This window comes from Streptomyces sp. NPDC093984, from assembly GCF_044764595.1.
GTDB classification, from domain to species: Bacteria; Actinomycetota; Actinomycetes; order Streptomycetales; family Streptomycetaceae; genus Streptomyces; species Streptomyces cynarae.
The window spans coordinates 113,500-156,336 of the sequence record NZ_JBIWIM010000013.1 but is presented as its reverse complement, the minus strand read 5'-3'; the positions used below and the strand labels follow the sequence as shown (position 1 = coordinate 156,336).

The following is a 42,837-nucleotide window of genomic DNA, read 5'->3' as shown; positions in this document are numbered from 1 at the left end:
CAACGTCGCCCGAACACGGTTCACTTCATGTGCATCCACATACTCACCGTGCCCCAGAACAAGGTCGACACACAGACCTAACGGAGTCCTACTAGTAGGGCTCGGCGGCGGCGTGGTGCAGTTGCCAGAGGTGGTCGGCGACGGTGTCCGGCTCGTGTTTCTGTCCGCTGCCCACCGCGCCGACAACCACCAGGTGGGCGGCGTGCAGCGGGGTGTCGGCCAGTGCCTGGGACAGCAGCGCGACGTAGGTCCGCTCTGCGGACCCGACGATCGCGCTCGCCGCGCGGTCGGGGTTCGGGCGCACCACGGCACCGCCGGTGACGAACAGCAGGGTGCCGCGACCAGCCGCACGCATGGCGGGCAGCACAGCGCGCGCGGCGGCAGCGGCACCGGCCACGTTCAGTGCCAGCGCCCGGTCCAGGTCGTCGGCTCCGGTCTCCAGTACCGGTTTGATCAGGCCGATGTCCGGCAGTGGGCTGAAGCACAGCACCTCCGCCGGGCCCTGCCGCTCCGCCAGCACCGCCAGTGCCCGCGTGAGGCCGGCGGGATCGCTCGCGTCGGCCGGGCACCACTGCACCGGGATGCCGTCCGCGGTCAGATCCCTGGTCAGGGCGGCGAGCCGGTCGGGGTCGCGTGCGACGAGCCCGACGCTGTGGCCGGCGCGGGCGAAACGCCGCGCCACCGAGGCACCGACCCCGGGGCCCGCACCGACGATGTGTACCGGTCCGAGTCGTTCGCTGTGCACGGGTTCTCCTCTGCCGGGCGGTCCATGATGTGACAACCCGTCGTCAGGCCCTGGCGGCCAGCGGTCGCCACGCGTTCCAGGTGTCCAGTCGCTGCCGGTAGACGGCTTCGACGACGGGATAGGGGTACGTACCGAGAAACAGGCGCAGGGGTGGTTCGTCGGTGTCGGCCAGTTCGAGGAGGACGTCGGCGGTGGACTGCGGGTCCTGTGGTGCGCGGGCGGTGGCGCCGGCCCGGCGCGCCTCGCGGATCGGTTCGTATGCGGCGATGGGTTCGGTGTGCATCGCTGATGCACCGGACCAGTCGGTTCCGTAGGGGCCGGGTTCGACGATGGTGACGTGGATGCCGAGCGGGCCGACCTCCTGGGCGAGCGCTTCGCTCATCCCTTCCAGCGCCCATTTGGAGGCGTTGTACAGCCCCAGGGTGGGGAAGGCGGCGAGGCCACCGAGGCTGGACACCTGCACGATGTGACCGCGCCGTCGGGCACGCAGGTACGGCAGTGCGGCCTGCGTCACCCACAGCGGACCGAGCAGGTTGGTATCGAGTTGGGCGCGGGCCTGCTCCTCGGTGGTTTCCTCGACCATGCCGAAGAGGCCGTAACCCGCATTGTTGACGACCACGTCGAGGTGGCCGAAGGCGTCTACCGCCCGCTCCACGGCGGTAGTTGCCGCTGCCCGGTCGGTGACGTCCAGGCGGAGTGGGAGGACGCGGTCCTCGTAGGCGTCGACGAGGTCCTGCAGGGACTCGGGGCGGCGCGCCGTGGCGGCGACGCGGTCGCCGCGGGCGAGGGCGGCTTCGGCCCAGATCCGGCCGAAACCGCGGGACGCGCCGGTGATGAACCAGGTCTTCATGTCCTCCACCCTGCGCGGCCCACCGCTCCGCAACCAGCACCCCGGGAGGGTTACCCTCCCTTCCATGGCGAGTGACAACGTCCTGGGAGAGTTTCTCAAGGCCCGGCGGGGACGGGTCCCGCCCTCGCACGCGGACCTGTCCGCCCCCGGCCGGCGCCGGGTCGCGGGCCTGCGCCGGGACGAGCTGGCCCGGCGGGCCGGTATCAGCGAGCCGTACCTGACCCGGCTCGAGCAAGGTGTCGACCGGCACCCGTCGCCGCAGGTGCTTCAGGCGCTCGCGCGGGCGCTGGAGCTGGACGCCGACACGACGGCGCACCTGTTCGCACTCGCCGCCCCGCATCCCGCAAGGCCTTCGGAGACCGGGGTCGCCCCGGACGTGCACCAGTTGCTCGACGCGTGGACGGGCAGTCCCGCGTACGTGCGCAATCGGCGCTTCGACGTGCTGGCCGCGAACAAACTCGCCCGCGCGCTCGCCCCCATGTACGAGCCCGGGCACAACCTGGCGCGGGACATGTTCCTCGACCCGGGAGTTCGTCGACTGCTCCCGGACTGGCCGGAGATCGCCGCGCAGACCGCCGCGGCCCTGCGCGCCGAGGCCGACCCGCACGACCCCGGAACCGCACGCCTTGTCGCCGAGTTGGAAGCGGACGAGGACTTCCGCCGTCTGTGGGCGCGGCACGACGCGCGACCCTCGCGCGACGAACTCAAGCGGTTCGTCCATCCGATCGTCGGTGAGCTCGCTCTGCGGCGGCAGGCGCTCACCGTCGGCGGCGCCGAGGAGCAAGTGATCATCGCTTACCAGGCGGCGCCGGGAAGCCCCTCCGAAGCCGCCCTCGCCCGGCTCGTCTGACGCACGCCGGCCGGGGTTTCCTGTTCACCAGCACGGCTTCGCCCCTGGACGACCCACCACGGAGCACCCCCGCGAGACGAGCAACCGCAGTGCGGCCTCAACGCGGGGGCGGCGGGCGCGGAAGCCGGCATCGCACCCGGCGCCGTGCTTCATGCAGAACGTCCCGTCCCTGCCGGGCCATGAAATGCGGAGCCGCCCGCATGAGGAGGATGATCAACAGGGTGGGCAGGAGCAAGACGAGCAGGGTCACGGACCTCTCCGGTTCGGCCGGTTCTTGGCGCCTGATCGGGCCGTTCTCAGAATGCGGTCGAGTACCGGAGCGTGCATGTCGACGAGGGCCGTACGCAGCAGCAACACCGGCCGGAATCACCGGACGACGCGGACCACGAGCGGATGTCGCCTACGGCCACCCCAGTACGGCGCCGCTGTGCCGTAGACGGCCGCAGTGCTTGCTCGGCACTCGTCGGCACCGACGACCGACGCCTTGAACGGAGCGGGCCGCACACTGCGGGCGGCAAGCGTTGCCCGATGCCGACCTTGGTGACTGTAGGTGCCACCATTGTCACGCAGCGATGCCATCCTCCTAGCCACAACAGAACCGGTCATAAAAACTCCCAAAACGGACGCAATCGGGCGGTAAACGGTATAAAGTGGGCATCACCTAGCGAAGACGCGCACCCAGCGCACCCCACCGCCGACAGCCTCGATGCCAGGAGAGCCGCATGACCCACGGAGCGAAAGCTCCCGACCCCAACCCCCGCGCCGACGCCGCTTCCGCACTCGGCTGCGAAGTGTGCAACGGCTGGGGCAGCGTGATCACCCACTGGGGCCGCCACGAACTGTGCTCCACCTGCCAGCCACACGCCGACCGAGAGGACGACGACACCAGCACCGCATCCCAGGCCACCTGGCAGCTGCGAAACCGGCGCCCATGACCAGCAGTGAAGCGGGTGGCGACCGACCGCACCCACGGGGGTGGGTGAACCGCCCCTCCCCCGGTTCCTGCCTCTACGCCGGCGACGGACCGGAGTCGGAGGCGAGCAGCCATGCGACGGGGGTGCGCCGACTATCGGGCTGGCCGGTGTAGCGCGGCCCGACCGGATAGACCTCCTCGACGAGGCCATGAGACCGCAGACCGTTGAGATGTCACAATTGACGAGTGCGTCGCCGGCCTCCGGACTCGACGCGCCGCATGCTCGGATCGGCCGGTGTTTTCACAGGTCCGAGCCGCGCCGGCGGGCAAGGAGGGAATCGCCGTGCAGGCCATGCGAATCGCCGTCGCCGGTGCGACCGGGAACATCGGGGCCCTCACCGTGGCCGCCCTGGAACGGGCCGGACACGACGTCGTGCGCATCAGCCGCTCGCTCGGTGTCGATCTGTCGACCGGCGAGGGCCTTGACGCCGTCCTGGCCGGCGTGGAGGTCCTCGTCGACACCACGAGCCACGAGACGGCCGACCGGGACGAGGCGGTGGCGCACTTCGGCACCACCACGCGCAATCTGCTCGCCGCCGAGGAGCGGGCCGCCGTCCGTCACCACGTGCTGCTCTCGATCGTCGGGCTGCATCGCGTAGAGGGCAACGCGCACTACGCCGGCAAGCGGGAGCAGGAACGCCTCGTGACCGAGGGCCCGGTGCCGTGGACGATCGTTGCGGCTACTCAGTTCCACGACTTCGCCGCGACGGTGACGAAGTGGACCGAGCAGGACGGTGTCGCCACCATCCCGCCGTTGCTCGTGCAGCCGATCGCCCCGGCGGACGTGGGCGAGGTCCTTGCCGAGATCGCCGTGGGGGCGCCGCGGGGACGTTACCGCGATGTCGCCGGCCCGGAGCCGCAGGATCTGGTGGACATGGCCCGGCGCACGCACGACGCGCGCGGCCACGCAGTGAAACTCGTGCCGACCTGGTCGTCGGTGCTCGGGGTGGAGATGGCCGGTGACGTGCTTCTGCCCGGCCAGGACGCCCGCATCGCACCTACCACTTTCGACGAGTGGCTCGCGCAGCAACGGTGAAGAACGGGGCAGGCCGCCCCAGCGTCGGCTGGATTCCCGCTCTCGCGCCGTCGCGCTCGCGCCGGCGATGGGAGGATCACCGTGCCACCGCGCTGTTCGAGGAGGGGTCCGAGGTGCCGTCCGCCGAGCTCAAGCACGTGTTCGAGATCGCCGCGCCCCCGGAGGAGGTCTTCGCGCACCTGGCCGAACCGTCCCACTACATCGGCCTGTCGCCACTCCTCGTCGCCGTCCGCGACGTGCGGCGCAGCGGCGGGACCGTGCACTACACGGCCGTGGAGTACTTCCGGTTCCTGGGCGTCCTGCGGCACGACAACGTCATCGACGTCACGCTCGTCGCCGTTTCGGACGGTCTCCCGCACTCCGCCGAGATCTTCGGCGAGGTCCGCAGCCCCGGCCGGGTCCGCATGAGCTACCGCTTCGCCATCGACCATCACGAGGCCGGCAGCGTCGTCACCGACACCCTGCACCTGCGGACGCCCCCGGGCCTGCTGCGCTTCGCCGCCTCTCAGGCGAGAGGGGTCCAGCAGGCCCGGGCCCGGGTTCTGACGGCCCGCCTGGCGCGGCCGGCCTGACGGCCTCCCGGCGGGCCGCCCCCGGTGGGACCCCCGTACAGGTGGACTAGGAGCGTGGGTCAGTAACTGTGACTGAGCACGCTGGTTGGCCACTGAGCGCCGTAGTTGGCCATTTCGGTGCTCAGTGGCAAAGAGCACCTGTTCAGTCGAGGACCGCGGTGGCTTCGATCTCGACCAGATGGTCGGGGACATCCAGTGCCGCAACGCCTATCAGCGTGGTCGGCGGGGCCGGGGTGATCCCCAGCTTCGCGGCTGCCCGGGAGATCCCTTCCAGGAGCGCGGGCATCTTGTCGGGGGTCCAGTCGACGACGTAGAAGGTCAGCTTCGCCACGTCGCCGAAGGAGCCACCGGCCTCGGCCAGGGCGGTGCCGACGTTGAGATAGCTCTGCTCGACCTGGGCGGCGAGATCGCCTTCGCCGATCGTGACTCCCTCGGCGTCCCAGGCGACCTGCCCGGCGATAAAGACCAGCCTCGACCCGGATGCGATCGACACCTGCCGGTAGACGTCGATCTTGGGCAATCCGCTGGGGTTCATAAAGGTGATGGCCATGCTGCCTGTCTCCTCGTCCTGAGCGCCTGTGGGCACGGCGTCCGCGCCGGTCAAGACACTCACTCCCTTGTGGTTACTCAGAAACCGTAAGAGAGTGGACGCTGAGGTGGAAGAACGCACTTTTCAGTGACTGGAGAACCTTATGGTGACCACGCAGTTCACAGGCTCGCCCGAGGATGCAGACCTGGCGCGTGCGGGCTCCTTGGCGCGGGAGATCTTCTCCGACGTCGCCAACAAGTGGGCGTTCCTCATCGTCGAGGGTCTCGGCGATCGCACCCTGCGCTTCAGCGAGCTGCGGAACGAGATCGAGGGCATCAGCCACAAGATGCTCACCCAGAACCTGCGCATGCTGGAGCGCAACGGCCTGGTCGAGCGCACCGTGCACCCCACCGTCCCACCGCGGGTCGAATACACCCTCACCGAGCCGGGTCAAGCCCTGCGCGCAACGGTCGACGGAATGTGCGGCTGGACCCACCAGTACTTCGGTCACATCGAGGCCGCCCGCCGCCGCTTCGACGCCTGACGGCTGGCGCACGCGCCGCCGTGGGCCGGCCAGCTGCAATGCTCAGAGTGGCCAACCAGCGTGCTCAGTCACAGTAACCGGCAACCCGCGTGCGTCTGGTGATCAGTTGTGCGGGATGATCCCGGTATGCGTGATCAGGAGGGGCTGTTCGAGGTCGAGGCGGGCGACACGGGCATGACACGTTCCGTCACCCGTTCGAGCTGGTGCCACGTCGTCGACCTCGCAGGTGTACGCGACCGGCTCGGCCGCCGGTGACGCATGCGTCCGTCACGGGTGACAACACGGTGAGCAAGCGCTTAGATAGCACCGGACGTGTACCGCGCAAAGATGGAGGCTCCGTTGCTGTTCGCATCCGTCGACGAGGTCTCCGCGCGCCTCGCCGAGACCGGCTATCTGGCGTCGCCCGCCGTGGCCACGACGGTCTTCCTCGCCGACCGGCTCGGCAAGCCGCTGCTGGTGGAGGGTCCCGCCGGGGTCGGCAAGACCGAACTCGCCAAGGCCGTCGCGCAGGTCGCCGGGGCACGGCTGGTGCGGCTGCAGTGCTACGAAGGCATCGACGAGTCGCGGGCGTTGTACGAGTGGAACCACGCCAAACAGCTGCTGCGCATCAGCGCGGGCCGTGACGAGGCGTGGGACGAGACGCGCACGGACATCTTCAGCGAGGAGTTCCTGCTGGCGCGTCCGCTGCTGACTGCCATCCGCGGGGACGAACCGAAGGTGCTGCTGATCGACGAGACGGACAAGGCGGACGTCGAGGTGGAGGGCCTGCTCCTGGAGGTGCTCAGCGATTTCCAGGTCACCGTCCCCGAACTGGGCACGATCACTGCGGCCAGGCGCCCCTTCGTGGTCCTCACCTCGAACGCGAGCCGCGAGCTGTCGGAGGCGCTGCGCCGCCGCTGCCTCTTCCTGCACATCGGCTTCCCGGACGCGGAGCTGGAGCATCGCATCGTCCGGCTCAAGGTTCCGGGCATCGACGAGGCGCTGGCCGAGTCCCTGGTGCGGGTGGTCAGGGCGCTGCGTGAGATGGACCTGCGCAAGGTTCCCTCGGTCGCCGAGACGATCGACTGGGCGCGCACCCTGCTCGCCCTCGGCGCCGACGCGCTCGAGGAGACCGTTGTGCGCGAGACCCTCGGCGTGGTCCTCAAGCATCAAGAGGACGTCCTGAAGGCGGCGTCGAAGCTCGACCTGGATGCCGTGTGAGCGCCTCCGCACCGGCGACCGGTGTCGCCGAGCGGCTGACCGGTCTGGTCGGCGCGCTGCGTTCGCACGGCATAGGGATCGGCACGGGCGAGACCCTGGATGCCGCGCGGGTGGTGGAAGTACTCGGCCTGGCGGACCGCGCGTTGCTGCGTGAGGGGCTGGCGGCCACGCTGCTGCACACCGAGGGCCAGCGGCGGGTGTTCGACGCCGTCTTCGATGTGTACTTCCCGGCTCGCGTCGGGGTCCACGCCACCGACGCTCCTGCGGACCGGGAGGGACTGCGGAACCGGCTCGCGGAGGCACTGGCCGCCAACGACCGAGGGATGATGGCGCAGTTGGCGGTTGAGGCGGTGAACGGCTTCGGCGGGTACGGATCATCGCCACAGTCGGACGGCTGGTCGTCGTACCAGACGCTCGAGCGGCTCCGCCCGCAGACGCTGCTGGCGCGCGTCCGCGACGGCATCCGGGCTCAGGAAGCGGGGGCGGGGTTCACCGACCGGCTGCTCGAGGACGAGATCCGCAGGCGCATCCAGGTTTTCCGTGAGCAGGTGGCAGCGGAGGCGCGGCGCCGTGTCGCCGAGCGGCGCGGCCGGGATGAGATCGCGCGTCGAGCCGTGGCCACCACGGCGGACCGGGTCGATTTCCTGTCCGCCGGGCGGGAGCAACTCGCCGAGTTGCGCAGGGTCGTTCAGCCGCTCGCACGCAAACTGGCCACCCGGCTCGCCGCGCGCCGCAGGCGTGCCGCCCGCGGCACCATCGATCTGCGGCGCACCCTGCGCGGGTCGCTGTCGACGGGCGGTGTGCCGATACGGCCCGTGCTGCGCCGGCGCCGTCCCGTCCGGCCCGAGCTGGTGCTGCTGTGCGATGTCTCGGGTTCGGTGTCGGGGTTCTCGGACTTCACGATGCTGCTGGTGCAGGCACTGCATGACCAGTTCAGCAAGGTGCGGGTCTTCGCCTTCGTCAATCGGATCGACGAGGTGACCAGGATGCTGGTGCACGGCGCGGCCGATCCCGGCTCTCTGGGCGCCCGGATCCGCTCGGAAGCGGCACTCACGGGCTGGCACGGCAGCAGCGACTACGGAGTCGCGTTCGGCGAGTTCACCGAGCGGTACTCCGACGCCGTGGGCTCGCGCACCACTGTGTTCGTCCTGGGCGATGCCCGTACCAACATGGCTGATCCGAATCTGCCGGCTGTACGGCACATCGCCGAGCGGGCCCGCTGCGTCTACTGGCTGAATCCCGAACCGCGCCTCCAGTGGGGCACGGGCGACTCGGCGGCACCGGCCTACGCCGATGTCATCGATATGTACGAGTGCCGCAACGCGAGGCAGCTCAGCGCACTCATCGCCCGGCTGCTGCCGGTCTGACAGCGTCACGCGGCGAGCACCGGGCCGAAGTCCCGGTGCTTCTCCGTCAGCAGGTACTCGCCGTCACGACGGCAGTGTCCAGCTCTGGTTGGCCGCGCCGGTGCACGACCAGATCTGCAGCCGGGTGCCGTTGGCGGAGCTGGGACCGGTGGCGTCCAGACACTTCCCGGACTGCGGGTTCACCAGCGAACCGGCCGTGCCGCGCTGCCACTTCTGCGCGCCGGAGCCGTTGCAGTCGTACAGCTGCACCTTGGTGCCGTTCGCCGTACCGCCCGAGGTGATGTCCATGCACTTGCCGAGCGCCTGCAGGGTGCTGTCGCCGGCCACCGTCCAGTTCTGCGCGCTCGTACCGTTGCAGTCGTACAGCTGCACCGCCGTGCCGTTGGCGCTGCCGGCACCGGCCACGTCCACACACTTGCCGCCGTAGCCGTGGATCGGCCCGGTGGGGGGCGGCGGGGTGACCGGGCCCGACTGTCCGCCCAGCCAGCGCAGGCCCTGGAGGAGCAACTGGTTCTGCTGAGCACTGGCGAAGGTCGAGGACAGGGTGGTGTTGCTGGAGTAGTCCATCGCGTTGTGGCCGAAGTTGGCGTAGATCATCTTGTAGTTCCGGTTGGACCAGATGATCGGGTAGTAGCCGCCGTACAAGGACTGGCCGGGGTCCGTGCCGACCGGGAACGTGGAGGCATCCATCGACGCCAGGATGTCGATCGCCGGGTTCTGCCGCAGGTCGTACTGCCAGCTGTACCACTCGCTGACCGAGGAGGTGATCGTGGCCGGCAGGCCCGCCGTCGCCGGGTGGGCGGGGTCGTCGATCCTGAGCGTCTCGGCGGTCGGCCCCCAGGTGTTGGTCTGGAAGGTGCCCGTGCCCAGGAGGGTGTCGTGGTACCAGGGCCAGTCGCGGCTGTCGGTGTTGAAGGCCGAGACGTGGAACCCCAGGAAGCCGCCGCCGTTGTTCATGTACGTCTGGAACGCCGACTGCTGCGCGGCGGTGTGGGGGTAGTTGTCGAGGAACATCACCACCTGGTAGCCGGCCAGGTTGGCGGTGTTCAGCTGGTTCCAGTCGTTCGTCGCGGTGTACGAGAAGCCGTACTGCGCGGCGGCCTGCGGGAACCAGGAGTTGGCCTCGTGGACGAAGCTGATGTGCGCCGCGTCGTACGTCCCGTCGTAGAAGGCGATCACCTTGAAGGCGGGCGCCGCCTGCGCGGCGTGCGCCGGACCCGCCTGCAGGCCGAGCAGCACGGCGAACAGCGCCAACAACCGTGGCAGGGGCCGGGACCACCGGCGGGCGGTGCGAGGTCTGAACATGCGGGGCCCTTCCTCGTGCGGGGAGGAATGGGAACATGCGCCCATCCACTGCATCCCCCAGGTTTAGCGCATGTCCATGTCAATGGTCCAGACCTAGTCGGCAGCACGCCGGGACGGCCACGCAGGCGCAGTCGCGGTCGACGGCACGACGGTGAGGGGCGGGGGGCTGGACGCCAGCCACGGCCGGAACCGCGTCACGTGCCTCCGGCAGTGGCATGCTGGGGAAGCAGATCATCCGGTGGAGTGGGGAGAGTACGGCGGCGTGAAGGCAGCGGGACGGCCGGTCGCAGCACGGCTGCGGGATCGCATCACCGCGTCGGATCCCGGGCTGCTCAGACTCGCCGCCGGGTCGCGGACGGCGGGCGCGATCGCTCTGACCCTGGCCGTGCTCGCCGTGCTGCGCGCCCCCCTGCCGCATCTGGTGGCCGGCGCTATCGCGGCCATGGTGGCCACCTTCGCCATCAGGGAGAAGCAGCGCGGCCGGCAGGCGGTCACGCTCGCCCTGGGTCTGCCGGTGGCCCTGGCGTCCGTGTCCCTGGGGGCGCTGCTGAATGCGTACGTCGTGGCCGGGGATGTGTTCTTCGTCCTCCTGATCTTCTGCGCGGTCTACAGCCGCCGGTTCGGTGACCGGGGCACCGCACTGGGGCTGATCGGCTTCCAGGTGTACTTCCTGTCGTTGTTCGTCGGCGCCACACTCTCGGCGCTGCCGCGGCTGTACGGCGTCATCTCACTCGCGTTCGCCTGCAGCGCCTTCGTACGGTTCCTGGTCGTGTACGAGACGCCCGCGGGCATCCTGCAACGACTGCGCGAGGCCTTCCGCGTGCGCCTCGCCCAGCTCGTGTCGGCGCAGCTGGAGCTGTTGGACGCGGGTCCCGACGACGCGGACAAGGCTCTGGAGGAGGTGCGGGAGGGCACCGCACGGCTGCACGAGACGGCCATGATGATCCAGGGCCGGCTGGAGGACGGGACGTCCGACGAAGCCGTGGCACAGGTGCTGCAGCGCCGGATCGCGGACGCCGAGATCGCCGCCGAGCGGCTCGGGCTGCTGCTGCTGAACGCCCGCAGTGCCGAGCGGGCGGACACACTCACCCTGCACCTGCCCGGCGCGCACGTGCCCCCGGGCGGCCACCTGCCGGTGCGGGACGAGGCGATCGACACGCTCCGCCGCGAACTTGAGGCGCTCCGCCTGCTCCTGCTGCGGCCCGTCGGGCAGCGCGGCGGGACGGGAGTGGCCCATCTGCGCAACCGGCTGCTCGGCTACCGGGACGAGGAGAACCTGCCGTCGGCGTCGAGAGCCGTGCAGGACGTCTTCCGGGGCATCGGCGAGGCCGCGCGGGCGGTGCTGGGGCTCAGGGTCGCGCTGGAGGAAGCGCAGGACGAGTCCGACGACACGCCCGCCACGACGCGCTCTCGGGAGGAGCTGGACGCCGAGAACGCCGCCATCGAGGGCGCCCAGGAGAGCGAGCGCGAGACACAGCAGGAGCCGAGGGGGCTGCGGCGGCCCACCACGCGTGCCGCCGTCCAGGTTTCCGTCGGCTCGGCCCTGGCCATCGTCGGTGGCGAGTTCCTCTCCAGCCATCGCTGGTACTGGGCGGTGCTGACCTGCTGGATCGTCTTCATGAACACCTCGTCGACGGGCGAGGTCCTGGTCAAGGGCTACCGCCGGCTGGTGGGCACCGTCCTCGGTGTCGTGGCCGGCATCGTCCTGGCGGGGCTGGTGGGGCACCACACGTGGACGGCACTGGGGCTGGTGCTGCTGTGTGTCTTCGCGATGTTCTACACGGCCCCGCTGTCGTACACGCTGATGTCGTTCTTCGTGACCGCGGCGCTGGGTCTGCTGTACACGCTGCTGCACACCTACAGCCTGTCGGTGCTGGTGCTGCGCGTGGAGGAGACGGCGCTCGGCGCGGCCTGCGGGATCGTCGCGGCGGCAATGGTGCTTCCGGTGGCCACGGACCGCCGCACGAACGAGCTGCTCGCCACTGTGCTGGAGCGGCTCGCCGACGTGACCGACGCCGCCGTCGACCAGCTCAGCGGCAGCCCCGGGGCAGGTCTGCTCGACAAGGCGCGCGACCTGGACGAGGCGCTCGGCGACCTGCGGGCGGCCACGCAGCCGCTGACCCACCCGATCACACCCCTGCGGGCGCGGCGGAACACGGCCCAGTACGTCGTCGCGGTCCTGGAGACATGTGCCTACCATGCGCGCTCCCTGGCCGCGACCGCCGAGCTCCTGGCCACACATCCCTCGATCGCGGCAGATCCGCGGCTGCGCCGGGCGTGTGACCGCATCACCGACAACATCGCGGCGATCAGCGCGCACGTGGCGGAGCAACACGCCACCGACGAGGTCGAGACGGGGCCGAGCATCGCCTCCCTGCTGGAGTCCGACACGGCCGGCACACCGCGGTACGGGCGGATCACCGACCGGGTGCTGCGGCATCTGCAGCGCCTGGACGAGGCCGTGGTCGGCCTGGCCCGCCCACTGGGTGTGCCGGTGGCCGCGCGAAAGCGCTGACGGGCGGCGCCTTTCGGGACGGCGCCTCGGCGGTGCGGCGGCTTCCACGACTGCGCGGGCGATGGCCTCCAGCGGCGAGCACGGTCTCGATGCGCTCGTCGGCGTCGCCGAAGGTGATGCCCTGCTCGAGGTTGGCTGGACACGGGAACGTTCCGAGGCGACGCTGGCGGAAGAGCACAGCCCTGTGCTTGCCAGCAACGTCAGGAGTTCTTCTCGTGCGCGCCACTGTGATTCACGGCCCCAACGACATCCGGATCGAGGAGGTGCCCGATCCGGTCGTCCGGCACCCCGCCGACGCGGTGGTGCGCGTCGTCAACGCCTGCATCTGCGGCAGCGACCTGTGGGCGTACCGGGGCGTGGCGTCCCGGCAGCCCGGGCAGCGGATCGGCCACGAGTTCCTCGGGGTGGTGGAAGAGGTCGGCTCCGACGTGGCGGGGTTCCGGCCGGGCGACTTCGTGGTGGCGCCGTTCGTCTGGTCCGACGGTACCTGCGACTTCTGCCGGGAGGGGCTGCACACCTCCTGCCCGCAGGGCGGCTTCTGGGGGCAGATCGGCTCGGACGGCGGCCAGGGCGAGGCGGTCCGGGTGCCGTTCGCCGACGGTACGTTGGTCGCGCTGCCGAAGGATGCGGCGGGCGAGGAGAAGCTGCTGCCCTCCTTGCTCGCCCTCTCCGACGTGATGAGCACCGGCCACCACGCCGCCCTGGCCGCCGGGGTACGGCCGGGCGCCACCGTCGCCGTGGTCGGTGACGGTGCGGTCGGCCTGTGCGGCGTGCTCGCCGCGCGCCGGCTCGGCGCCGGGCGGATCATCGCGCTCGGCCGCCACGGTGCGCGCATCGCCATCGCCCGCGCCTTCGGTGCGACCGATGTGGTTGCCGAGCGCGGCGACGCGGCGATCGATGCGGTGCGGGAGCTGACCGGCGGGCAGGGTGCGCACGCCGTGCTGGAGGCGGTGGGGACCGAGGAGTCAATGCGCACCGCGATCTCCATCGCCAGGGACGGCGGCGCGGTCGGCTACGTCGGCGTCCCGCACGGCGGCAGCGCGGGCGTCGACATCAGTGAGATGTTCGACCGGAACGTGTCGCTGCGCGGCGGCGTCGCCCCCGCGCGCGCGTACATCCCAGAACTCCTGCCCGACGTGCTCTCCGGCGCCATCGATCCCGGCCTCGTCTTCGATCGGACGGTGGATCTGGACGGCGTTCCGAACGGCTATCGCGCCATGAACGAACGCACGGCCCTGAAGGTTCGGATCACCTTCTGATCCCGGTCCGTCCGGCTTGGGCGTTCGGCCGACGCCTCACCCACGGCTGCTCACGAACAGGCTCTGTACGCTGCGGCCGATCGCGCCCCGGGTGTCATGGAGTGCGGCCTCGGCCATCCCCAGTCCGTCGGCGTCGATGCTGGTGCGGGCGTCGAGGCAGACCCATTCGCCGATGGGATGCCGGTGCAGGTGTACGGTCAGGTCGGGGTTGATGAACACGTGCGTGGCGAAGTCCAGCACGTTGCTCAGGCCGTTACCGGAGTCGGCGGCCACCAGGACACGGTCCGAGGGCATCGTTTTCTCCCCGGCCACCACGGGGACGCGCATCCTCATCCAGCAGGTCGCAGGCCCGCGTCCCAGGAAGGAACCCGCTGCGAAGCGGCATTCCATGGCCGTGTGGTAACCCGTGTCCCAGGGCACGGGGAAGAACGGCTCCTGACGGGAGGCTTCGGGAACCGGTAGGGCGAGAGACTCACTCGTGGCCGGCACGGACCCGGGGACGGTACGAATCCGCAGTGCTCCGGCCCGCATCACCTCCTCCCCCGATTCCGCTGTCAGGGTGGCCTCGACGAACTCCACACTGCGCCCCTCCTTCACCAGACGGGTGGTCACGGACAGCGGACGCAGCGGCACCGGACGGGGGATCTCAAAGGTGATCCGGGCAAGACGCATGTCTTCGCGGGCGCCCGGACGCAACTGCACGGCTCGGCCGAGCAGGGCAGCGGGTGGCCCGGCGTGCTGGCTGTGCGCATCCCAGGGACCCCGGGTGTAGGCAGTGGGAACGAAGCGCTCGTCCGCCACCTGCTCGAAGAACGCCTCGGCATCGCTGATCCGGCTGACCACCGCTCCACCTTCCTCCGGCCGCTCGGGGCCGACTGATCACCTTTGACAGCGGGTGGGATTCCCGCGCCGCGGCCGATGTGACGGCCGTTGTGCTGTCCACGGGGTGGAGCCGGACGGTCCTCGCCCGCCGAGCGGCCTGCCGTGGTCGAAGGCCGGTCAGGAGACCGGGCCGACGGTGTGGAGCGTCGGTTCCCGAGCACGCCCGGCATGACTTCTCCGCGTCACGCGGAGACCTCTCCGCTGCCCGCTCCTCGCCCCGCGACCCGCGGCCTGCGGTCGATCACGGCCCGCACCAGCGGGCCGAGTTGGGCGGCCGCCTTGGCCGGGTCCTCGAAGGGTGCACGCTTCACAGTGGCACGACGCCCGGTCAAGGCCCCACTTGTCGCCCGCCACCGTGCTGAGCTGACAGGATGGGACTGGCCCTGTGTTCAGGGATTCGGGCACAGGACGAAGTCGCGGAAGGCGCGTCGGACGCGATGGTCGCCCATCTCCGTGATCGCCTCGCGGATGTCATGCAGGTGACGGGTGGTCATCTCCAGCGGCGGCTCGTCGGGCTGGTAGGTGGTGCGGATCGGGTAGTCCACGCCCGGCTCGCGGGTCATCTCGATGTGGCAGCCGAGCACGTGGGTGACGGGGTGGCTGTCGGAGAACTCGATGAGGCGGTCGATGGTCCGCGCGAAGGCGGTCCAGTCCTGGATGTAGAGCCGGCCCGGGTAGACCGTGTCACCGGTGAGCAGAAACCCGGTCCACCGGTCGTAGAACGTCACCGCCGCTTCATGGTGGCCCGGGGTGGCCAGGCACTCCAGCACACGACCGCCCAGGTCGACCTCGGCCACGGCGTCGGGATCCTCGCCGAATCCGAAGTACGCCCAGGCGGTGGCCGGGTCCGCTCCCACCACCGTGGTCGCGGCACGGTCGCAGAACTGGGCGTCGCCCGCGATGTGGTCGCCGTGCGGGTGCGTGTGGAGGACCAGCAGGTGGTACCCGTCCCGCGGGTGTCGCACGAGCCAGTCCGCGACGAGTTCGTCGACCGTCCGGCGCAAGGGGAAGAACTCGGCGGATGCGGTGGCACCGGTATCGATCAACACCGCCTGGGCACGGCCGAAAAGCAGGAAGAGAAACGGCGCTTCGTAGTTGATCGCCATGTTCTGCCGAAGAATGAACGTGTGCTCGTCGTACCTGTGGACCTGGATGTCCGGGTCGGTGTTGTGCTTGGCCGACGGCGAGCCGTGGATCCATCGGACGTCGAGTGGACGCGGCCGGGGATCCTCGCCGGCGAACTGGACCCAGTGCTTGTCTGTCTCCATCAGGACCCTCCGGTGTGTCGCCCTGCCACGCCGAATACGGCGCACATCTCGTTGAGGGGTGGGCACCTGCGAACTCCGCGCGACGCTACCACCCACCCCGGACACGGCGCTCGGTCAGGTCGTCCAGGTTGTCCAGCGCACATGCGGCGCCTGCTGGGAGACCCCTGCGGGGACGTCACCGAGCCCAGCCGCGTCTGACCCGCCCGCGTCCTTCGCGGGCGGCTCAGGCGCGCCACCGGTCAGTCGCCGGCCACCGACTCGTCGAGTACTTCCCGTGCGGCTTCCAGCGCGGTGGCTCGGTCGTCGGGGACCAACCCGATGCGGGTGCGACGGTCGAGGAGGTCGGCCGCGTCGAGTGCCCCTTCGTGGCGTACGGCCCACAGCAGCTCCGCGCGGGTCACCGGGTGCCCTTCCAGGACGGGCCGCGCCAGCCGGGGGTCGGCCGTGGCCAGCGCGTGGACGGCCGGCGCCTCGGTGCCGTAGCGGTTGATCAGTCGTCGCGGCGCACGGAGGGCGCCGAGCGCCCGGGGCGGTGCGGCACCGACCAGAGGGAGGGCGCTGGTCGGGGAGGTACCGGCGGACAGGCCGTGGGTGGCGACAGCGGCGTCGACCGCGTCCTCGGCCATGCGCCGATACGTGGTCAGTTTGCCGCCCACCACGGTGACCACTCCCTCCTGCGAGGTGAGCACGGCGTGTCTGCGGGAGATGTCGGCGGTGCTCGGCGTCGCGCCCGGGTCCCCGTCCGGGGCGCTGTCCAGCAACGGCCGCAGTCCCGCGAACGCGCCCACCACGTCGCCGCGGTGGACGGGGACGTCCAGTGCGGAGCCGAGGACGTCGAGCAGGAACCCGATGTCGGTCTCCGGTACGTCGGGCACGTCCGGTACGTCGCCTTCCACGGGTTCGTCGGTGAGCCCGACGTAGACCCGGCCGTCGCCCTGCGGCAGGACGAGGACGAAGCGGTTGGTCTCGCCGGGGATCGGGATGTGCAGGCCGGCCGGCAGAAAGCCCAGGTGGTCCGCGCGCAGGACGAGGTGGGTGCCGCGCGAGGGCCGTATGCGGACCCCGTCCACCAGGCCGCCCGCCCACACGCCGGAGGCGTTGATCACCGCGCGGGCTCGGATCTCGCCTTCCTCGCCGGTGAGTTCGTCCCGTATCCGGGCACCGGACGCGGTCAGTTCCAGCGCCCGCACCCGGGTGAGGATCCGTGCGCCCCGCGCCGCCGCCGTACGCGCGATCGCGGTGACGAGGCGGGCGTCGTCGGTCACCCGGCCGTCCCAGGACAGCAGTCCGCCGCGGAGCCCGGAGCCGCGCAGTGCGGGAGCCAGGTGACGGGTTTCCGCAGCGGAGAGCCTGCGCGGTGCAGGCAGTGTGGCCCGCGCCGTGCGTGCCGCCAGACGCAGCGTGTCGCCGGCGCGGAACCCGGCCCAGGCCAGCGCCGCCTGGCCTCGGGAGACCAGCGGGGTCAGGGGCAGCACGAACGGCTGGGCCCGCACCAGGTGCGGAGCCGTCCGCTCCATCAGGAGGCCGCGTTCGAGGGCGCTCTCGTGAGCGACGTCGAGCTGGCCGGAGGCGAGGTAACGCAGTCCGCCGTGGATGAGCTTGGAGCTCCAGCGGGAGGTGCCGAAGGCCAGGTCGTGGGCGTCGACGGCGGCGACCGTCAGTCCGCGGCCGGCGGCGTCGAGGGCGGCTCCGGCGCCGGTCGCGCCGAGGCCGACCACCAGGACGTCCACGGGCGCGCCGCCGACGGTCTCCGCCAGTTCGCGCCGGCGGCGGACCGCGGTCAGGGACGAGCCGGCAACCGGTCGTTGCGAGGAGGCCGGACTGCTGCTGGAGCTCATGGTGTGAGGGTCCTCTCGAGGATGGTCCGCAGTTCTGCGGAGAAGGCCTCCGTGCTCAGCTCGGCGTCGTCCTCCTCGGTCATGGTGCGCAGCGACAGGGTGAAGGACTGGGCGACCAGGAGCAGGGACCTGGCCTGCCGTTCGGGGTGGCCTGGTCGTACCGACCCGTCCGCGTGCCCCTCGCGCAGGGCGTCGGCGAGCAGTTCCAGGAGGGCTTCCTGGCTCGCCCCGCGCCGGTCCAGCACGTAGGGGATGAGCAGTTCGGGATCGACGTCGACGATCTTGCGGAAGAGGGGGTGGCTCCGGAAGGCGTCCACGCCGTTGACGAGGCCGTCCACGATCCGCGTGCGCGTGGTCGTCCCCGGCCTCGGAGCGGGCATCGCGCCGGTGGCCGCCTGGATCCACTCCCGCGTCATCAAGTCGCCCACCAACGAGCGCACATCGGGCCAGCGGCGGTACAGCGTCATCCGGGAGACGCCCGCGCGGCGGGCCACGTCGGTCAGGGTGGTGCGCCGCACGCCGACGGCCAGGACGCAGTCGCGGACCGCGTCGAGCACTGCATCGCCGTCCGAGGCGTTGTGACGAATAGGCGTCATGTGTCACAGTGTAACGCCCTCGGCGGTGCGCGGGGCGGGACTCCTCCGCGACCGCACCGCCGCGACGACTGACTCGCGACGACGCCGTCGCGACGACCGGTGAGGACAAGGCCATGGACATGCTGTGGAGCGGCTGGGGTGACCCGGCCAGGGCGACACCGCTGCCCGATTCGGTGACCGGGCTGCTGCGCGATCTGCTCGGGGTCAAACCCCTCAGCGCGGCGCCGATCGCCCTGGAGGAGATCGCCGTACCCGAGCCGCGCCTCGACCCGGCCGCACGCCGGGCCCTGCTCACCGCCGTCGGCGGTGAAGAGCATCTGCGGACCGACGCCGAGTCCCGTATCCGGCACACCCGCGGCAAGTCCACGCCGGATCTGCTGCGCATCCGGGACGGCGACGTGAGCGACCTCCCGGCGGCCGTGGTCCTCCCGGCGAGCCACGACGAGGTGCTCGCGGTGCTGACGGCATGCGCCACGCACGACCTGGCCCTGGTCCCCTTCGGTGGCGGCACCTCCGTCGTCGGCGGACTCGCCCCCGAGCCGCGGCGCCCCTTCGTCGCGCTGGACCTGCGCCGCATGAACGCCCTGGTCGACCTCGACCCGGTCTCCCGCACGGCCACCCTGCAATCCGGCCTGCGTGCCCCGCACGCCGAAGCCCTCCTGGCCGATCACGGCTTCACTCTCGGCCACTTCCCGCAGTCCTACGAGTGGGCGACGATCGGCGGATTCGCCGCGGCCCGCTCCAGCGGCCAGGCCTCCGCCGGGTACGGCCGCTTCGACGACATGGTCCTCGGCCTCACCCTCGCCACTCCCTCCGGCACCCTCGAGGCAGGCCGTGCCCCGCGTTCGGCGGCCGGGCCCGACCTGCGCCAGCTCATCCTCGGCTCCGAGGGCGCGTTCGGCGTCATCACCTCGGTGACCGTCCGGGTCCGTCCTCTCCCCCACACCCGCGTCTACGAAGGATGGCGCTTCGACTCCTTCGAAGCGGGCGCAGCCGCCCTGCGGCACCTCGCCCAGGACGGGCCGCGGCCGACCGTGCTGCGCCTGTCGGACGAGACGGAGTCGCTGATCGGCCTCGCCCAGCCCGACGCCATCGGCACCTCGGGCCTTCCGCAGAACGCCGGATGTCTGGCCATCACCGGCTATGAGGGCACCGAGGAGGACACCGCGTACCGCCGGGAACGGGCCGCGGCCGTGCTGCGCGACGGCGGCGGCACCTGTCTGGGCCGGGAACCGGGAGAGCGCTGGGCCCACGGCCGCTACTCGGCTCCCTACCTGCGGGACGCGCTGCTGGACGCCGGGGCGTTCGCCGAGACGCTGGAGACGGCCGCCTTCTGGTCCCGCCTCCCCGGGCTGTACGCCGCCGTCCGCGAGGCGCTCACCGGCACGCTCACCCAGTCCGGCACGCCGCCGCTGGTGATGTGCCACATCTCCCACGTCTACGAGAACGGTGCTTCGCTGTACTTCACCGTGGTCTCCGCTCAGGGCGAGGACGCCCCGGCGCACTGGGCCCACGCGAAGCGCGCCGCCAACGAGGCCATCCTGACGGCCGGCGGCACCATCAGCCACCACCACGGCGTGGGCACGGACCACCGCGACTGGTACGTCCGAGAGGCCGGCCCGCTCGGCATCGGTGCCCTCCGGGCGGTCAAACGCCGGCTGGACCCGACGGGTCTGCTCAATCCCGGCGTCCTCCTGCCCGCCGACTGACCCACCCGGCCCACCCCCACACCGTCCCACTAGCCGTCAGGCGCCTCTGGAGGCACACCGATGCGACAGTTCACCGCCATCGTCAACCCCACCGCCGGCGGATCCACCGGGGTCGCGGTGCTGCTCCACGTGGCCCGGCTGCTGAGGGAGGCCGGGGCCGAGCTGGAGACCGAGTACAGCCGCAGCCTGGCCCACGCCTGTGAGCTCGCCCGCCGGGCCGGGCAGCGAGACCGCGTGGTCCTCGCGGTCGGCGGCGACGGCGTGGTCGGCGGCATCGGCGGGGCCCTCAGCGGCACCGACACGCTCTTCGGCCTGGTCCCGGCCGGCCGAGGCAATGACTTCGCCCGCGCGCTCGGCCTGCCCACCGACCCGGAGGCACTGGCCCGGGTCCTGCTGCACAGCGCCCCCCGGTCAGTGGACACCATCGAGGTGGAGTCCGCCCAGGGCCGCAGTGTCGTCCTCGGCAGCGTGTACGCGGGGGTGGACGCCCTCGCCAACCGTCACGCCAACCGCTCCGCACTCCTGAAGGGCGCCGCCTCCTACTACGCGGGCGGACTGAGAGCCGTCGCCACCTGGCGCCCGGCCGCCTACCGGGTCACCGTCGACGGCGAGCAACTCGCGCACCGTGGGTACACCGTCGTCGCCGCCAACTCCCCCTACTACGGCTCCGGCCGCATCATCGCCCCCGGCGCCCGCATCGACGACGGGCTGCTCGAAGTGGTGATGATCCGCGAAGCACCGCGCCGGCTCTTCTTCACCCTGATGAACGAGCTCAAGTCCGGGGCCCACATCCACCGGCCCGAAGTGCGGATCGCGCAGGGCAGAGAGGTTCGCATCGAGGCCGACCGGGAAGTGCCGTGCGGCGCCGACGGCGAGGTCGACACCGTCCTTCCCGTCACGGCCCGGGTGCTGCCCGGAGCACTCGCCGTGCTCTGCTAGGGAACCCGACCCGGCTTCAACGGGACGAGTTCCCGCGACCGCACGTGACCCGCTGCGGGCATACGGCCGCAGCATGCGGCCCGCTTCCTCCCAGCCCGGAACCGCTCCGGCCGCCGGATAATGGCGCAGAGGGGGGACAACGCGGTCGTGGGGTGAACGCGGTCGTGGAGTGATGGAGGAAAGGCCGCCGTGTCCCGGCCCCTCACGGTGTGCGGCCGCGCCGGTGCGCGTGTGAGTGGTGGGTGTGCCATGTCCGTCCCTTCCGTACCCGAGCCGGTGGTGTCGATGGACGGGCTGCTGCCGGCCGTCGCCCGTGCCGCGCAGATCGTGGGGCACGACGACGACGTGCGAGTCCTGCCCGAGGAGATCGCGGCTCTGGGGCGGGTCCCGCAAGCCAGGATGTGGGAGTTCGCCGCCGGCAGGACCTGCGCCCGGCGCGCCATGCGGGCTCTGGGATTGCCGGCCTCCCCGATCCTGATCGGAGCGCATCGCGAACCGGTGTGGCCGCGCGGAATCGTCGGCAGCATCACACACTGCCCTGGTTACTGCGCGGCGGCAGTGGCATCGGAGCAGGACCTGGCGGCGGTGGGCATCGACGCCGAGCCTCACGAAGGGCTGCCGGCCGGTGTCCTGGAAACGATCACCGCCCCAGCGGAACTGGCGGCTCTCGAAGACCTGCCCTCGGGGCCCGTCTGCTGGGACCGGGTCCTCTTCAGCGCCAAGGAGAGCATCTACAAGGCGTGGTTCACGCTCACCCGTACGTGGCTCGACTTCACCGATGTGTTCGTCACCGTGCACTCTCCCGATGGGAGCTTTCACGGGCGTCTGCTCGAGCGCCTCGCCGACGAGAGGGCGCCGGCTGGTTTCGACGGGTGTTTCGTGGTGGGCGCCGGCCTTGTGTTGACGGCCGTCACCGTGGCGCGGGCCAGGCCGCTCCGGTGGGGCGTGCGAGCCCGGTGACGGACGGAACGACACCGCCCTGACTGCGTCGGGAGCACGTCGGTTCTGTCAGGTGCCGAGAGCTCCGCGTCCGGCGCCTACGACCGTTTGCCCGGCGACCGGGCCGACGATGTCGGCCTGGCTTCAGGGAGATCGGTACGGGGCTGCGCATCGCTCGTCACGACATCGTCGCCCAGGACGGCGTCGCCGTAGAGATCCCGGATCCAGTTGGCCTGGTAGACGGTGTCGAGATAGCGCTCACCCAGGTCCGGCGCGATGGCCACCGCGGTGAGGGCCGGCGTGTCGCATCGGGCCAGCCAGTCGATCGCCCCGCTGACCACGGTGCCCGTGGAGCCGCCGAAGAGGAAACCGTGCCTGGCCAGGCGGTGACAGGCCCGGATGGTGTCGGCCTCTTCGACTTCTATCGCCTCATCCACGTACGACGCGTCCAGCAGCGGCGGTTGCATGCTCATCCCCAGGCCGGGAAGCATACGGCGTCCCGGCGCTCCCCCGAAGGTCACCGAGCCGACGGTGTCGACGGCGACGATCCGCACGGGACGGTGCCAGCGCCGGAACCAGCGGGCACAGCCCATGAGCGTTCCGGTGGTACCCGCTCCGACGAACAGCACGTCAAGACAAGGGAAGGAACGCGCGATTGCCGGGGCCGTCCGGTGATAGTGCGCCTTCCAGTTGTTCGCGTTGGTGTACTGGCTCAGCCACACGTACCTCCCGCTCCGAGCGCATAGCCTGCGGATGTAGTCGAGACGTGCACCGAGGAAACCGCCGTGTGGACTGGGTTCGGTGACGACGTGGACGTGGGTGCCCAGTGCCTCCATCAACAACCGGGTCGACAGGTTGCAGCGCGAGTCCGTCACACACAGGAACCGGTAGCCCTTGCTGGCCGCGATCACGCTCATGGCCACGCCCATGTTGCCCGACGAGGACTCGAGCAGGACCGAGTCGGGTGTGATGGCCCCTGCCCGTTCCGCGGCCTCCACCATCTCCCTGGCGGGCTTCAGCTTGATGGAGCCGGCGAAGTTGAACCCCTCGCACTTCAGGAACAGCGGCTGCCCGCAGATCGACCGCAGGTCGACGTAGAGGTCCTCCTCGTTGAAGCTGTACGGATCGGATATGACTGGCACGATGGCCTCCGTGGATCGAAGGGCGGCTCGGTGCGCGGTGCCGCTGACCGCTCATCCGTAGCGGTTCAGCTCGTGGAAGAAGTCGTCGATGACGTTCAGTCCTTCGGACTCGGCGACCTGGTCGTAGACGTACTTGCCGACGGCCAGATCGAGCACTCCCAGACCGAAGGGTGAGAAGACCACGGGGCGGTCCTGCGGCGGTGTGATGCGCCCGGACATGACGTCCTCCAACGTCCCGTCGAGGAACCGCCGGTTCCCGGTGAGCTGTTCGGTCAGGTGCGGTGAGGTGTCGGCTCGCAGGCAATGCTCCACGTCGTCGACGATGTTGGCCGAGGCGAGGAGCACCTCGGGGGCCAGGTCGCGCAGCGATATGTGCAGCACCACCGGACCGTGCGCGAACCACGCCGGGTCGTGGACGTGGGGACGCGCGGCGACCGTCGCGAAGACCACCAGGTCGCTGAGGCGGATCACCTGCTCGGCACTGTCGTGCACGGTGACGGGCCCCGCGGCCCCCGACTGCTCCAGGCAGCAACGGAAGGCCGTCGCGTTGTCCGGCGACAGGTCGAACACGCCGATGTTCTCGAACGACCAGCCCGTACGGGCCAGAAACGTGTGGATGTAGCGGGCGATCACACCGGCTCCGACAAAGCCGAGGTGGGTCGGGCGCGGCCGCTTCCGGCTGAGCCAGTCGGCTGCGAGCGCGGCCGACGCCGCTGTCCGGGAGGCGCTGATGATCGAGCTTTCCAGGCACGCGAACGGGTAGCCGGTGTCATGGTCGTTGAGGATGAGCACCGCCGATGCCCGCGGGATGCCGGCCGTGACGTTCTGGGGAAAACTGGAAATCCACTTGAGGCCGTCCACCCGTGTCTGCCCACCGAGCGACGCGGGCAGCGCGATGATCCGGGAGGACGGACGGTCGTGGAAACGCAGGAAGGAAGACGGCGGGTTCACCGAGTCTCCTGCGGCGTGCAGCCGGTACGCGGCCTGCACCAGCTCCACAATGTGCTCTTCGCGCCCCTGCAGGGCACGCTGCACCTGCGCGCCGGAGATGACGGCGAAGGGAGGCACCCGTGGAGTCCCGGACGGGGTGAGCCGGGTGGCGGGCGAGCAGGTGGTGGTCATCGCGTCATCACCTCCACGGTCGGCGAGCAGTCGGCCAGGTGCACCGCGTCGGCCAGGTGCACCGCGTCGGCCAGGGCGACCGTGACGTCGCGCGGTCCTTCGTAGGCCTCTCTGTACTCGATGGCCGCGGCGCGGCAGTAGTCTTCGACGGCTGTGCGGTCGTCGGTTCCGAACGCCTGCGTCCAGGAGGCGCCGATGTCGTCGTTGTGGTTCCGGGCGAGCAACCAGCCCTCGTGCTCGAACCGCTCGACGAGTGCCTCGGGCAGTGCGGCGAGTACGGCCGGCGAGTCGGCGAGAGCGGTCGCACCGCCACGACTGGGCGCGACCAGGCAGGCGAACTGCATCAGGCCCGGGAACCGCAGCGCGTAGCTGAGCTCGTGGTGCATGCACATCGTCCGGTTCGGCGGCCACGTCGACGACGAGTACACGCCGGTGCCGTAGCTGCGCCGTGCGGCGAACGCCTCCCTCTCGACCATCAGCCCGGTGGCCAGCCAGGTGAAGACGGATGTGGTTCCGGCCAGGTCGTGCAGCCCCAGACCGCGCACCATGACGGCACCGTGCTCGGTGACCAGGCCGCGCAGCGCGTCCCGGTGTTCGGCCGCCCAGCGGTCGGGCTCGTCGGTCGGGCTGGTGGTCACGATCGGTACGGGGCCGAGCCGAAGGTCCGGATCGACCGGTCGTGTGGTGAATGAGGACGACATCTCGCATTGCCTCCAGCGGTTCACGAAACGGTCGTGGACGACGCGGCTCGGGACGACGCGGCTCGGGCGTCGAGCAGGCGGGCCAGATCGGCGAGCACCGGATGGTGCGTGAGGTCTTTCAGGGACACCGTGCGGTCGAGCCGGATGGCGAGCTGGAGCGCTGTCAGCGAGGTGCCGCCGCCGTCGTCGAAGAAGTGGGCGTGCCGACCGATCCGGTGCTGCGGGATGCCGAGCACCGCGGCCCAGGCGGCGGCCAGGCGCTCCTCGGTCGGTGTACGCGGTGGTTCGCCGGTGTCCGACGCCGCAGCGACGGAGGTGTCGTGGGGTCCGGTGTGGTCGAGTTCCCCGGCGAGCGATGCCAGGGCCTTGCGGTCGACCTTGCCGTTGCCGGTCAGCGGAAGGTGATCGCGCCAGTGGAAGGTCGAGGGGACCATGTAGGCGGGCAGGTCCCTGCTCAGGTGCTCTCGCACGGTGTTGTCATCAGGCCGGTGCTCACCGCAGCAGAAGGCCACCAGGCGCCCGCCCCGATCGTTCTGTGTGACCGCGACCGCGCCGGCGCGCACGCCGGGCACCTTCAGAAGGGCGTTCTCGACCTCCTCGATTTCGACGCGGAATCCGCGGACCTTGACCTGGCTGTCCCGGCGGCCGAGGAACTCCAGCTTGCCGTCGGGCAGCCAGCGGCCGTAGTCGCCGCTTCGGTAGAGCCGGTCGCCGGTGCGGTAGGGGTCGGTCGTGAAGGACTGGCGCGTGCGCTCGGGATCGTTGACGTAGCCGCGGCCGACGCAGACTCCGGCGAAGACGATCTCGCCGGGTGCGCCGAGCGGCACCAGTGACAGGTTGTCGTCGACGACGCTGACCCGCACGTTGTTCACTGGACGGCCGAGCGGGATCCGGTCGGTGTCCGGCGCCTGGTCCATGACTTCGTGGTTGGTGTCGTCCGACGTCTCGGTGAGCCCGTAGGCGTTGACGAGCCTGATCCCCGGCTGGACGCGGAACCAGCGCTCCACGAGGTCCTTCTTCAGGGCCTCGCCGGTGACCGACACGCACCGCAGGTCCGGCAGCTCGCGCGGGCACTTCTCCAGCGAGGACAGCACGGCGTCGAGGTAGGAGGGCACGGCCTGCAGGACGCTGACGCGGCCGTCGGCGATCGTCTCGAGGTATCGCGGGACGTCCTCGATCACCTCTTGGGGAACCAGCAGTGTCCGACCGCCGGCCACGAGCGCCGCCAGCAACTGCCACAGGGAGATGTCGAAGCACTGAGGCGCCGTCTGGGCGACGACCTGGCCCTCACCGATCCGCAGGTCGTCGATCTTGGCGCGGATGTGGTTGAGCATCCCGGCGTGTTCGCACATCGCGCCTTTGGGCTCACCGGTGGAGCCGGAGGTGAAGAAGATGTAGGCGAGCTGGTCCAGGGACACGTCAACGTCCAGGTCACCAGCCGCGTCCGTCGCGCCGTAGACCGCCTCGACCAGCAGGGTCCGCACCCCGGGCAGTGCGTCCGCGGCTCGCGAGAGGGTAGTGGTGCTGCCGGGCTCGGTCAGCACCAGCCGGCACCCGGCACGCGAGAGCATGGTCGCGATGCGGTCGGCGGGGAAGTGCGGCTCGACGGGCAGGTAGACACACCCGGCCTTGAAGACTCCGAGGACGGCGGCCGCCCAGTCCACGTTGCGTTCCGTCACCACCGCGACGACGTCCTCGCGTCCCGCCCCCAGCCCGAGAAGGGCCCGAGCCACGTCGTTGGCACGCTCGTTGAGCTCGGTGTACGTCCACTGCCGGGTCCCGTGCACGATGGCCACGCTGTTCGGGTGGTCCCGTACACGCTGCTCGAACAGGGCGTGGACACAGCGCTGCGGAAGCCTTCGCCGCGGCCCGGCGAGTCCGTCGAGCTGGAGGCGAACCTCCTCGGCCGACAGCAGGCTCTGCTGCCCGTGCGGGGCGGCGGGATCGGCGGCCATCAAGGAGAGGGCGGTCAGGTGGTAGCCCACGATGCGCGCGGCGCACGGGGCGTCCACTGCGTCGCGTCGGTACCGCAGCCGCAGGGTGTGTCCGCTGTCGCTCCACGTGAACATGGCCTGCCACACGGTGCCGGCGGGGAGCTCGCGGAGCCCAGCAGCCGTTGCGGCATCGGCCTCGCGGTCGGCCGGGAACGCGGCGAACGAGGCTTCGCTCAGGGGACCGGGCAGCTGCAACTCGCGCTCGAGGTCCTCGACCGGGGCTCGCTTGTGCGCCAGCAGGTCCGTTTCGGCACGCCGGGCTTCCCGTACGAGTCCCCTCCAGTGGGGGTGATCCGTCGTCAGCCTGCACGGCAGCGGCCGGGCGCCCGGCTCGGCGATGTAGCCGGTCGTGACGTCGTACTCGCCGGACAGGGCGGCCAGTACCTTCGCGTGCGCCGCCAGCAGGACCGAGCTGAGCGGCACGGCCATGTCGTCGGCCAACCTGCGCGCTGCTGCCATGAGGTCCGGGGGGATCGGCACCTCGTGCCATGCCACGCCCGGCACCGGGGTGAGCGTCCAGCGCGGAACGGTGGTGAACCCGCCGCGGGTCAGGACGGACCGCCAGAACTCCTCGTCCCCGGGCTGGAGCACAGGGGCGTCGGATGCGAGGGTCATCGGCTGCTCCTTCCCGTGTCGTGGCCCCGCTCCAGTTCGCGGGCCGGATTCCCGCCCCATCGGGAGTTCTGCGGAACCACCTCTCCCTTCATGAGGAAGGAATCCGCGGCGAGCACCGCCCCGTCGCCCAGCGTCACGCCGTAGTGGACCAGGGCACCGACACCGATCGTGCAGCCGCGACCGAGCGTGGTGCTCTCGGACTTGAACGTGCCGTCCTCCTGCGAGTGGCACTGGATGACGCTTCCCGCGTTCAGGACGCACGCGTCGCCGATGGTCACCATCGGCCGCTCGGTCACGTAGCAACCGTCGTCGAACACCCGGTGCCCGATCCGGACGCCCAGGAGCCGCCAGATCACGTTCTTGAACGGAGTGCCGTTGAACAAGCGCAGATACGTCTCGGACGGCACCTTCCAGTACCGCTCACGCCACCAGAACCGGGGATCATAGATCGAGCAGTACAGGGCACCTGGACGGCGCGCCGCGGTGACGAGACGCTCGACCAGCACGAAGTACACCGCGGTGAAGACGACGACGAGTACATCGGCGAGTGCGATGGCAGGCGCGCCCAGCCGGGCGTAGGTGTCGACCGCCCCGGCGGCGAGCAGGGCGGCACACGTGAGGTAGATCCACCGCGCCAGCAGGAACCACCCCATGGTGGCCGCGTTGTGCCTGTTCTTCGCCGCGAGGCCACGGCGCAGCTCTTCTCCGCTCCTGAACCGGTCGAACCGGCTGTCACGCAGGACCGTCCTGGGGATCTCGAAGCTGGGTGAGCCCAGCAGCCCCACCGCTTCCCGGATTTCTCCGTCGACAGGCACCATGACCTTCGTCGCCAGAAGGCAGTTGTCACCAGTGCGTGCCCGCGCCGGATAGGCGATCCGGTTCCCCAGGAAGCTGTGCGCCCCGATCGAGGCCCGGGACACCTGGAAAGCGGTGCTGGAGAAGTCGGCGTTCACGATCGACAAGCCGTCGGCGACCATCGTTCCGCTGCCGACGGAACTCATGAACGGCGTCTCGTGCCTGACTTCCGTGCCGAAATTCGACCCCGTCTGCTCGATGTGGGAGAAGTCGTAGCCGATGGCGCGCAGATAGTGGACGATGCAGGAACTGTCACCGAACAGACGGGTGAGGTTTCGCCTGTTGGTGAGCCGCGAAACGGCTCGGTGGACGGAGTGGCGCCATCCGTACAGCGGGTAGTCCCGGCCCGGTGCGACAGCGTGACGGAGCACACGGGGAAGAGCACTGACGAGCAGCAGGCCGATGATCACGCCGCCGAGGACGAGCACGGCGGCGACCACTGCCACATCCCGGTAGAAGGTGCCGTTGGTCAGGACCGCCGGGCCCGGCTCGATGACGGTGCGGAGTTGCGGAATCGTGATCAGCAGCATGATGCTGCCGCCGATCGCGAGCGGCACGTACACAACGAAGGCGGTCGCCAGTTGCCGTGCGCTGTGCAGGGCTCTGCGCAGGGTGGCGTGCGGCATCTCGCCCACGACCTGGAAGTCGACCTCGGTCCGCTGTGCGGGGGACCCGTGCCAGCGCTCGCCCTCCGGCACCGCCTGCCCGCTGTGCAGCGAGGAGGCATGGCCGAGCTGGGCTCCGTCGCCCAGCGCTGTCCGGATGTCGATCACCGTGGCTTCGCTGACCAGCACCGACTTCCCGATCGTGACCGGCCCCGGCTCGATCACGCCCGCTCGGGCGCGGTAGCAGGGGAAATACGAGTCCTTGCGGATGACGGTGCCCTCACCGATGGTGAGCAGGTCGGTGCAGACCGGCACGTTGCGGGAGAGGATGACGACACCTCGGCCGATGTCGGCGCCCAGTGCCCGTAGATAGAACACGTACAGGGGCGAGCCGACGAACAACGTCAGCGGGTTCGTACGGATCAGTGTCCTCACGACCCAGAAGCGGACGTATCCCAGGGACCATATCCGGATCTGCCGCGGCTTCCACCGGCCGAGGAGGGTCCACTTCACCACGATCGGAAGGGCGCACGCCCCCACGAAGACGGCACCGCCGAACAGCACCGACCGCACATACGCATCGAGCAGGCCCGACCTGGCGGAGATCCACTCGTACCCCCAGGCGGTGGCCATCGCCAGGAGGTAGGTGTAGCCGAGGAAGGCGAGGGCCTGAAGGATTCCGCACAGGACGTAGTCCGCCGTTCCGGCTGTGTCACCGAGCCCGGCGCCCGTGGTCTGCGGCTCCCGGGCCGGAGCCCGGGTCGGCGCGGGGGGTGTGGGCGTGGTGCCGGACACCGCTGCCGCCAGACCTCGGATCGTGGGGTGTTGGTAGATCTCCTTCATCGACACCGAGGGCAGGTCCGCCCTCTTGCGCAGCCGCGCGCAGAAATGCGCCATCACCAGGGAATCGGCACCCAGATCGTCGAAGAAGTGGCTGTCGACCCGCACCTGCTCCATGCCCACGACCTCGGCCAGCGCCCGCGCGAAAGCCTGCTCCATGTCCTCGGCGACGAGCGGTTCGGCCGGCTCTCCCTGTCGGGTTGCCTGGAGAGGCGGGGAAGGCCCCGCATCGGCCGGTGCTTCGTCGACGGCGGCCTGACCCCCTGGCCGGCTGTTGCCTGCTGCGCTTCCGCGTTCGCCTGACGCGAGCTTCAATTCTGACCCCATGCCTTTTATACGAGTCACACGCGCTGGCGTATTGGATGTTCGTGACTTTTTCTCACATTTCGGGCACACGTCTCGTCCAGCAGAAGGAACGGGGAGGGTGAAGAAGGTCCGCGCCGCCGCCCCCGCGAGTCGAAAGCCCCCGGCTGACCTGCTCGGCGGCAACTGAGCTCGGCCGTTCACCACCGCAGTGGCGCCCACCCCCCTACGCCTGGTGCGAGGTGTCGAAGTGGGCCGTGGCGAGCACCTTGCCGTCGGACGACGTCAACCGGGCCCCGGTCAGCGCCGAGGGGTCGACGGGGGCCGGGCCGCCCCAGTAGCCGTAGCCGTCGTGCAGGGTGAAGCTGCCGACCCGGACCGAGGTGCCGTCATGGCGCTCCAGCTGGAGGGAGACCGCCCCGCTGTACGGAATGCCGGCGTCGGCGAGGTCGACGGTCATGTAGACCCAGCCCGGCGAACCGGGATGGGCGAAGACCTCACCCGTCGACTGGCTGACCCGCGGGGACGTCAGCCCCGCCCAGAGCATGCGCGCTCCCGCCTCGGCGGGGTGCGAAGGCCCGGTCGTGACGCCCTCGATCGCCGTGCCGACCGCCCAGCCCCCGAACCCGAAGGCGAGAGCGAACGCGGCCATGGCAGAGGCGGCCTTCAGCCGGACCCTTCCCCGCAGGCGCCGGCGCGGGAAGCCGGACGCACGGACCTGCGGACGCCCCTCGCGCGCCGACGCGCCCTGCGTCAGCGCCTCGGCCACCCGGGTCTCGAACCCGACCGGCGGCTCACCGCACGGCAGCAGCCCGATCAGCCGGTCACCGACGAGGGTCAGCTCCTCGACGTACTCCCGGCAGTCCGCGCACCGGTCCAGATGAGCGACCGCCCCGGCCCGCTCACGCGCGGGCAGCACGCCGAGAGCCAGCTCGGGACCGTCCTCCCGCAGCTGCTCGCAGGTCACCTCACTGCACATGGTCGCCTCACTTCGGAGACGCGAGGGTGGTGCGCAGCTTTCCCATCGCCGCCCCGATGCGCGTCTTGGCGGTGCCCAGCGGGATCTTCTCCCAGTCGGCGATCTGCTGGGCCGTCATTCCGTAGATGCCCGCCATCACCAGGGCACGGCCCTGTTCGCGCGGGAGTTCCGCCACGGCCGCCCGCAGCCGGGACGACGCCTCGTCGGCGAGGGCTCGCCGCTCGGGCGTCTCGCTGACGACGTCCAGCATGGCGTCCGGATCCTCGGGCGCCACCGGCTCCGGCCGCCGGGAACGGGCGGCGTCGATGGCAAGGTTGTGGGCGATGGTCGTCAGCCAGGTCATCACCGACCCGCGGCGCGAGTCATAGATCCGCGCATGACGCCACGCCCGCTCGAACGCCTGCTGGGCGATGTCCTCAGCGAGCTGCGGAGCCCCGGTGACGGCGATCGCGACACCGAAGACCCGGTGCTGGAACCTCCGTACGAAGCCGATGGCGAGCTCCGGATCACCGGTGGCCGGCCCGGACAGCAGAGCCTCGTCCGGGAGACGGCCCACGGAGAACCGAAACCCATGCACATCAGTACATACGGCCCGCAGTCGCCACGGGATTGCACGGCCGCCACCCCGCACTCCCCACGGGTCGCCGGACCGGCACCCGAGAAAGTCGCGACCGAGGTGACCGCCTACCTGCTGTGTCGGCTGCAGGCAGCTTCCGAGGTCCCGCGGAGGACAAGATGCGGGTCGTGGACGAGCTGACCAGGGCTGGCACCGGCGCCTCGGTCCGGGTGCCGCCGCGGGCCGTGTGAGCCGTCAGTGCTGTCGCCGGCGTCACCGCGCATGGTTCAGGGCGGGCCCGTGGGGGCATGGTTCGCGGGCGCATGGTTCGCGGTGGGGCATGGTTCACGGCCGGCGCGTCGTTCACGGCGGGCGCGTCGTTCGCGGGCGGCGCGTCGTTCGCGGTCGGCGCGTGCGCGGGCGGAGCGCAGCCAGCGCCACCACTGGCCGTCACAAAATGATCACTGCTCCTCCACACCTCTCCCGCGAGTCGCACCCCAGGCGCTACCGTCGTCGCTTCTGACTCGTCCTGGGGGGACACATGGCCAACCCGTACATACCGCCGCCACCGCCTGCTCCGCCTGTCCGTCCGGCCCCGAAGTGGGCACGGAAGCGGTTCGTGCTGCCCGCGATCGGCTTCGCCTTCTTCCTCGGTATCGGCGCCGGTGCCGACGGGCAGAACGGCAACAGCGTCAAGTCCGCGGCCAGTGAGCCGCGGCCGACCGCAACCGTCACTGCGACGGCCACGGAGACAGCCACCGCGACGCCTGCGCCGAGGCCGACGCCGACTGTGACGAAGACGGTGCAGGTGAAGGTGAAGGTCACCGTCACCGCGCAGGCAACGTCCGGCAGCAGCTCCGGGTCCGGCAGTGATAGCGGTAGCGACAGCCAGAGCGCTTCGGATACCTGTTCGATCGTCTCGAACTCGGGAAACTGCTATTCCGCCGGCCAGTTCTGCCGCAACAGCGACCACGGAGCATCGACGACGGACGCCAGCGGTACGAGCATCACCTGCGCACCGAGCGGCAGCAGGTGGCGCTGGACCTACTCCTGACCGGTGGCAGCAGACCGCACGGCCGCATTCGGCCCCGGGCTGCCTCAACGGCGACGCTCACCAGGAGGCCCGCACGCCAACTGATAACGATCTTGGCGTACACCTTGTGTGACACCTCGCCGTCCTTAGCCTACGGACATGGCATTTCTCTCAAGCCGCCGCAGAAGGGCACGTCTGGCGCCGGAGCTCGACGACGAGCCCCTGCGCCGACTTCTGAAGTCCCTTCTGGCGACCACCAAGACCGGCACGATCGCGACGACGGACCTGTGCATAGCGCAGATGTCCCGCGTCATGAACCAGGACACGGACGACTGGGACCGCCGTACCCACCGCCTATCTGTCCTGGCGGAGTACCTGTCCGCGTCGCACCTGCCGTCGGCCTGGGCCACGCGTGAGCCCCGCAACGCGAGCGCGCTCGTGCTGCACGCATGGACGCGGCTCGTACAAGGCCGCTCCCAGGGGCGCCTGGAGGACGCGGCCAAGGTCACCGAGAGCTGCTTCCGGGCCGCCGAGTTCGCACCGGAAGACCCCACTCCCTGGGTGGTGTTGCTGGGAGTGTCCCGCCTTGAGCATTGGGAGCAGCAGCAGGTGTTCGCCGTGTGGAACGAGGTGCTGGAACGCGACCGCTGGAACCGCGAGGCATACCTGAGCATGCTGCGCTATCTCAGCCCCGAGGAAGCGGGCTCACGCATGCAAGTGCTGGAGTTCGTCGACGCCCTGTGCGCCCGCATGCCCGCAAACGCGCCCTGCGCGGCAACGGAACTCACCGCCCAGGTCCTGCAGTACCACGCCGTCCTCGCGCGAGGCGGAATCGAAGCGCTGGTGGCGCGCAACCACTGGTCCCACGGGGCTGCGGCTCAGGCTCTCGACCGTGCGGCGCACACCTGGGTCCAGCCGGCGTTCTTCCGCCATGCCGCGGCCCTTGCCGACCTGAACCTCCTTGCCTACGCGCTGACGGCGGCCGACCGATGGCAGGAGGCCCGTCCGGTCTTCGAGGCACTCCGTGGCACGGTCACCGGCTGGCCCTGGCACACCGGCGGCGACCCGCTGACCCAGTTCGAGCAGGCACAGAGCAGGGCCGCCGCGTGACCGAGCCCTCCCCGGGCCACCATCGGTCGGGGCAACTGCTCTCCCCGGCACGCGCGGCGGCCGCGGCCACCCACTTCCCCGACGGCGGCCAGGTAGCCCCACAACGAGTCGATCTGCACGGTCCTGCGCGGGTCGAGGTCTGACCCCGGACGGACACCCCCTATCCGACGTAGGGGTTGCCGCCGAGCCACGTGGTGCCGTCGATCAGTTCTCGGACCGCGTCCAAGTGGCCGCTGTGGCAGGCGACTTCGGTGACCACGTGGATCAGGATGTGCCGCACGTCAGGCAGTCGCCAGGTCGGCCAGATCTCCACGGGCCAGGCGGCGGGCTCCTGTTCGGGCGTGGCGGCGGCGAGCACCGCGTCCGCGAGCGCGATGGCCGCCCGGTAGTCGGCGAAGACCTCCTCGACACTCATCCCCTCGGGTACGTACCAGTGCGTCTCCGTGCCCGCCGTGAGCTGTCCAGCCACATCCGGCTCGCCCGCGATCACCCCCTGGAACCAGAAGCGTTCGACATCCAGGGTGAGGTGGCGCAGCAATGCCAGGCAGCTCCAGCCGCTGGGCAGCACCGGCCGCCGCAGATCGTCCGCCGAGAGCCCTTCGAGGATTCCGAGGACGTGTTCGCGCTGGCGGTCCAAAGCGCCCTTGAGGGCGTCGAGTTCGGCGTTCACCGGGCGGCGCACAGTTCGGCGAGGCGTTCCAGGGTGCTCGCCACTTGCGTCTGCCACCAGGCGCGCCCGCTGTCCACTTCCACGCGTTTGTCCTCCGGCAGACGCGAACCGTCGAAGATCTCGGTCACGACCGTCGCCCCGGCTCCGTGCGGGACCAGGTCGAAGATCCACCGGTGGCCCCACACGGCCCCGGGCCTGGAGGCGTCCGGGTGCCCGCGACCGGGTCTCGGCTCCCAGCCGATGCGGCGGTCCGGCTCGTACTCGACGACGTGGTTGTTCATCTCGTAGTCGCCATAGCGCTCGTAGTGCATCCGCATCACGAAGACGTCACCGACGCCCGAGATTACGGCACCGCAGACGCCACCACGTAGCATCCCCGAGCCGTCGAGGTCCGGGTGCCGTCCGGGGTCCGCCAGGATCCGGAAGATCTCCCCCGCCGGGGCCCCGATGCGCCGGGACACCGCCACCACGGGCTCGCCTGTCGTACCCGTCATCCCCGCGCCTCCGTCAACCGCAGAGCATGAGCCTGACTACCGGCCTGGACATTACACCGGGGGTACGACAACGCCTGGCCGAGCACGTGCCAACCCACCTTCCCGGTCAGAGCACCGGACGACCGGACGCGGGGGCCGCGTGCGCCGACGGCTCACGAGGCAGCGGATGATGCGGCGGCGACGCCGCCCCCTGGCGGGCCTGCCGCGGGCCGTGAGATCGTCCGCAGGTGACCGATGCTGCTGGTGATGAGATGACCTCGACACGACCGGACGACCGCATCGCGTCCGCTCTGCGCTTCGCTGCGGAACTCGTCGCATGGGTGGCCACACCCTGGGCTCTGGCCGGCCGATCCTGGCCGCTTGCCGCCCTGTCCGTGGTGGCCTTGATCGGCCTTCCCACGCTCTTCGCCACTCCGGGGGACAAGGCCCACGTGATCATCGCGGCGCCGGGCTGGGCGACGATCCTGTTGGTGCTGCTCCAGCTTGTCGCGGCCGTGGTCTCCTCGTGGCTGGCCTGGCCCGCCTGGGTTGCGGTCCCCGTGACCCTGTTGGCTGCCGCCACCCTCGTCACGGAGCGTCGACGCTGGCGGTGGCTGACTTCCGCGGATCGACTCGCCGGCTGAAGCGCTCCCCCGCCAACTGGCGCGCATCTGGTTCGCCATGGTTTGCAGCCCGTTTTCAGCGGCGCAGCGCCTCGAAGGCGCGCCGTGCGCCGGTTCCGATCGCGAGGTCGATGTCCGGCGCCAGGCCGGCCCGGCGGTCGGACCGGGTGAGCGCGGCCATCGCCACCTGGTCACCGGATTCGGCCTCCACCACGCCGATCTCATGCCGCAGGTGAAGGAAGGTGCCCGTCTTGCCGCTCATCCGGAGTGTGTCCGCGCGCAGTTCGCTCGCCAGCCGCTGCGTGAAAACCTGTAGTCCCATCAGCCGGCGCAGTTCGGCGGTCGCCTCGGGATGGGCGATCCCGTCCCGCCACACGCGCTCCAGCAGATCGACGAGTGCTGTGGCGGTGCCGACGTTGGCGTAGGCCGGATCCAGTGTCTCGATGGTGTGCCGCCCCGAGCGGTCGTCGCGGACGGCCAGTTCCAAGGCGAGTGAGAAATCGTTGCCGGCGGCACCCGCAGCGCACTCGTACATCCTGTTCAGCCGATGCCGCACCCGGATGCCCGAACACCCCCATGCGCGCAGACGGGCGTCGACGTCCTCGATCGGAACCAGATCGAACACTGCGTCAGCGCTCGCGTTGTCGCTCACCGAGAGCATCATCAGGAGCAGGTCGCCGACGGCCACGGTGGCCGGGTACCGGAACGCCGCGAGACCCGTGGCTCCGACGCTGCTGGTGGCCGGGTCGACGACGACCGGCCGTGCCGGATCGAGTTCCCCGGTCGCGATCCGGTCCAGCGCGACGAGGGCGAGCGGGACCTTGACCACCGAGGCGAGCGGCACCGGTTCATCGACGTCGAAGCCGAGCTGCTCGCCGGTGTCGATCCGCCGGGCGAGGAAGGACCCGCGGACACCAAGGGCCGCCCAGTCCGCGGCGATCGCCTCGGCGACGTCGAGGAGGTCACCGTCGTCGGCGACACAGGCAGGGCGGTACTGCGGGCGGGCCCTCATCCGCGCGCCGCCAGTCGCGGCGAAGCATCCTCGCCCCCGGCCACGGACGGTGCCGTGTGCGGCCCGGTCGTGGCACCGACCGCGGCTGCCAGCAGCGGCACCAGCCAGTCCGGCACGGGCACCCCGCCACGCTGACGTGGTCCGGCGCCCGGGTCGTATCCCCGGTGCAGCGAGGTGTCGCCCAGCGGCGCCCAACGTGCCCCGTGACGCCGCGCGAACGCCTCGGTACACAGCAGCGTCACCCTCCCGGCGAGGGTCTCGGCGAGCGCGGTCGCCACCGGTCCGGCCGGACGCACCAGACCTTCCGGGAGCCCGGCCCTCGCGGCCGCCCGACACAGCCGGTCCTCCGCGTAAGGGAGTCGGTCCTCTGCCATGGTGAGGATCGGAACCACGGACCGCTGCTTGTGCGTCGCGTCGCGGCCGCGGCGAGGCCGCAGGTCCTCCAGGTGGAGCGTGCGCGGACGAGGCCGCTGCCGGGCCTCGGCCGCGCCGTCGTACATCTCGTCGGGCGCGTCCGGCGCCGACGCGAGGCCGAGCGGCACACGGAGCGCGGCGCTCTCCGGGGGAACGCGCAGCAACGCGTACGCCAGCGATCCGTCGGCCAGACGGGCCTCCCGTTCCTGTGGCGGCAGCTCGTGCACGCGCAGCGTGGTGCCGTGCTCGGCGCCGGCACGGATGATGCGCGCCAGCGCCGCCGGGCCGCAGTCCCCCGGGACTCCGACGGCACATACCGCCGACTGCCGGACCGATCGCGCGACGTGCCGCAGCCGCTGGGCGCGGTCCAGTACGTCCTGGGCGTACGGCAGGAGGAGTACGCCGAACTCGGTGGTCGCCACCTGCCGCCGCGAACGATCGAACAGCAGGCTGCCGAAGTGCGTCTCCAACGTCTTGATACGCCGGCTCAGCAGGGGCTGGGCAATCCCGAGCCGATCGGCCGCCCGCGAGAAGCTCGCCTCCTCGACGGCCGCGACGTACGCCTCGAGATGCGCCAACAGATCCACGCTGCAGTCATATCAATAAGTAATGCAGCCCTGAAAGTTCCCTCTTGGACATGAATGGCCTTCCGCTGCTTCGCTGGCCCCGTCGAAGCTTCGAGGAATCGACGACGGACCCACCAGGAGAACTCTGCGCATGACCAAAGGCACCCCTCTGCCGCGGCGCGGCCTGTTCAAGGCCGGCGTCGCCGTTTCCACAGCCGTACTCCTGCCCGCCGTGACGGCGTCGGCCGCATCGGCGACGGAGCGCGCCGGACTGCGCGGCCCCGAAGGCGAGTTGCGTGATCTCGAGCAGCGGTACGCCGCCCGCCTCGGCGTGTACGCCCGGAACGTCCGCACCGGGCAGGTCGTGGCCCACCGGGCGCAGGAGCGGTTCGCGATGTGCTCGACGTTCAAGGCGTTCACCGCGGCGGCGATCCTGCGCGACGACGATCGCTGCTCGCCGTTGGACGAGGTGATCCACTACCCACCGGCGGACCTGCTGCCCAACTCTCCGATCTCCGGACAGCACGTCGACACCGGCATGACGGTGGGCGACCTGTGCGCGGCCGCCATCCAGTACAGCGACAACACGGCCGGGAACCTCCTGCTGCGCCAGATCGGCGGGCCGGCCGGCCTCACCCGGTTCTTCCGCTCGGTCGGCGATCCGGTGAGCCGGCTCGACCGCTGGGAAACCGCCCTGAACACCGCCGTCCCCGGCGACCTGCGCGACACCACCACACCGGAGGCGATCGGCAGGAGCTTCGAAGGGCTGACGCTGGGCAGGGCACTGGGCGACACCGATCGCCGGCAACTCGTCACCTGGCTCGAGGGCAACACCACCAGCGGCGAGCGGTTCCGCGCCGGGCTGCCGCGGGACTGGGTCGTCGCGGACAAGACGGGCACAGGTGACTACGCGACCGCCAACGACATCGGCGTGGCCTGGACGAGGAGGAACACGCCGATCGTGCTGGCCGTGCTGTCGTCGAAGGCCACACAGGACGCCCCGGTCGACAACACGCTGATCGCCTCAGCGGCCCGCATTCTGGCGCGCACCCTCGCCACGGGCGAGTGACGTACTGCCCCGCTCCCAACGGTTCAGGGCGCGACGGTCGCCCCGATGCGGGGGCGCCATGCGGCAGTTACTCTGTTACGACCTGAACGAACTCACCACGGTGCACGCTTCGCGGTGCCGGCGTCCGACGTCCCCACCGCGGCCGCCGGCACCGCTCCTCAGGGCCGGCACCTCACGATGCCGAAGGCAAACTGTCCGTCAGCGTGTCGGGAACGAGATGGCCTAGGAGGCTGACGCGGAGGCCGAGGTGCTCGGCGGCGGAGGCAGGGGCACGGTCGGGGTGGGAGTCGGGCTCGGCGTGGCGGTCGGGGTGGCCGTGGGGGTTGGCGTGGGCGTAGGAGTCGGCGTGGGGGTCGGCGTCGGCGTGGGCAGACCGCTGCCGTTCAGCACCGCCTCGATGTAGTTGTTCAGGGCTGTCACGAAGGCGGCGACCGCCGCAGACACCTGGTCGGCGTCGCCGGAGCCGATCGCCTGCACAAGGTCGTCGATCGCCTTCTGCAAGGCGGCCAGCGCATCGCTCGCCGGATCCGCGGCCACAGCCGCCGACGTCTGTGCCCGGAGCTGGGCGAGGGCGTCCTGCGCGGCGCTGCCGAGCCTCCTGGCCTCGGCGGCGGGCAGTCGGCCGTTGTCGGCCTCCAGTACGGCGTTCGCAAGGTCGGCGACCGGGGCGAGCCGGGGGTCACGAAGGCTCTTGAGCTGTGCGAGAAGCGCGTCCGCGCCGGCGACGGGTGTGCGCGGAGAAGCCGCGTGGCTGCGCTCGCCGGCCGAGTCGCCCGCCACTGCCACGGGGCCGGCGATGCCGACCAGGAAGGCGGCGCAGAGCACAGTGCAAGCGGTACGTCGTGTGGGCAGACCGAACATGGGTGTTCCTTTCGGTGAACGTCGGATCTTGAGCCCACCGTGTAAGAACTCGTGTCCCTGTGCAACCGATCGGTCACCCAGCGCATTCACCAGCGGTCCCGTCATCGCCGCATCGTGCCTGATGAGGTGGCCGGACAAGCCCCCTCACCGCGCGGACCTGTTCGGCGGAACGGCGCCGGCCACCCCTCCCAAGTCACGACTCCATCGAGGCTGCTGTTTCACGCCCGAGCGTCCGCAGCGATACGGCCAGACTTAGACGCCGACGGTCCGGACCGGTCCGGTTCGGTCCGGACCGGACCGGACCGGACCGGATCGGACCAGACCGGATCGGACCTGACCGCAGTGGGGCCGTGCCCCCGGATGGAGGCTACGGGGATGCGAGCAGGGCGGGCCTGGACGCCGGGTGCACGGCCAGTGGGTTCAGGCGCCGGCGGCGGTGACGACCGCGTCCGTGGCGAAGCCGAGGAGAAGACCCAGCAGGATGCACCAGGTGGTGAGGGTCTTGAGGCCGGTCCTGCGGGCGACGGCCAGCAGTTCGATGACCACGTAGAGGATCGACCCGGCGGCAAGGCCGAGGAAGGCGATCGACAGGGTGTCGTCGACCAGGTGCTGACCGACGAGTGTGCCGAGGAAGGTGGGGCCGCCGCCGATCAGGCCGAGCCACAGCAAGGTGGGCCATGAGGGGCGTTCGTCCTCGGCGGCCAGGGGGGCGACGATGCCGAAGCCCTCGGTGGCGTTGTGCAGGCCGAACCCGATGATCAGCAGGAGCGCGAGGGAGAGTTCGCCCTTGGCGGCGGAGTTGCCGATGGCCAGGCCCTCGGCGAAGTTGTGCAGGCCGATGCCGGTGGCGATCATCAGCGCGAGGGAGCCGGCCTGGCTGCGTGTCCTGGGTGCCAGTTCGGCAGTGGCGGCGGCACCGGGCCCCGCGGGCCGTGCGGCGGCGGTCCGGCGGCGGGTGATCCAGGCGTCGTAGTGCACGAGCCCGGCGAGTCCGATCGTCAGGCCCGCGGCCAGGGTGGCGCCCCCGGACGCGACCGTTGCCCACTCGTGCTTGCCCAGCGCCTCGTCGACCGGTTCCCAGGCATGGGTGAGCACATCCCACACGAGGAAGGTCAGGATGCCGATGGCCACGGCGTTCAGGGCCGCCTTGAGACGGGGGGTGGGGGTGCGCAGGCGGCCGATCGGGAGGCCGAGGTAGATGGTGAAGCCTGCGATCGCGCCGAGCAGGGCGATGTTCGCGCTGGACATGGGGAAGCTCCGGTCTGACGTGCGGGGACGCGCTGAACATAAGTCAGGCGAGCCTTACCTAACAACTCCCGGAGGCCGACTTCAAAGAAGCTTGGCGATGTCATTACCGAGTGGTGCGGCAGGCTGTTCGCACCCTCCCCCCGCCGGTACCAACACAGGGTGATCCTCAACGAAGTAAGCGGGATTTCGGTGGTTTCACCTAATCTCCTTGGCGATATGATGGAGCCGTGGGACTGGATCACACCTCGCTGACCACCCTCGCCGCCCTCGGCGACGATCTGCGCCGCCGCATGTTCGAGTTCATCCGGCAGGAGCGGCGCCCGGTCACGCGCGAGGAGGTGGCCGACAGCGTCGGGATCTCCCGCAAGCTGGCCGCGTTCCACCTGGACAAGATGGTGGCGGTCGGCCTGCTCCACGCCCACTACGAATCCCCCATCGACATCCGCAAGGTCGGCCGCAGGCCCAAGGTCTACGAGCCGGTGGCCGATGCCGTCTCGGTGAGCATCCCCGAGCGTCGCTACGGAATGCTCGCCGACGTCCTGACCGAGGCCGTCCTGACGGAGACCGAGGCCGAATCCGCCCGTGACGCCGCGCTCCGCGTGGCATACCGGCGTGGGGAGACCCTGGGCGGCGCCGAACGCACACGGACTCGCCCCGGACGGCTCGGCGCCGAGCGGGGGCTGAGCCTGGCCGCCGACACACTCGAGGAGTTCGGGTACGAGCCGGAGCGTGCCGCTCCCGCCCTGTTGCGGCTGCGCAACTGCCCCTTCCACCCCCTGGCGGCCAAGGCTCCGGAACTGGTCTGTGCCGTCAACCAGGCTTTCCTGGCCGGCTATCTGCACGGTCTGGGAAGCGACAAGACCACAGCGGTGCTCGCCCCGCGACCCGACGCCTGTTGCGTCGAACTGCGCGCGGACGGCGTGTCAGACGGCCCGTCGGCACCGGGAACCGCCTGCGCGCGGTGAGCCGGCGGCAGGACGGCCTGCGCCCGGAGCATCCTTCGTCGATGCCGTGTGGCTGTCCGTCGTCGGCCGGGGGACCCGACGCCGGGTCCGGCCGGGGAGGCACCCCCCGTACGTGCTCACGGGAGCATCTCATGATTACGAAGAGTCATATGCGCCGGGCTTCGGCTCCCGCGGAACCGGCAGTGCGGCACACCGTCACAGCGAGGTCATCCGCGTCCGACTTCGGACTCCTGCTCATCAGGCTGACCTTCGGACTGCTGATGGCCGGGCACGGCGCCCAGAAACTGTTCGGGCTCTTCGGCGGCAAGGGCCTGACCGCGACCGGGCAGGGGTTCTCCACCCTCGGTTACCGCCCGGGAAAGGTCTTCGCCACGATCTGCGGTCTGTCCGAGTTCCTCGGCGGCCTCGGTCTGGCCGTGGGGTTGCTCACCCCGCTCGCGGCCGCCGCCCTCATCGGCGTGATGATCAATGCCATGGCGACCGTGACCGGCGCCCACGGCCTGTGGGAGACCGACGGCGGCGTGGAGTACAGCGTCTGCATCGCCGTCGTCGCCCTGGCCGTCGCCGCCATCGGCCCCGGGCGGCTGGCCATCGACCGGCTCTTCCGCTGGGGTGCGGGCGGCTGGGCCGAGGGTGCCTTCGCCCTGGGCCTGGGCGGAATCGCTGCCGCCATCACGCTCAGCCTCTGAGTCTCCGGGCAGCCGTCACCTGCAACCCGCGAGCGGAAGCTCGAGTCCGGTCCGCGGGTGGCGGCGTCAGCCCCGACCACGCCGTCCGACGCGCGCTCCGACCAGCTGGAACCTCGACGCCTCCGCACACCGGCCGTTCGCGCGCGCAGAAAGCTGACGGGGTCGATGGCGGCATCGGTGGCGATCGGTGAGGAGCCGCAGGCCCCGCTGCCCTGCAGTCCGTATGCGCACAGACGTTCCTCTCACCTCACGCGGTCTGGGTGTCTTGACGACCTGGCCTCAATAAGACCAAGATTTGTTGGTGAAATAGGAGGTGTCGCGATGACCAGTGAGTCCCAGCTTCCGGCGAAGCGTCCGGTCAGCGCTTCGCTCGCCGGCCCGTACGGCCATCCGTTCCACCCGATCCTGGTCACGGTGCCGATCGGTGCCTGGGTGGCCAGCCTGGCGTTCGACGTCGCCTCTCACGTCGTCGACCG

At 70.6% G+C, this 42,837-nt stretch carries 42 protein-coding genes (1 of these 42 only partly in view); 20 read left to right on the top strand and 22 right to left on the bottom strand.

All coding sequences use genetic code 11. The features are described from left to right. Positions 1-91: 91 nt before the first annotated feature. Together ACIRC0_RS33590 and ACIRC0_RS33585 are read right to left on the bottom strand one after the other, a co-directional pair. Complete coding sequence (locus ACIRC0_RS33590; RefSeq protein WP_403623949.1) at positions 92-745, bottom strand: SDR family NAD(P)-dependent oxidoreductase; 654 nt, start codon at positions 743-745, stop codon at positions 92-94. A gap of 43 nt (positions 746-788) precedes the next feature. Then, a complete protein-coding gene (locus tag ACIRC0_RS33585; protein WP_403623947.1) occupies positions 789-1,595 on the bottom strand; it encodes an SDR family oxidoreductase in 807 nt (268 codons plus the stop codon). A 64-nt stretch (positions 1,596-1,659) separates the two neighbouring features. On the opposite strand from ACIRC0_RS33585, the gene ACIRC0_RS33580 reads away from it, so the two are divergent. The 4 genes from ACIRC0_RS33580 (at position 1,660) to ACIRC0_RS33565 (ending at position 5,026) form a co-directional block, all read left to right on the top strand. Continuing rightward, entirely contained in the window at positions 1,660-2,445 is a 786-nt protein-coding gene (locus ACIRC0_RS33580) for a helix-turn-helix domain-containing protein (protein ID WP_403623944.1), read from the top strand. A gap of 722 nt (positions 2,446-3,167) precedes the next feature. Next, entirely contained in the window at positions 3,168-3,380 is a 213-nt protein-coding gene (locus ACIRC0_RS33575) for a hypothetical protein (RefSeq protein ID WP_403623942.1), read from the top strand. A gap of 330 nt (positions 3,381-3,710) precedes the next feature. Further along, complete coding sequence (locus ACIRC0_RS33570) at positions 3,711-4,454, top strand: SDR family oxidoreductase (protein WP_403623975.1); 744 nt, start codon at positions 3,711-3,713, stop codon at positions 4,452-4,454. Beyond that, the gene (locus ACIRC0_RS33565; RefSeq protein ID WP_403623939.1) at positions 4,433-5,026 is read left to right on the top strand and encodes an SRPBCC family protein; all 594 of its coding nucleotides are present in this window, start codon (positions 4,433-4,435) and stop codon (positions 5,024-5,026) included. Before ACIRC0_RS33570 ends, ACIRC0_RS33565 begins: the two co-directional genes overlap by 22 nt. 142 nt (positions 5,027-5,168) lie before the next feature. Here the strand turns inward: ACIRC0_RS33565 and ACIRC0_RS33560 are convergent, their stop codons facing one another. Next, complete coding sequence (locus ACIRC0_RS33560; RefSeq protein ID WP_403623972.1) at positions 5,169-5,576, bottom strand: RidA family protein; 408 nt, start codon at positions 5,574-5,576, stop codon at positions 5,169-5,171. Positions 5,577-5,718: 142 nt separating this feature from the next. On the opposite strand from ACIRC0_RS33560, the gene ACIRC0_RS33555 reads away from it, so the two are divergent. The 4 genes from ACIRC0_RS33555 to ACIRC0_RS33540 all read left to right on the top strand — a co-directional run bounded on the left by ACIRC0_RS33555 (position 5,719) and on the right by ACIRC0_RS33540 (position 8,666). Beyond that, complete coding sequence (locus tag ACIRC0_RS33555; RefSeq protein ID WP_101406533.1) at positions 5,719-6,099, top strand: helix-turn-helix domain-containing protein; 381 nt, start codon at positions 5,719-5,721, stop codon at positions 6,097-6,099. A 126-nt stretch (positions 6,100-6,225) separates the two neighbouring features. Continuing rightward, positions 6,226-6,354, top strand: coding sequence for a hypothetical protein (locus ACIRC0_RS33550; protein WP_403623936.1), 129 nt, complete (start codon positions 6,226-6,228; stop codon positions 6,352-6,354). 87 nt (positions 6,355-6,441) lie between these two features. After that, complete coding sequence (locus ACIRC0_RS33545) at positions 6,442-7,299, top strand: AAA family ATPase (RefSeq protein WP_403623969.1); 858 nt, start codon at positions 6,442-6,444, stop codon at positions 7,297-7,299. Then, the gene (locus ACIRC0_RS33540; RefSeq protein ID WP_403623933.1) at positions 7,296-8,666 is read left to right on the top strand and encodes a VWA domain-containing protein; all 1,371 of its coding nucleotides are present in this window, start codon (positions 7,296-7,298) and stop codon (positions 8,664-8,666) included. The genes ACIRC0_RS33545 and ACIRC0_RS33540 overlap by 4 nt, the downstream gene beginning before the upstream one ends. Before the next feature lie 63 nt (positions 8,667-8,729). Here ACIRC0_RS33540 and ACIRC0_RS33535 read toward each other — a convergent pair whose 3' ends face one another. Next, entirely contained in the window at positions 8,730-9,971 is a 1,242-nt protein-coding gene (locus tag ACIRC0_RS33535) for a ThuA domain-containing protein (protein WP_403623930.1), read from the bottom strand. A gap of 295 nt (positions 9,972-10,266) precedes the next feature. Here ACIRC0_RS33535 and ACIRC0_RS33530 point away from each other — a divergent pair, with 295 nt between their 5' ends. Beyond that, positions 10,267-12,486, top strand: coding sequence for an FUSC family protein (locus tag ACIRC0_RS33530; RefSeq protein WP_403623966.1), 2,220 nt, complete (start codon positions 10,267-10,269; stop codon positions 12,484-12,486). Between the two features lie 215 nt (positions 12,487-12,701). Continuing rightward, positions 12,702-13,745 (top strand): zinc-dependent alcohol dehydrogenase family protein, encoded by a 1,044-nt coding sequence (locus ACIRC0_RS33525; protein WP_403623927.1) that lies wholly within the window; start codon positions 12,702-12,704, stop codon positions 13,743-13,745. A gap of 36 nt (positions 13,746-13,781) precedes the next feature. Here ACIRC0_RS33525 and ACIRC0_RS33520 read toward each other — a convergent pair whose 3' ends face one another. The 5 genes from ACIRC0_RS33520 to ACIRC0_RS33500 all read right to left on the bottom strand — a co-directional run bounded on the left by ACIRC0_RS33520 (position 13,782) and on the right by ACIRC0_RS33500 (position 18,329). Then, the gene (locus ACIRC0_RS33520) at positions 13,782-14,588 is read right to left on the bottom strand and encodes a thioesterase family protein (protein WP_403623924.1); all 807 of its coding nucleotides are present in this window, start codon (positions 14,586-14,588) and stop codon (positions 13,782-13,784) included. A 221-nt stretch (positions 14,589-14,809) separates the two neighbouring features. Then, positions 14,810-14,938, bottom strand: coding sequence for a hypothetical protein (locus ACIRC0_RS33515; protein ID WP_403623921.1), 129 nt, complete (start codon positions 14,936-14,938; stop codon positions 14,810-14,812). Between the two features lie 78 nt (positions 14,939-15,016). Continuing rightward, the gene (locus ACIRC0_RS33510) at positions 15,017-15,895 is read right to left on the bottom strand and encodes an MBL fold metallo-hydrolase (protein ID WP_403623918.1); all 879 of its coding nucleotides are present in this window, start codon (positions 15,893-15,895) and stop codon (positions 15,017-15,019) included. Positions 15,896-16,134: 239 nt separating this feature from the next. Continuing rightward, the gene (locus ACIRC0_RS33505; protein WP_403623915.1) at positions 16,135-17,733 is read right to left on the bottom strand and encodes a glycerol-3-phosphate dehydrogenase/oxidase; all 1,599 of its coding nucleotides are present in this window, start codon (positions 17,731-17,733) and stop codon (positions 16,135-16,137) included. Further along, a complete protein-coding gene (locus tag ACIRC0_RS33500; protein ID WP_403623912.1) occupies positions 17,730-18,329 on the bottom strand; it encodes a TetR/AcrR family transcriptional regulator in 600 nt (199 codons plus the stop codon). Before ACIRC0_RS33500 ends, ACIRC0_RS33505 begins: the two co-directional genes overlap by 4 nt. A 113-nt stretch (positions 18,330-18,442) precedes the next feature. On the opposite strand from ACIRC0_RS33500, the gene ACIRC0_RS33495 reads away from it, so the two are divergent. The 3 genes from ACIRC0_RS33495 to ACIRC0_RS33485 all read left to right on the top strand — a co-directional run bounded on the left by ACIRC0_RS33495 (position 18,443) and on the right by ACIRC0_RS33485 (position 21,937). Further along, complete coding sequence (locus ACIRC0_RS33495) at positions 18,443-20,038, top strand: FAD-binding oxidoreductase (protein ID WP_403623908.1); 1,596 nt, start codon at positions 18,443-18,445, stop codon at positions 20,036-20,038. Between the two features lie 60 nt (positions 20,039-20,098). Continuing rightward, on the top strand, positions 20,099-20,977 hold the full coding sequence (locus tag ACIRC0_RS33490; protein WP_403623905.1) for a YegS/Rv2252/BmrU family lipid kinase: 879 nt from the start codon (positions 20,099-20,101) through the stop codon (positions 20,975-20,977). 249 nt (positions 20,978-21,226) lie between these two features. After that, positions 21,227-21,937, top strand: coding sequence for a 4'-phosphopantetheinyl transferase (locus tag ACIRC0_RS33485; protein WP_403623902.1), 711 nt, complete (start codon positions 21,227-21,229; stop codon positions 21,935-21,937). Between the two features lie 77 nt (positions 21,938-22,014). On the opposite strand, the gene sbnA is transcribed toward ACIRC0_RS33485, so the two are convergent. From sbnA to ACIRC0_RS33450, 7 genes are all read right to left on the bottom strand, one after another. Beyond that, positions 22,015-23,058: a 2,3-diaminopropionate biosynthesis protein SbnA gene (gene sbnA, locus ACIRC0_RS33480; protein WP_403623899.1), complete on the bottom strand. Its 1,044-nt coding sequence runs from the start codon at positions 23,056-23,058 to the stop codon at positions 22,015-22,017. A 51-nt stretch (positions 23,059-23,109) separates the two neighbouring features. Next, on the bottom strand, positions 23,110-24,180 hold the full coding sequence (gene sbnB, locus ACIRC0_RS33475) for a 2,3-diaminopropionate biosynthesis protein SbnB (protein ID WP_403623896.1): 1,071 nt from the start codon (positions 24,178-24,180) through the stop codon (positions 23,110-23,112). Continuing rightward, the gene (locus ACIRC0_RS33470) at positions 24,177-24,818 is read right to left on the bottom strand and encodes a TauD/TfdA family dioxygenase (RefSeq protein WP_403623893.1); all 642 of its coding nucleotides are present in this window, start codon (positions 24,816-24,818) and stop codon (positions 24,177-24,179) included. Before ACIRC0_RS33470 ends, sbnB begins: the two co-directional genes overlap by 4 nt. 83 nt (positions 24,819-24,901) lie before the next feature. Then, positions 24,902-27,490: an amino acid adenylation domain-containing protein gene (locus tag ACIRC0_RS33465; protein WP_403623890.1), complete on the bottom strand. Its 2,589-nt coding sequence runs from the start codon at positions 27,488-27,490 to the stop codon at positions 24,902-24,904. Next, positions 27,487-29,949 carry a Pls/PosA family non-ribosomal peptide synthetase gene (locus ACIRC0_RS33460; protein ID WP_403623887.1) on the bottom strand — a complete coding sequence of 821 codons (2,463 nt, stop codon included), beginning with the start codon at positions 29,947-29,949 and terminating at the stop codon, positions 27,487-27,489. Before ACIRC0_RS33460 ends, ACIRC0_RS33465 begins: the two co-directional genes overlap by 4 nt. Before the next feature lie 370 nt (positions 29,950-30,319). After that, positions 30,320-31,072 carry an anti-sigma factor family protein gene (locus ACIRC0_RS33455; RefSeq protein WP_403623884.1) on the bottom strand — a complete coding sequence of 251 codons (753 nt, stop codon included), beginning with the start codon at positions 31,070-31,072 and terminating at the stop codon, positions 30,320-30,322. A 7-nt stretch (positions 31,073-31,079) separates the two neighbouring features. Further along, complete coding sequence (locus ACIRC0_RS33450; RefSeq protein WP_403623881.1) at positions 31,080-31,649, bottom strand: RNA polymerase sigma factor; 570 nt, start codon at positions 31,647-31,649, stop codon at positions 31,080-31,082. A 520-nt stretch (positions 31,650-32,169) separates the two neighbouring features. Between ACIRC0_RS33450 and ACIRC0_RS33445 the strand changes: the two genes are divergently transcribed. Together ACIRC0_RS33445 and ACIRC0_RS33440 are read left to right on the top strand one after the other, a co-directional pair. Next, complete coding sequence (locus tag ACIRC0_RS33445; RefSeq protein ID WP_403623879.1) at positions 32,170-32,682, top strand: hypothetical protein; 513 nt, start codon at positions 32,170-32,172, stop codon at positions 32,680-32,682. Between the two features lie 138 nt (positions 32,683-32,820). Then, the gene (locus ACIRC0_RS33440; RefSeq protein WP_403623876.1) at positions 32,821-33,771 is read left to right on the top strand and encodes a hypothetical protein; all 951 of its coding nucleotides are present in this window, start codon (positions 32,821-32,823) and stop codon (positions 33,769-33,771) included. 160 nt (positions 33,772-33,931) lie between these two features. Here the strand turns inward: ACIRC0_RS33440 and ACIRC0_RS33435 are convergent, their stop codons facing one another. Both ACIRC0_RS33435 and ACIRC0_RS33430 read right to left on the bottom strand, forming a co-directional pair. Then, the gene (locus ACIRC0_RS33435; RefSeq protein ID WP_403623873.1) at positions 33,932-34,441 is read right to left on the bottom strand and encodes a DinB family protein; all 510 of its coding nucleotides are present in this window, start codon (positions 34,439-34,441) and stop codon (positions 33,932-33,934) included. After that, positions 34,438-34,935, bottom strand: coding sequence for a hypothetical protein (locus tag ACIRC0_RS33430; protein WP_403623870.1), 498 nt, complete (start codon positions 34,933-34,935; stop codon positions 34,438-34,440). The genes ACIRC0_RS33435 and ACIRC0_RS33430 overlap by 4 nt, the downstream gene beginning before the upstream one ends. A gap of 251 nt (positions 34,936-35,186) precedes the next feature. Between ACIRC0_RS33430 and ACIRC0_RS33425 the strand changes: the two genes are divergently transcribed. Further along, the gene (locus ACIRC0_RS33425; protein ID WP_403623867.1) at positions 35,187-35,558 is read left to right on the top strand and encodes a hypothetical protein; all 372 of its coding nucleotides are present in this window, start codon (positions 35,187-35,189) and stop codon (positions 35,556-35,558) included. 55 nt (positions 35,559-35,613) lie between these two features. Here the strand turns inward: ACIRC0_RS33425 and ACIRC0_RS33420 are convergent, their stop codons facing one another. Together ACIRC0_RS33420 and ACIRC0_RS33415 are read right to left on the bottom strand one after the other, a co-directional pair. Then, the gene (locus tag ACIRC0_RS33420; protein WP_403623864.1) at positions 35,614-36,549 is read right to left on the bottom strand and encodes a serine hydrolase; all 936 of its coding nucleotides are present in this window, start codon (positions 36,547-36,549) and stop codon (positions 35,614-35,616) included. Further along, a complete protein-coding gene (locus tag ACIRC0_RS33415) occupies positions 36,546-37,550 on the bottom strand; it encodes a LysR family transcriptional regulator (RefSeq protein WP_403623861.1) in 1,005 nt (334 codons plus the stop codon). Before ACIRC0_RS33415 ends, ACIRC0_RS33420 begins: the two co-directional genes overlap by 4 nt. Before the next feature lie 130 nt (positions 37,551-37,680). Here ACIRC0_RS33415 and bla point away from each other — a divergent pair, with 130 nt between their 5' ends. Beyond that, positions 37,681-38,598, top strand: coding sequence for a class A beta-lactamase (gene bla / locus ACIRC0_RS33410; RefSeq protein WP_403623859.1), 918 nt, complete (start codon positions 37,681-37,683; stop codon positions 38,596-38,598). 222 nt (positions 38,599-38,820) lie between these two features. On the opposite strand, the gene ACIRC0_RS33405 is transcribed toward bla, so the two are convergent. Together ACIRC0_RS33405 and ACIRC0_RS33400 are read right to left on the bottom strand one after the other, a co-directional pair. Beyond that, positions 38,821-39,459, bottom strand: coding sequence for a hypothetical protein (locus ACIRC0_RS33405; RefSeq protein ID WP_403623856.1), 639 nt, complete (start codon positions 39,457-39,459; stop codon positions 38,821-38,823). A gap of 420 nt (positions 39,460-39,879) precedes the next feature. Next, entirely contained in the window at positions 39,880-40,707 is an 828-nt protein-coding gene (locus ACIRC0_RS33400; RefSeq protein ID WP_403623853.1) for a ZIP family metal transporter, read from the bottom strand. 227 nt (positions 40,708-40,934) lie between these two features. Between ACIRC0_RS33400 and ACIRC0_RS33395 the strand changes: the two genes are divergently transcribed. The 3 genes from ACIRC0_RS33395 to ACIRC0_RS33385 form a co-directional block, all read left to right on the top strand. Then, positions 40,935-41,672, top strand: coding sequence for a helix-turn-helix transcriptional regulator (locus ACIRC0_RS33395; RefSeq protein WP_403623850.1), 738 nt, complete (start codon positions 40,935-40,937; stop codon positions 41,670-41,672). A gap of 149 nt (positions 41,673-41,821) precedes the next feature. Then, positions 41,822-42,361, top strand: coding sequence for a DoxX family protein (locus ACIRC0_RS33390; RefSeq protein WP_403623963.1), 540 nt, complete (start codon positions 41,822-41,824; stop codon positions 42,359-42,361). 321 nt (positions 42,362-42,682) lie between these two features. After that, positions 42,683-42,837, top strand: the 5' portion of a protein-coding gene (locus tag ACIRC0_RS33385) for a DUF2231 domain-containing protein (RefSeq protein WP_403623847.1). Its footprint extends 394 nt past the window's final position; the window shows 155 of its 549 coding nt (coding positions 1-155); the start codon lies at positions 42,683-42,685; its stop codon lies off the right edge, out of view.

Bases quoted from the DNA above. Each gene is read 5' to 3' on its own strand.
- ACIRC0_RS33585 (WP_403623947.1), bottom strand. From the start codon at position 1,595: ATGAAGACCTGGTTCATCACCGGCGCGTCCCGCGGTTTCGGCCGGATC.
- ACIRC0_RS33580 (WP_403623944.1), top strand. From the start codon at position 1,660: ATGGCGAGTGACAACGTCCTGGGAGAGTTTCTCAAGGCCCGGCGGGGA.
- ACIRC0_RS33575 (WP_403623942.1), top strand. From the start codon at position 3,168: ATGACCCACGGAGCGAAAGCTCCCGACCCCAACCCCCGCGCCGACGCC.
- ACIRC0_RS33570 (WP_403623975.1), top strand. From the start codon at position 3,711: ATGCGAATCGCCGTCGCCGGTGCGACCGGGAACATCGGGGCCCTCACC.
- ACIRC0_RS33560 (WP_403623972.1), bottom strand. From the start codon at position 5,576: ATGGCCATCACCTTTATGAACCCCAGCGGATTGCCCAAGATCGACGTC.
- ACIRC0_RS33555 (WP_101406533.1), top strand. From the start codon at position 5,719: ATGGTGACCACGCAGTTCACAGGCTCGCCCGAGGATGCAGACCTGGCG.
- ACIRC0_RS33550 (WP_403623936.1), top strand. From the start codon at position 6,226: ATGCGTGATCAGGAGGGGCTGTTCGAGGTCGAGGCGGGCGACACGGGC.
- ACIRC0_RS33535 (WP_403623930.1), bottom strand. From the start codon at position 9,971: ATGTTCAGACCTCGCACCGCCCGCCGGTGGTCCCGGCCCCTGCCACGG.
- ACIRC0_RS33510 (WP_403623918.1), bottom strand. From the start codon at position 15,895: ATGGAGACAGACAAGCACTGGGTCCAGTTCGCCGGCGAGGATCCCCGG.
- ACIRC0_RS33505 (WP_403623915.1), bottom strand. From the start codon at position 17,733: ATGAGCTCCAGCAGCAGTCCGGCCTCCTCGCAACGACCGGTTGCCGGC.
- ACIRC0_RS33500 (WP_403623912.1), bottom strand. From the start codon at position 18,329: ATGACGCCTATTCGTCACAACGCCTCGGACGGCGATGCAGTGCTCGAC.
- ACIRC0_RS33495 (WP_403623908.1), top strand. From the start codon at position 18,443: ATGGACATGCTGTGGAGCGGCTGGGGTGACCCGGCCAGGGCGACACCG.
- ACIRC0_RS33490 (WP_403623905.1), top strand. From the start codon at position 20,099: ATGCGACAGTTCACCGCCATCGTCAACCCCACCGCCGGCGGATCCACC.
- ACIRC0_RS33485 (WP_403623902.1), top strand. From the start codon at position 21,227: ATGTCCGTCCCTTCCGTACCCGAGCCGGTGGTGTCGATGGACGGGCTG.
- sbnB (WP_403623896.1), bottom strand. From the start codon at position 24,180: ATGACCACCACCTGCTCGCCCGCCACCCGGCTCACCCCGTCCGGGACT.
- ACIRC0_RS33465 (WP_403623890.1), bottom strand. From the start codon at position 27,490: ATGACCCTCGCATCCGACGCCCCTGTGCTCCAGCCCGGGGACGAGGAG.
- ACIRC0_RS33460 (WP_403623887.1), bottom strand. From the start codon at position 29,949: ATGGAGCAGGCTTTCGCGCGGGCGCTGGCCGAGGTCGTGGGCATGGAG.
- ACIRC0_RS33455 (WP_403623884.1), bottom strand. From the start codon at position 31,072: ATGTGCAGTGAGGTGACCTGCGAGCAGCTGCGGGAGGACGGTCCCGAG.
- ACIRC0_RS33445 (WP_403623879.1), top strand. From the start codon at position 32,170: ATGGCCAACCCGTACATACCGCCGCCACCGCCTGCTCCGCCTGTCCGT.
- ACIRC0_RS33440 (WP_403623876.1), top strand. From the start codon at position 32,821: ATGGCATTTCTCTCAAGCCGCCGCAGAAGGGCACGTCTGGCGCCGGAG.
- ACIRC0_RS33430 (WP_403623870.1), bottom strand. From the start codon at position 34,935: ATGACGGGTACGACAGGCGAGCCCGTGGTGGCGGTGTCCCGGCGCATC.
- ACIRC0_RS33425 (WP_403623867.1), top strand. From the start codon at position 35,187: ATGACCTCGACACGACCGGACGACCGCATCGCGTCCGCTCTGCGCTTC.
- ACIRC0_RS33420 (WP_403623864.1), bottom strand. From the start codon at position 36,549: ATGAGGGCCCGCCCGCAGTACCGCCCTGCCTGTGTCGCCGACGACGGT.
- bla (WP_403623859.1), top strand. From the start codon at position 37,681: ATGACCAAAGGCACCCCTCTGCCGCGGCGCGGCCTGTTCAAGGCCGGC.
- ACIRC0_RS33405 (WP_403623856.1), bottom strand. From the start codon at position 39,459: ATGTTCGGTCTGCCCACACGACGTACCGCTTGCACTGTGCTCTGCGCC.
- ACIRC0_RS33400 (WP_403623853.1), bottom strand. From the start codon at position 40,707: ATGTCCAGCGCGAACATCGCCCTGCTCGGCGCGATCGCAGGCTTCACC.
- ACIRC0_RS33390 (WP_403623963.1), top strand. From the start codon at position 41,822: ATGCGCCGGGCTTCGGCTCCCGCGGAACCGGCAGTGCGGCACACCGTC.